The organism is Arthrobacter sp. efr-133-TYG-118 (assembly GCF_030209755.1).
Classification (GTDB): Bacteria; Actinomycetota; Actinomycetes; order Actinomycetales; family Micrococcaceae; genus Arthrobacter.
The window spans coordinates 1-41,451 of the sequence record NZ_JARVRH010000029.1 but is presented as its reverse complement, the minus strand read 5'-3'; the positions used below and the strand labels follow the sequence as shown (position 1 = coordinate 41,451).

The 41,451-nt window shown below is 64.5% G+C and carries 32 protein-coding genes, 2 tRNA genes and 1 pseudogene; 9 read left to right on the top strand and 26 right to left on the bottom strand.

Translation table 11 applies throughout. The annotated features are described in order from the left end of the window. Positions 1-127: 127 nt before the first annotated feature. On the bottom strand, positions 128-1,087 hold the full coding sequence (locus tag QRN59_RS20930) for a LysR family transcriptional regulator (protein WP_284984375.1): 960 nt from the start codon (positions 1,085-1,087) through the stop codon (positions 128-130). A 72-nt stretch (positions 1,088-1,159) separates the two neighbouring features. Here QRN59_RS20930 and QRN59_RS20925 point away from each other — a divergent pair, with 72 nt between their 5' ends. Next, entirely contained in the window at positions 1,160-2,116 is a 957-nt protein-coding gene (locus QRN59_RS20925; protein WP_284984374.1) for an EamA family transporter, read from the top strand. Here the strand turns inward: QRN59_RS20925 and QRN59_RS20920 are convergent. From QRN59_RS20920 to QRN59_RS20855, 14 genes are all read right to left on the bottom strand, one after another. Further along, complete coding sequence (locus QRN59_RS20920) at positions 2,089-2,694, bottom strand: hypothetical protein (RefSeq protein ID WP_284984373.1); 606 nt, start codon at positions 2,692-2,694, stop codon at positions 2,089-2,091. The two genes, QRN59_RS20925 and QRN59_RS20920, sit on opposite strands and share 28 nt — an antisense overlap. 72 nt (positions 2,695-2,766) lie before the next feature. Beyond that, on the bottom strand, positions 2,767-3,399 hold the full coding sequence (locus tag QRN59_RS20915) for a TetR/AcrR family transcriptional regulator (RefSeq protein WP_284984372.1): 633 nt from the start codon (positions 3,397-3,399) through the stop codon (positions 2,767-2,769). Next, positions 3,396-5,432 (bottom strand): YhgE/Pip domain-containing protein, encoded by a 2,037-nt coding sequence (locus QRN59_RS20910; protein WP_284984371.1) that lies wholly within the window; start codon positions 5,430-5,432, stop codon positions 3,396-3,398. Before QRN59_RS20910 ends, QRN59_RS20915 begins: the two co-directional genes overlap by 4 nt. Then, positions 5,429-6,148, bottom strand: coding sequence for an ABC transporter ATP-binding protein (locus tag QRN59_RS20905; protein WP_284984370.1), 720 nt, complete (start codon positions 6,146-6,148; stop codon positions 5,429-5,431). The genes QRN59_RS20910 and QRN59_RS20905 overlap by 4 nt, the downstream gene beginning before the upstream one ends. Before the next feature lie 90 nt (positions 6,149-6,238). Beyond that, positions 6,239-7,021 (bottom strand): alpha/beta fold hydrolase, encoded by a 783-nt coding sequence (locus QRN59_RS20900; protein WP_284984369.1) that lies wholly within the window; start codon positions 7,019-7,021, stop codon positions 6,239-6,241. A gap of 47 nt (positions 7,022-7,068) precedes the next feature. Continuing rightward, entirely contained in the window at positions 7,069-8,529 is a 1,461-nt protein-coding gene (locus QRN59_RS20895; RefSeq protein WP_284984368.1) for a dihydrolipoyl dehydrogenase family protein, read from the bottom strand. A 64-nt stretch (positions 8,530-8,593) separates the two neighbouring features. Continuing rightward, a complete protein-coding gene (locus QRN59_RS20890; RefSeq protein WP_284984367.1) occupies positions 8,594-9,280 on the bottom strand; it encodes an N-acetylmannosamine-6-phosphate 2-epimerase in 687 nt (228 codons plus the stop codon). 62 nt (positions 9,281-9,342) lie between these two features. Beyond that, positions 9,343-10,302, bottom strand: a complete 960-nt coding sequence (locus QRN59_RS20885; RefSeq protein WP_284984366.1) for an ROK family protein — start codon at positions 10,300-10,302, stop codon at positions 9,343-9,345. Positions 10,303-10,949: 647 nt separating this feature from the next. Further along, positions 10,950-11,867: a dihydrodipicolinate synthase family protein gene (locus QRN59_RS20880; protein WP_284984365.1), complete on the bottom strand. Its 918-nt coding sequence runs from the start codon at positions 11,865-11,867 to the stop codon at positions 10,950-10,952. Positions 11,868-11,903: 36 nt separating this feature from the next. Further along, positions 11,904-12,722, bottom strand: coding sequence for an ATP-binding cassette domain-containing protein (locus QRN59_RS20875; protein ID WP_284984364.1), 819 nt, complete (start codon positions 12,720-12,722; stop codon positions 11,904-11,906). Further along, the gene (locus tag QRN59_RS20870; protein ID WP_284984363.1) at positions 12,719-14,875 is read right to left on the bottom strand and encodes a dipeptide/oligopeptide/nickel ABC transporter permease/ATP-binding protein; all 2,157 of its coding nucleotides are present in this window, start codon (positions 14,873-14,875) and stop codon (positions 12,719-12,721) included. Before QRN59_RS20870 ends, QRN59_RS20875 begins: the two co-directional genes overlap by 4 nt. A 2-nt stretch (positions 14,876-14,877) precedes the next feature. Beyond that, positions 14,878-15,834: an ABC transporter permease gene (locus QRN59_RS20865; protein WP_502871097.1), complete on the bottom strand. Its 957-nt coding sequence runs from the start codon at positions 15,832-15,834 to the stop codon at positions 14,878-14,880. Between the two features lie 110 nt (positions 15,835-15,944). Beyond that, complete coding sequence (locus QRN59_RS20860; protein ID WP_284984361.1) at positions 15,945-17,585, bottom strand: ABC transporter substrate-binding protein; 1,641 nt, start codon at positions 17,583-17,585, stop codon at positions 15,945-15,947. 61 nt (positions 17,586-17,646) lie between these two features. Then, on the bottom strand, positions 17,647-17,778 hold the full coding sequence (locus QRN59_RS20855; protein WP_284984360.1) for a hypothetical protein: 132 nt from the start codon (positions 17,776-17,778) through the stop codon (positions 17,647-17,649). 170 nt (positions 17,779-17,948) lie between these two features. On the opposite strand from QRN59_RS20855, the gene QRN59_RS20850 reads away from it, so the two are divergent. Further along, the gene (locus QRN59_RS20850; RefSeq protein WP_284984359.1) at positions 17,949-18,677 is read left to right on the top strand and encodes a FadR/GntR family transcriptional regulator; all 729 of its coding nucleotides are present in this window, start codon (positions 17,949-17,951) and stop codon (positions 18,675-18,677) included. Positions 18,678-19,158: 481 nt separating this feature from the next. On the opposite strand, the gene QRN59_RS20845 is transcribed toward QRN59_RS20850, so the two are convergent. After that, positions 19,159-19,232: transfer RNA gene (locus QRN59_RS20845), tRNA-Arg, on the bottom strand. Positions 19,233-19,515: 283 nt separating this feature from the next. Between QRN59_RS20845 and QRN59_RS20840 the strand changes: the two genes are divergently transcribed. From QRN59_RS20840 to QRN59_RS20830, 3 genes are all read left to right on the top strand, one after another. Continuing rightward, entirely contained in the window at positions 19,516-21,342 is a 1,827-nt protein-coding gene (locus QRN59_RS20840; RefSeq protein WP_284984358.1) for a phosphoenolpyruvate carboxykinase (GTP), read from the top strand. Between the two features lie 201 nt (positions 21,343-21,543). Next, positions 21,544-24,054 (top strand): PEP/pyruvate-binding domain-containing protein, encoded by a 2,511-nt coding sequence (locus QRN59_RS20835; protein WP_284984357.1) that lies wholly within the window; start codon positions 21,544-21,546, stop codon positions 24,052-24,054. 1 nt (position 24,055) lies between these two features. After that, on the top strand, positions 24,056-24,673 hold the full coding sequence (locus tag QRN59_RS20830) for a TetR/AcrR family transcriptional regulator (RefSeq protein WP_284984356.1): 618 nt from the start codon (positions 24,056-24,058) through the stop codon (positions 24,671-24,673). Between the two features lie 57 nt (positions 24,674-24,730). On the opposite strand, the gene QRN59_RS20825 is transcribed toward QRN59_RS20830, so the two are convergent. The 4 genes from QRN59_RS20825 to QRN59_RS20810 form a co-directional block, all read right to left on the bottom strand. Beyond that, positions 24,731-25,891: a globin domain-containing protein gene (locus QRN59_RS20825; protein WP_284984355.1), complete on the bottom strand. Its 1,161-nt coding sequence runs from the start codon at positions 25,889-25,891 to the stop codon at positions 24,731-24,733. A 154-nt stretch (positions 25,892-26,045) separates the two neighbouring features. Further along, positions 26,046-26,495, bottom strand: a complete 450-nt coding sequence (locus QRN59_RS20820) for an RrF2 family transcriptional regulator (protein WP_284984354.1) — start codon at positions 26,493-26,495, stop codon at positions 26,046-26,048. A 24-nt stretch (positions 26,496-26,519) separates the two neighbouring features. Continuing rightward, complete coding sequence (locus QRN59_RS20815; RefSeq protein ID WP_284984353.1) at positions 26,520-26,972, bottom strand: hypothetical protein; 453 nt, start codon at positions 26,970-26,972, stop codon at positions 26,520-26,522. A gap of 27 nt (positions 26,973-26,999) precedes the next feature. Beyond that, positions 27,000-28,418, bottom strand: a complete 1,419-nt coding sequence (locus QRN59_RS20810; protein ID WP_284984352.1) for a phosphomannomutase/phosphoglucomutase — start codon at positions 28,416-28,418, stop codon at positions 27,000-27,002. A 124-nt stretch (positions 28,419-28,542) separates the two neighbouring features. Here QRN59_RS20810 and QRN59_RS20805 point away from each other — a divergent pair, with 124 nt between their 5' ends. Both QRN59_RS20805 and QRN59_RS20800 read left to right on the top strand, forming a co-directional pair. Beyond that, complete coding sequence (locus QRN59_RS20805) at positions 28,543-30,714, top strand: RecQ family ATP-dependent DNA helicase (RefSeq protein WP_284984351.1); 2,172 nt, start codon at positions 28,543-28,545, stop codon at positions 30,712-30,714. Next, complete coding sequence (locus QRN59_RS20800; RefSeq protein WP_284984350.1) at positions 30,711-32,150, top strand: MFS transporter; 1,440 nt, start codon at positions 30,711-30,713, stop codon at positions 32,148-32,150. The genes QRN59_RS20805 and QRN59_RS20800 overlap by 4 nt, the downstream gene beginning before the upstream one ends. 89 nt (positions 32,151-32,239) lie before the next feature. Here the strand turns inward: QRN59_RS20800 and QRN59_RS20795 are convergent, their stop codons facing one another. The 3 genes from QRN59_RS20795 to QRN59_RS20785 all read right to left on the bottom strand — a co-directional run bounded on the left by QRN59_RS20795 (position 32,240) and on the right by QRN59_RS20785 (position 36,047). Then, a complete protein-coding gene (locus tag QRN59_RS20795) occupies positions 32,240-33,322 on the bottom strand; it encodes a metallophosphoesterase family protein (protein ID WP_284984349.1) in 1,083 nt (360 codons plus the stop codon). A 244-nt stretch (positions 33,323-33,566) separates the two neighbouring features. After that, a tRNA-Ser gene (locus tag QRN59_RS20790) sits at positions 33,567-33,654 on the bottom strand. A 131-nt stretch (positions 33,655-33,785) separates the two neighbouring features. Then, positions 33,786-36,047 (bottom strand): prolyl oligopeptidase family serine peptidase, encoded by a 2,262-nt coding sequence (locus tag QRN59_RS20785; RefSeq protein ID WP_284984348.1) that lies wholly within the window; start codon positions 36,045-36,047, stop codon positions 33,786-33,788. 59 nt (positions 36,048-36,106) lie between these two features. Between QRN59_RS20785 and QRN59_RS20780 the strand changes: the two genes are divergently transcribed. Then, entirely contained in the window at positions 36,107-38,074 is a 1,968-nt protein-coding gene (locus tag QRN59_RS20780; RefSeq protein WP_284984347.1) for an FAD/NAD(P)-binding protein, read from the top strand. 118 nt (positions 38,075-38,192) lie between these two features. Here QRN59_RS20780 and QRN59_RS20775 read toward each other — a convergent pair whose 3' ends face one another. Both QRN59_RS20775 and QRN59_RS20770 read right to left on the bottom strand, forming a co-directional pair. Beyond that, a complete protein-coding gene (locus QRN59_RS20775; protein WP_284984346.1) occupies positions 38,193-38,972 on the bottom strand; it encodes a VOC family protein in 780 nt (259 codons plus the stop codon). Between the two features lie 124 nt (positions 38,973-39,096). Beyond that, positions 39,097-39,975 carry an undecaprenyl-diphosphate phosphatase gene (locus QRN59_RS20770; protein ID WP_284984345.1) on the bottom strand — a complete coding sequence of 293 codons (879 nt, stop codon included), beginning with the start codon at positions 39,973-39,975 and terminating at the stop codon, positions 39,097-39,099. A gap of 109 nt (positions 39,976-40,084) precedes the next feature. Between QRN59_RS20770 and QRN59_RS20765 the strand changes: the two genes are divergently transcribed. Beyond that, positions 40,085-40,858 (top strand): potassium channel family protein, encoded by a 774-nt coding sequence (locus QRN59_RS20765; RefSeq protein ID WP_284984344.1) that lies wholly within the window; start codon positions 40,085-40,087, stop codon positions 40,856-40,858. 36 nt (positions 40,859-40,894) lie between these two features. On the opposite strand, the pseudogene QRN59_RS20760 reads toward QRN59_RS20765, so the two are convergent. Next, positions 40,895-41,451 (bottom strand): annotated as a pseudogene (locus QRN59_RS20760) (nitrite reductase (NAD(P)H)); the annotation flags it as partial.

Below are 41,451 nucleotides of genomic sequence, written 5' to 3'. Positions count from 1 at the left end.
CCATCAATCAGAGCGTTGCTACGACCATATGACTTTGCCCCCGCCAGAGGGCATTTGCTGCCAGTTCGCGCGGCCGGCTTCGCGCGGCCGGCTTCGCGCGGCCGGCTTCGCGCGGCCGGTGGCGCTGCTAGCCGACGTCGAGGCCCGCGGCCACATCCTGCAGCAAGCGCACCACGTGCCGGATGCTGGGGCTCGCCGTCATGGTCTTCCGGTACACGATTCCCACTTGGCGTTGCTGCATCGGGTTGACCACGGGCACCGCCACCACTCCGGCGGGGAGTTCGGGCCTGCCGAGCCTCGGCACGAGGGCCACCGCAACCCCCTGCTGGACCATGGCGATGTGCGTGGAAAAATCGGGGTCGTAGATGCGGATGTCCGGCACCCTCCCGAGGCCTGCGAGGATCGCCAGCAGCGCCTCATTGCAGATGGCCCCGGCCGGCGTGCTGATCCATCGTTCATCCACCAGATCTGAAGGCTCGACGGCGGTCCGGCCGGCCAGCGGGTGCGCTGAGTTCAGCAGGACGTCGGCGGTGTCCAGGCAGAGGTCCTCGTGGACCATGTTCTCCGGAATCACCAAGGGCACTGAGTGCCAGTTATGCACGACGCCGAGATCGGCTTCACCGGTTGCGACCCGTTGGACGGCCTCGCGCGGGTCCTCGGCCACCACCCGGATTTCAAGCCCGGAGCCGTCAAGCCCGGAGCTCGATGCGGCCGAAGAAGTGGGGGCAACAGCCTGGGCCGCGCCCAGTTTCCCCAGCATCGGACCGACCAGGCCACGGCAGGCCGTCGAGAACCCGACGAGCCGAAGCACTCCGCTCGGCCTTGCCGGGTCGGCGAGCAGGGTGGCCTGCAGCTCCTCCAATTCGCCCAAGATCCGGCGTCCGTACTCGGCCAATGCCATGCCGCGGTCGGTTAGCAGCACGCCACGGCCGTGGCGCTCCAGGACGGTCACACCACTTTGCTTCTCGAGCTTCTTGATCTGTTGGGAGACTGCCGAAGGGCTGAAGCCCATGGCCTCCGATGCCGCCACCACGGAGCCTTGCTGTTCCACTGCTACGAGGGCCCGTAGCGCCGCAATCTCAATCATGAAGCAAACGTACATGATCCGATGCAGAATTCAACGCTGGTGCTTCATCCTTTTGACTGCCAGAGTTGAATCGTGAATATCCGACACTCAGCACTCGCCGTCCTGGTCGCCGTCCTTTGGGGCCTGAATTTCGTCGCTATCGACTTTGGCCTCCATCCCGCAAGCGGGAATGGCAGTAACGGGAGCGGTGGCGCGGCGGACGTGCCGCCGCTGCTGTTCGTGGCCATGCGCTTCGTGCTGGTGGTGTTCCCCTGCATCTTCTTCGTCCGCAAACCGAACGTGAGCTGGAAGGCGATCATCGGCGTCGGGCTGTTCATGAGCGCCGGGCAGTTCGGCCTCCTCTACCTGGGCATGGCCCTCGGCATGCCGGCCGGGCTCGCGTCACTGGTGCTGCAGGCGCAGGTGCTCCTGACGGTGCTGTTGGCGGCCAGGTTCCTGGGGGAGCGGCCGAGCAAGCGCCAACTGACAGGGGTGGTGCTGGGCGTCGCCGGGCTGGCCCTCGTAGCGGTGGGTCGAAGCCTGGTGGCTCCGGTGGTGCCGCTCATGATTGTGCTTGCCGCCGCGTTGTCCTGGGCTGCGGGAAACATCATCGCCCGCAAAGCCAAGGCGGCCTCGGGACTGGGGCTCGTGGTCTGGTCCGGAGCAGTGGTCCCGTTGCCGCTTGCTGCCTTGTCGCTCATCGTGGACGGCCCGGCCGCCGTCGTCGGGACCCTCACCAACCTTCAGCCGGCGACCATCCTGAGCGCCCTGTACACCGCCATATTCGCCTCGCTGGTGGGTTACGGCATCTGGAACCGGCTACTCAGCCTGTACCCGAGTTCGGCCGTGGTGCCGTTTACGTTGTTGGTCCCGGTGGTGGGAATGACCGCGGCGTGGCTGCTCATCTCGGAGGTCCCGACGACGGCGGAACTGGCCGGCGGCCTCCTCCTGCTGGGCGGCGTGGCCACCGCCGTGCTGCAGCGGCGAGCGAAGCCGGGGGATGTGGCCGCGCCCGAAATGAGTCAACGCTTGGGGGCGGGCCTCCGCTGAACTGGCGATCGGGGAGGAAGGGCTCCCGACGTCGGGCGCTTGGCGGAGGCTGCCGGGCTGCGGGGCGCAGGACGCTTCGCAGTCCCCGACGCCGGACGGGCCGCCGGCCGCTGGGCGGGCCTGGCGGGTGCCGTGGAAGGACGCGAAGCAGGACGGGCCGCCGGCCGCCGGGCAGCCGGACGGGCCGCCGTTTTCGCACGGCGGGACGGCCAGACCGCCCCCACGAACAAGACCAGCAGGGAGCTGCAGCCGGCGAGTGCGGCGAGGTAGAAGTAGATGTCCGAATCCTTGGTGCTGACCGCGCTGCCCAGGGCATTCTCGTCCTGGTTGAAGGCGAGGCCCCACATGCGCAGGAACGCGATTCCGAAAGCGATGAAGAGGATCGTCGAGATGGCTCCGAGAACCAGCATGAAGTACCTTCGACGGGCAAAAACCTCGGCGACGCACGCCAAGTAGCCAATCGCCAAGACCCCGAGGAAGGCGTACATCACGGTTTCCTCAAGGGTGATGGCGAGGAGCACCAGCAAACCAGCGGACACCACAGCGGAGATGATCGCTAGCTTTCCACTGTTCCCCATGTGACGCATGGGATTAATCATCCCTGACAGGCAGGCAGCGCCACGCCCCAAGACGCAGCAGTTGCCATACCGTTACCGCAGCACATAGCCGCGCATGATGGTCATGATGGCCGCTATGCTCTGTTCGCGGGTGCGCTCGGGGTTGTACGTCTGCCTGTCAAGGCCCACCACGAAGATCGCTCCGAACATCGCAGCCTCGAGGCTGCCCCGGGCAATGCCGGTATCCACGGTGTAGGTGGTGGCGACCTTTTCGATGGCTGCGCCAATCACCGCCAGCAACTCGCTGCGGAGTTCGACGAAGAGCTTGCCCCATTCGCTGGGTGTCCGCCAGTTCTCGCTGATCCAGAGCCGTGCGAAGGACGGGTAGTCGTCCATGAAGTCCATGGCTTGCCCGAGCATGGCTTCCATGGCCTCGAGCGGATCGGCGTGCAGGCCTTCGATAGTCTGGAGCCGCCCGAGCATGATGTCGACGCCGTGGCGCAGCAACTGGGCGATCAGATCGGACTTGCTGCCGAAGTTGTAGTAGACCGTTCCCTTGGACACCCCGGCTGCGGCCGCGATTTCGTCCACCGTGACGCCCGCTGCGCCGCGCTCGCCGATCAGCTCCATGGAAGCGTCGAAGAGCCGCTGCTTGGTCGCGTTGGTGCGGGCCGGGCGGAGCTTCTTCTCCGGGAGCCCGGGGACATCCGGCTCGTGCATGGTCATACCGCGATCTCCGGCTTCAGGGTCTTGAGGGTCCAGAACTTGTGCTTACGGACGGCCAGCGTGGAAAGCGCGGCTCCCAGCACAGTGTAGCCAAGCAGGCCCAGGACAATCGGCCAGATCATGGACAAATCGCCACCGTAGATCAGGTGCCGCATGCCGGTCACCACATAGCCCATCGGCATGATCTCGTGCACCACATGCAGCGGCATGGGGGTGGTTTGCCACGGGAACGTTCCGCCGGAAGACACCAACTGCAGGACCAGCAGGATCAGCACCACGAACTTTCCGGGAGTCCCCAGCAAAGCCACGATGCCCTGAATGAGGGCCGTGAACGCCATGACAGCAGCCAGCATGAACAACCACATCCATACCGGGTGGGCCGCATTGAGGCCCAGCCCCAGGTCCACCACGAGGGTAAGGATGCTGGCCTGCAGCACGGACACCACGAAGAACGGCAGCCAGCCGCCGACGGCGATTTTCCACGACGGAGCGTTCGAGGCCAAAGCCCGCTGCGTGATGGGACGCATGGCCTGGACCAGCATGAACACGCCGATCCAGAGGGACAGCGTCAAGAAGAACGGGGCCAGGCCGGCACCGTAGGACCCTGCCTTCGCCTGCGAAACGTTGTTGACCGCGACCGGATCGGCGATCACCTTGGACACCTCGCTCTTCTGGGCATCGTTCGGGTTCGGGACCTTGCCCGCGCCCTTCGCCAACTCGCTCGCCAAGGTGCGGGATCCGTCTGCGGCCGTGGCTGCACCTCTGGCGAGCTGTGCCGCGCCGTCGTCGAGCTTTGCTGCGCCGTCCGCGAGGGCCGCGGTGCCGTTGACGGCCGACTGTTCACCCGCGGCCAGCGTCGCGGTGCCGGAGCTGAGTTGGTCCGCGCCTGCCGAGGCCTGGCCGATGGCGCCGGTCAGCGCCGGGGTGGCGCCCGCAAGTTTGGCGGCGCCCGCACTGACAGCGGCCGATCCGTTGGAAAGCTGTTGGATCTGGGCGGCATCGGCCGAGATCCTGGCTTTGGCGTCGGTGACCTGGCCGGACGCAGCGGCAGTGTCGAAGTCCGCCATGATCTTATTGGCCTGGTCCTGCGTGATGACCCCACTCGCCACGAGTTTCTGGGTGCTGCCCACGACGCGGTCGCGCGCCCCGGCGTCGAACGCTGAGAGTTGCCCGACGACGTCCTGGACTTTCGCGTTCAGCTGAGCGTTTCCGGCGGCGACTTGAGCGGCGCCGTCGGCGAGCTTTTGTGAATCGGCGGGGAGGGATGCGGTCTTGTTCTTCAGTTCGGTGAGCCCCGCGCTGAGCTGCCCGGCGCCGTCGTTCAGCTGATTGGCGCCGTCGCGCAGTTTGTTTTGCCCCGCCAGAAGCTCGGACGCGCCGCTCCTGAGCTTGCTGGTGCCGTCGTGGAGGGTTGCCGCTCCGCCGCTGAGCTTGCCGACGCCGTCGGCAAGCTGGGAGGCGCCGTCGGAGGCCTTGACGATGGACGCGTGGATGGTGCCGAAGCCCGTGAGGAGTTGGTTGGCGGTTTCCTCACCTACTTCCTTGGCCACGGTGGAGTGCACCGCGGTGGTGAGTTTGTCGACGATCGTGCTGAGGAGGTAGTTGTTCGCGTCGTTGGTGGTGACGTTGAGCATCGCCTGGTTGGCGGCGTCGAAGCTGCCGGGAGAAACCAGGTTGGCTGAGAAGTCCTTCGGAATCTTCAGCGCGAAGGCGAATTTGCCGGATTCCACACCGGCGTCGGCTTCGGCCGTGGTGGTCACCCGCTGCCAGTTGAACACGTGGCTCTCCACGAGGCTGTCGGCAACCTTCTGGCCCGCCTGCAGTTCCGGACCGTTGGCTGGCTGGGCTCCCGCGTCCTCGACGACCAGGGCGGCGTCGATCTGGTTCAGGTTGCCGTAAGGATCCCAGTTCGCGTAAAGGTACACGGCTCCGTAGAGCAGCGGAACCATGGTCAGCGCGAGGATGGTCAGCTTAGGCAGGAGCCCGCCGGTCATGCGCTTGAGTTCGGAGCGGGCCAGCCGCAGAACAGTCACTTTGCGGTCCTTTGCAGGGTTTCGAGTACTTCTTCGGGATCTTCTTGCGCGCGGTCGGCGGGTTCGGCGGCCGGTTCGGCGGGTGCCGTGTGCGTGATCGAGTTGCCGATCACCGCGGCCGGGCCGTCCCAGTTGTCCGGGAGGGCAGAGACGACCGCCACGACGGCGAGCGGCCGCCCGGCGTCGTACGCCAACTGCTCAAGCCTTGGAAGCCAGTCCGCAGGGTTTGCGCTGTGCCGGTCGGGGGAGTCGAGCACCAGGAGGTCGAGGGCAGGGTCAGCGAGGGCCAGGGCGGTCAGTAGCTCGAGCCGGCGGTCTGCAGGGAGCTGCTCAATCCACAGCCCCGCGATGTCCTCGAAGCGGTTGACCTTGAGCCACGGCTTGCTGAGGAGGGCGCCACGGTAGCGCCGGGGGATGAGGGAGAGGTCTTCGGTGACGAGGTCGCGGACGCTCAAGTGCTGCTCCGGCTCGTTGACGCCGGGAGCGTCAATCAGGGCGCTCGCGGCCCGGATCTTCTTGGTCTTTGCCGAGTTGTCCCAGCTCAGGAGCCCTTTGCCGGGCTTAATCCGGCCGCTCAGCGCGAGTGCTAGTGCCGTGCGCTGGTCCTGGCCGTCGCCGCTGACCAGGAGGAGTTCCCCGCGCCTGGCTTCGAGGGAAGTGGGAGGCAGGAGATCGTCCCGGCGGCCGTCGATCTGGAGTTGCTGTGCAGACAGCACAATTGGACCTTTCGCAGAACCAGTAGTCTGCTCCCAATTGTAACTGAACTGACCAGTCAGTTCAAATAGATCATTCGGCCCCTTGGGAAGCTAGCCGCCGGTAGGCTGTGCACGGCGTACGGGCATGAAAGTTTGGGGCGGCTCTTCCGCGGCCAGAAAATTGCTTACCAGGCCCGCAACGGCTTCCGGCTGTTCCAAGGGAAGGCCGTGGGATGCTCCCGGGACGACAGCCAGTTGGCCCTGGGGGAGGGCTTCGTACAACGAGAGAGTGTGGGGCAAGGTGACCACGTCGTCGTCGCCGACGATGACGAGCACCGGCTGGGTAATTTGCGCGATGTCGGTGGTGGTGAGCGTCGGCTCCGTAGTGAACATCGCGACACTCTTGCCAAAGACGGCGTTAAGGTGTTCTGCCCCGTCGGGAGATCGCTCGATGTAGGCCTTGCCGAGTTCCTGTGCGATGGGCGATTGCAGGTCCATGTCGAAGGGGACGGTGCCGTTGTAGTGGTAATTGGTACCAATGACCACTAGCTTTTGCACTAGTTCAGGCCGTCGGAGCGCGACAAGGAGGGCAACGATCCCGCCGTCGCTCCACCCCACCAGATGGGCTGGTCCGCCCACGACGTCCTCGAGCACCCGGACCGTCTCGGTGGCCATGTCCGCGTAGTGGAAATCGGCATCCGTGTCCGCCGTATAGCCGTGTCCGCGGCGATCGAAGGCGACCACGCGGAACCGCTCCGACAGGCCCGGTCCGATGCTCCTGAGCAGATCGTCGCTGTTGCTCAGGCCCCCGTGCAGCAGCAGGAGCGGTTCGCCGGAACCTCCCCGGTCTTCCACCCAGGTTGGGTGTCCGTTGATGTCGAGGTGCTTGGCCATGCGGCCATTGTCCTCCCGCGTCCTCCGCCCCACAACGGATATCAGGGTTACAGGCCGTACTTCTCCAGCAGGCGCAGCCACACCTCGCTGATCGTCGGGAACGACGGCACCGCGTGCCACAGCCGGTCCAACGGGACTTCGCCCACAATCGCGATGGTTGCGCCATGCAAAAGCTCGGCCACTCCAGGCCCTGCGAACGTCGCGCCAACCAGCACCTTCCGGTCCTCGTCCACCACCAGTTGTGCCCAGCCTTGGTAATTTTCCGAATGCAGCTGGGATCCGGACACGTTGATGGGCAGTTCCACCGAGCTTGCGTTGATGCCCTTTTGCAGGGCCTGCTTGAGGCTCGGGCCCACGGATGCCACTTCCGGATCCGTGAAGACCACGCTGGGGATCGCATATTCGTCGGCCGTTTTTGCGAAGGCACTCCAGGGCTTCGGGGTGCCGTGGAGGGTTCCCTTGGCCCGGGCCACGATGGCATCGCCGGTTGCCCGCGCCTCGTACTTGCCTTGATGCGTGAGGAGGGCAGCGCCCGCTGCATCGCCAGCCGCGTAAAGCCACAGCCCGCTGGTGCCGTCGCTGGCGGCGCCCTCAACCAAGCCGCTCGAGTCCGTGGTGAGGCGCAAAGCCTTGCCGTCTTCGGCGTCGAGCCCGACGTTCTCGAGCCCCAAGTTGTCCAGGTTCGGCCGCCGGCCCGTTGCCACGAGCAACTCGTCACTGTTCAAGACCGTCCCGTCGCCGAGGGTGACGCTGAAGGCGTGGTCCGGGTCGTGTTCGACGCGCGTAGTGTCCGTCCCAAGCCGGAGATCGACGCCGTCGGCCCGCAGTCCCGCAGCAACCAGATTGGCGGCCTCCTCGGGAAAAGTACTGAGCAGCCTGCCTCGGGCAACTATTGTGACCGTCGAGCCCAGGCGGGCGAACGCCTGGGCAAGTTCGACGCCGGCAACTCCGCCACCCAGCACTATGAACCGTCCGGGGATTTGCCGTGCAGACGTGGCGCCACGGGTTGTCCAGTACGGGACGTTGCGCAAGCCGTCGATTTTCGGGACGAGCGGTGTGGATCCGGTGGCCACCACCACGGCGTGATGGGCTTTGAGTGAGTAGCTGTTGCCGTCCTTGCCATCCACTTGGACTTCGCGGGGGCCCGTGATGTGCGCCCGGCCCCGGATGAGTTCGATGCCGGTATCCACGAGCCACTGAACCGCGCCGTCGTCTTGCCATTTGTTGGTGAAGTAGTCGCGGTACTTCAAGACCGGCACGGGATCCAGGATCTTCGTGACGGAGTCCGATGCTCCAGGCACGGATTGCGCGGTGTGCAAGGCGGTTCCGGGCCGAAGGAGCGCCTTGGACGGTATGCAGGCCCAGTAGGAGCATTCCCCTCCGACGAGCTCAGCCTCGACAATGGCCGCGGTAAGCCCGCCCCGGACCACTCGGTCTGCAACGTTTTCACCCACCGCCCCGGCGCCGATCACGATGACATCGAATTCCCGGATATTCTCCTCAGCCATGGGAGAAGCCTACGCCCGGAGGCAGGCTGGGATCAGGGACGCGGGTCAGGGTTTCTAGCGGCAGTCAGGCGTGCATTGCGTCCTTGAACCAGCCCGTGATGCTGGCCGGATGGGTGATGGCGGTGCCGACGACGACCGCGAACGCACCGGCGTCGAGGGCCTGGCGGGCCTGCGCGGGGGTATGGATGCGGCCTTCGGCGATGAGTGGCTTGCCTATTCCGGCGCGGGCGATCTCCGCGAGAAGCTCAAGATCGGGGCCGTCTGTCTTGGAACGCTCCCCGGTGTACCCGGCCAGCGTAGTGCCGATCAAGTCGGCACCGGCTTCGACGGCGGCCACTGCATCAGCGTAGGAACCGCAGTCAGCCATGACCATCGCATGCGATTCGGCGTGGATTCCATCAACGGTTTGCTTGAGGGTCAATCCATCGGGACGCGGGCGTCGCGTGCCGTCGATAGCCACGACGTGTGCGCCGGCACTCACCACGGCGAGGGCGTGCCGGAGCGTGGGGGTGATGAACACGCCGTCGTGGCCGTCCTTCCAGAGCCCGATCACCGGAACCTCCACAGCCGCACGGGTGAACTGGACGTCCGCGAGGCCTTGGACCCGGACTGCCGCGGCACCACCGATAACCGCCGACGCCGCCACCTGGCCGGTCGTCCGGGGATCGCGCATGGGCTCGCCCGGGTACGCCTGGCAGGAGACGATCAACTGCGAGCGGAGGGCTTCGAGGCCATCGAGGGTCAGGATCATGTGGTGTCTCCTTGCGAAGGTGTTCGGGTGTTCGGGTGTTCGGGTATTTGGGTGTTCGAGTGTCAGTTCAGGACGAGTTTGGCCGCGCCCACAATCGCCGCGGTATTGCCTAGCGCCGCGCGAAGCACGGGAGTGTCAGCAAGCGGGGCCATGAGCTCTTTGCGCAGGGCCCGTTCCATGGGTTTCCACCAGAAACCTCCTGCATCCGCCAAGCCCCCGGAAACCACTACCGTCTCCGGGTCGAGGATGTTGACGAGCCCGCCGATCGCCTGCCCGGCGGCACCCGCGCCCGCGCCGATGGCTTTGATGGCGGCAGCACTGTCGGCGGAGCCGGAAGCGGTAGCGGCCTGCGCCAAGGCAAATACAGCACGGGTGTCCGGTACCTCGGGGGAGCCCCCGAAACGGACGAAGGATTCATGGATAGCCGGACCGGAAGCAATCGCCTCAACGTGGCCCGAACCCCCGCACACGCACGGGAGGGCCGTGCCCTCGTGATAGGCGTACGGCGAAGCAAAGTGCCCCACATGCCCACCCACATAGTGGTGCCCCAAAACAGGAGAGCCGTCCAGCACAAAACTGCCGCCCACACCCGTCCCGAAAGCCACCATCAACGAACTCGAAGACCCTGCGGCCGCCCCACGCCACGCCTCACCAAGCGCATGCGCATGCACGTCGTTGACCGCGCTGACCGACCCCCGGGGCAAGCCAAGGAGTTGCGCCAAACCTGCGGTCAACCTGGTCCCGGCCCACCCCAGGATCGCATCAGTCGCCGAAACCACTTCACCATTCACGGCATCGATGACCCCGGCCGAACCCACGCCGACACGCCCGACGTCGATTCCCTCCCCTGCCGCCCGGCGCATGAGCCGCCCCACGAGTGCCGCAGTAGCCCTCAAAATAGCGTCGCCGCCACCCCGATTCAGCGTAGGAATCTGCTCCGAAAACAACACCTCCCCATCGGCCCCCACAACCCCAGCGGCAGTCTTCGTCCCCCCAAGATCAACCCCGACCACGTACATCATGTTTTTGTCCTCCGGATCGTCCGATTGCTGGGTTCATTGTTGCTGGGTCACGCGTTTGCTGCGGTTGCGTCAGCGCGGACCGTGCGTTTTGTCCGTGCTCAGGTTAGGTGTGGTTGCGGCGGCGCCAAACCGCGGCCTTGCCGGCGCTTAGACACCTCCCGACGTCGCCTTCCGGTCGCTGGGCGACCTTCAGACGACTCTGGTCGGCGATGCGCGCCTACGCAAGACCCCGGCCCGGCGCCTCAGGCGGTCGACTCACCTGACGCAGCGTGCTGTCGACTCGCCGATCGGGACGGGCCGCTCACTGCCGCCTCCGGCGGCCCCGTGCCGATCCCGGCCCGGCCGCAAAGGTTCCGCGATCGCCCTAGTGGCGGAGGGACGGTTTTGTGTAGTCCCGCATCGCCGACCAGAGCTGCATGGACGTCGCTCAGCGACGGTAATGCGGCGTCGGGAGGAAGAGAAGCCTCAGGGGCCCGAGCCGAGCTTGCGAGGCTTGGGGAGGGGCTGAACGCTAAGGGACGGCAAAACTGGTCCTGCGGCACGACCCGACCACGGCAACAGGCTGAGGCGACGTCCGGCAACCCACAAAAGTGAAGCCCGGCAGCCCAAGTGACGGAAACCCGCTCAGGCGAGCCGGCGCCGCCTCCCTAGACCAGGCCGTTGCGTTCGAGGATCGTCCGGATTGCGGAGGTTTCTTCGGCGTTCAGGGAGAGCATGGGGGCGCTCATGGTGTTGGATTCGATGATGCCCATGATGTGGAGGGCCGTCTTGAAGGCGCCTAGTCCTGCTGCGCCGCCGGAGACGCGGCCGTTGGGGGTGTAGACGATGTCGAAGAGGTCGGCCAGGCGGTCCTGTTCGGCGGCGGCGGCGGTCCAGTCTCCGGCTTGGGTGGCGTCGAACAGGCGGCGGTAACCGGCGGGGTCGACGTTGCCGAGGCCGGGGACTACGCCTTGGGCGCCGGCGAGGAGGGCGCCGTCCACGACTATTTCGTGGCCCGTGAAGATGTCGAAGTTGGGGATGTCCTTGGCTGCGAGGACGAGTTGGCGGAAGGAGACGTCGTCGCCGGAGGAGTCCTTGACGCCGGCGATGACGCCGTCGCGGCCGAGACGCACCAGGAGGTCGGTTGGCAGCTTGAAGTGGGTGCGGACGGGGACGTCGTAGGCGAAGATCGGCTTGTCTACGGCAGCGTGGATGCTTCGGAAGTGGGTTTCGGTCTCCTGGGCGTTGCCGATGGCGTAGTACATGGAGGTGACCACGATTGCGTCGGCGCCAAGGCCAACAACCTTGCGTGCTTCTTCGATGACGCGGTTGGTGGTTTGTTCGTTGGCGCCCACAATCAGGGGCACCGCACCGGCGTTCGCGTCGGCGATCGTCGAGACGACGAGTTCGCGCTCTTCGTTGGTCATGTAGGGGACCTCGCCTGAGGAGCCCAACACGAAGAGGCCGGACACGCCGCCGTCGAGCAGGTGCTTGGTGACGTTCTTCAGGGACGCGGTGTCAACGCGGCCGTCTGGGTGGCGGGGGGTGATGACCGGGGGAATGACGCCCTGGAACTGAGTAGACACAGAAATCTCCGTTGTTTGGATCTGAATGGGAAAAACTTAGGTGTGGAGCAGGCTGGGCGCGGCGCCGAGCAGCTTCTTGGTGTAGTCGTTGCTCGGGTTGTCGAAGACCTGCGCGGCCGGGCCTTCCTCGACGATCTGTCCGAAGTACATGACGCAAATGCGGTCGGAGACGTAGCGGACGGTCTGGATGTCGTGCGAAATGAACACCATGCCGAGGTTCAGCTGGGTTTTCAGGTCGGACAGCAGGTTCAGGACTTGGGCACGGACGGACACGTCGAGGGCCGACGTCGGCTCGTCCGCCACGATGATGTCCGGGTCCAGGGCGAGGGCACGGGCGATCGCCACGCGCTGGCGCTGGCCGCCGGAAACCTGCGACGGCGTGACCTCGGCAGCCGATTGCGGCAAGCCGACGAGGGCCAGCAGTTCCTTGACCTTCGCCGAGCGGGACGCGGCGTTGCCGATGCCGTGCACCTGCAGGGGGTCGCTGAGGATGTCCTGGATGGTCATGCGCGGGTTGAGTGCCGTGGCCGGGTCCTGGAAGACCACGGATACGGCACGCCCGAATTCTTTGCGCATCCGTGCGTTGCGTTTGATGGCCGGCTTTCCGTGGAAGAGCACCTGGCCCGACGTCGGCGCCTGGAGTCCCACGAGCACTGAAGCGAGCGTGGACTTGCCGCAGCCGGACTCGCCGACGATGCCCACAGTTTCGCCTCGGCTGATGCTGAAGTCGACGCCGTTGACAGCCTTGACGATGTTGGGCCGGAAGAGGCTGCCCGTGCGGGCCCGATGGTGGACCTTGACGTCTTTGAGCTCGATGACCGGCCCGGCTGGGATGTCCCGTTGGGAAGTACTCACTTTGCGTCCTCCTTCAGGTGGCTGGCCCAGTAGTGGTCGCGGTCGGCTCCGCCGCTGGCGGGTTCAACAACTGCGAGGACCAATTGCTGGTTCGGGTCGGCGTCGGGCCTCAACGAACGTGCCGCAAAGCGGTCGCCGGGAGCGAAGTCGCGCGGGGACGGGACCGTGCCCGGGATCTGGTGGAGGCGGACGGCGTCGGCCTCGATCGAAAGGACTGCGCCCAGCAAACCGCGCGTGTATTCGTGCCGCGGGTTCTGCAGGAGCTCCGAAGACTGCGCGGATTCGACCACCTGGCCGGCGTACATGACCGTGATCCGGTGCGCCAGGGAGGCAACCAAGGCGAGGTCGTGGCTGACGAAGACCATGGCGAAGCCGAGCTGTTCGCGAAGTTCGTTGAGCAGCTCCACTACTTGCTTCTGGACGGTGACGTCGAGGGCGGTGGTGGGTTCATCTGCCACCACGATCTTCGGCGAGCGGGAGAGCGCCATGGCGATCAATACTCGTTGGCGCTGGCCGCCGGAGAGCTCGTGCGGGTAGCTGGCGAGCGTGCGGACGGGATCGAGCTTTACCATTTCCAGCAACTCGGCGGGGGACTTGCGGCCGCCGCGCCTGGTCAGCTGCGTCATTTGCTCCTTGATCTTCATGGACGGGTTGAGCGAGCTCAACGCATCCTGGTAGACCATGGCGATCTGTTCGCCGCGCAGGCCTTGGTAGGCCTTCGCGTTGCTGTGCTTCGAGCTGGAATCCAGGAGTTCCTTTCCATCGAAGGTGATGGAACCGGTGATCTCGGCGGTCTTTGGCAGGAGGCCCATGATCGCGAGGGACGTGATGGACTTGCCGCAACCGGATTCGCCCACCAGGCCCATGGTTTCCCCTTCGCGGACGGTGAACGAGACATTGTCCACGATCGCGGTTTCGCCGAAACGGCCGGGGAAACGGATGGACAGGTTCTTGACCTCCAGGACGTTCCTGGCGTCGGCGGGGACCTGGGGGAGCCGGTCCGTGCGCTTCGCCTCGATGGAAGCCAATAGCTCGAGTTCCTTGTCGAGGAGCGCGTGCGGATTCGCTATGGCGAGCCTCGGATTGGTCAGGACACGAGTATCGTTCAGGACCGACGCCGCGTAGTCCTCTTCGGAGAGCGGATCGCCGTTGGCGGCCCGCACGCCGTCGAGCTCGTGCTGTTCCACGACGGATGGCTGGGCCACCGACGTCGCGATCTCGGTATCGATGGCGGCACCAGCCACCGCCGCGCCCGCAAAAGCAGCGGCAGCACCGTCGTCGTCCTTCACCACGGGAGCCTTGCGCAGCTTCGGGTTCACCATGGCGTCGGTGAGGCCCTCGGCGAGGATGTTCAGCGCAAGCACGGTGAGCAGGATGGTGAGGCCGGCGAAGGTCGTTGCCCACCAGCCGCCGGAGAGGACCAGGTTGCGGCCGTAGGAGATCACGTTGCCCCACGAGGGCGCCGGATCCTGGACACCGGCGCCGAGGAAGGACAGCGAGGCTTCGAGGATGATGGCGTCGGCCACCATGACCGTGGCGAAAACCAGCACCGGGGCGGCGGTGTTGCGGACAATGTGCTTGAGCAGGATGTAGGGGCGGTTTGCACCCATCACCCGTTCGGCGCGGACGTAGTCTTCGCCGTATTGGGCGAGCACGTTGGCGCGGACCACGCGGGCGAGCTGTGGGGTGTAGATGATGGCGATTGCGACGATGATGGTGGGTACCGAGTTGCCGAACGCCGCTAACAGCACGGCTGCGAGGGCGATCCCCGGGAATGCCATGAGGATGTCCATGAGCCGCATGATGATCTCGTTGACGGCCTTGCTGGAGGTCGCGGCGAGCGAGCCAAGCACCGCGCCGATGACGATCGCGAGGGCCACCGCGCCGAGGCCGATCATGAGCGACGACTGTGAGCCATAAAGGAGCCGGGAGAAGACGTCGCGGCCGAGGCGGTCGGTGCCGAAGAAGTGGTCGGCGTCCGGAGCTTGTGCTGGAATGAACGTTTCCAGGGGATCGTGCGGCGCGATGACCGGCGCGAAGATCGCCGCCAGGGCGATGACCACGAGGAACAACAGGGCAAAACGCGATCCCCACGGGAGGGACTTGAAGCGGACGCCCGGGGCGCTGAGCCGTTCAGCAAGTTTGCTGCGCATGGCTATACCGTCCTGATTCGGGGGTTGATGAGCAGGTACAGCAGGTCCACCACGATGTTCACCAGAACGAACGTGACCGAGATGGTAAGGACCACGCCCTGGACCAGGTTGACGTCCAGGTTGGTGATGCCGTTGAGGATCAGCTGGCCCATGCCGGGAAGGGCGAAGATCATTTCAATCACGACGGCGCCGCCCAGGAGGTAGCCGATCCTGAGTCCCAGCACGGTCACCGGAGTCACTAGCGCGTTGCGCAGGACGTTCCGGGAAACCACCTCAGGGTAGGGGACCCCGTTGCCGATGGCTGTCCGGACGTAGTCGCGGTCCAGTTCCTCCACCATGGACGTGCGGACCACGCGGATAAGGGAAGCGGAGACCGGAATTCCGAGAGCGAGGGCCGGCAGCGCCATCGAGTTGAGCCAGCCGCCGAAGCCGGACTCCGGCGTCGCGATCCCGCCCGAGGGAAACAGCGGGTTGTCACCGAGCGCGAACCACTGGATGAGCAGGATGCCGAGCCAGAAGGACGGGGTGGCGATGGCCGCGATGGAGAAGATCCGGATCAGCTGGTCCTGCCACTTGTCGCGGTAAAGGGCGCCGATGATGCCGAAAACCAAGGACAGTACGACGGCGATGATCACGCCCAGGAATGTGAGCTGGAGGGTCAGCGGGAAGGCCGAGGCGATCATGCTTGCCACCGATTTGGACGGCGGGGTGGTCACTCCGAGATCGAGCTGCAGGAGCCTGCCCAGGAAGCGGAAGTATTGGACAAACAGGGGATCGTTCAGGCCGTTGTCCTGGCGGTACTGCTGTTTGGCGGCCTCGCTGGCGCCTTCGCCGAGGGCCGAGCTGGCCTGGTCGCCCGGGGCTGCTTGAAGGACGAGGAAGACCAGCAGCGTGATGCCCAGGATCATCAAGGGCAATGCCGCGAGCCTGCGTCCAAGCAGACGCAATATCATGACCAATTTGTTCTCCGGTTGCTTTGGTGCGGGGACCCAACTAGCTCGCAGTAAGTGTCGTTTTGAGCCGTCTAAACGACAACAAATGCGAGCTGGTTGGGGTTGGGTGGTGCGCGCTACGAAGTGCGGCCGACGCCGATGAAGGACAGTCCCGTGGTGGGCAGCGGTTTGAAGCCTGAGAGCTTCTTTTCGTCCCATGCACTGGGGAGCTGGCGATGGAAGAGCGGGTACAGCGGGACTTCATCGGAAACGAGGTCCACGATTTGGCCGGTGATCTTCTTCGCATCGGCCGCCGCGGCCTGCGAGCCCTTGTCCATCAGACCCTGGAGGGTGGCGCTTTCCGGAGTGGTCCAGTACGCGCGCTTGGTCATCCACGTGGCGCCGGAGTAGAACCAGCTCAAGAGCAGGTCTGCGTCGTTGCCGAAGACGGAGGGGTCGCCCGGGGCCGCCACTACCGAGAAGTCGGCCTTGCCAACCCTGTCTGAGTACAAGGCGCCGGACTGCAGGTTCTTTGCGGTGACCTTGACTCCCGGGATCTTGTTCCAGGATTCCAGCATCAGCGGGGCAACGTCCTTGACCCACGCAGTGTCGGTGGTGAGCAGCTCGAATTCGAGGTTGCTCACGCCGGCCTGCTTAAGGAGGTCCGCCGCCTTCTGGGGATCGTAGCCGTAGACGTTCTTGGCCTTGACGTAGTCCGGGTGGCCCTCCTGGAAGTACGACGACGCGGCCTTGGCATTGCCGAACAAGGCCTTCTTGATGATGGCGTCCTTGTCCAGTCCGTAGTGGAGTGCCTGGCGGACCAGCTTGTTGTCGAACGGGGCCTTGGCGCAGTTGAACATCAGGAACAGCATGCCGAAGGACTGCACGGATTCAACCCGGGTCTTGGACTTGAGCCCGTCCATGTCCAAGTACGGGACGTCTTCGATCGCCTGGACGCGGCCCGACTGGACTGCCGTGACACGGGCTGCCGCGTCCGAGAGCAACAGCCAGGTCATGCCTTTGGCGAGTGCCGGCTTGGGGCCGTTGTAGTCGGCGAATGCTTCGAAGACGATCTTGTCGTCCTTGACGGCCGAGATCAGCTTGTAGGGGCCGGAGCCGACCGGCTTGGCATCGAATCCCTTCTGATCGGCCGAGGCCAACGCCTTCGGAACTACCTTCACCACGGAGATTCGCGGTCCGAAGCCCGGGAAGGGGTATTTCAGGGAGAACTCGACCGTTTTGGCATCGAGGGCCCTGACGTCCTTGATGAATGGGATGAACTGGGAGAACAAGGACTTGTTGGCCGGGTCCATCACGCGGGTGAAGGAGTAGACAACATCGTCGGTGGTGACAGGGGCGCCGTTGTGGAACTTGGCACCGTCGCGGATGGTCACTTGGTACGTGGTGTCGTTGACCTTCTTGGGGTCGCTCGCTGCAAGCGCGTTGTAGGGCTCGCGGGTGGCGGGGTGGAGCTCCACGAGGCCTTCGAAGATGTGCAGGTTGGCGGCCTGCGGCGTGGCGCCGGAGGAGGTCATCGGGTCGAAACCCGTGGACAGGGCATAGGAGATGCCTGCTTCGATGGTGAGATCCTTGTTGACGGTCGCAGTGTTGTTTGCTGCGCCCGTGGTGGTGGAGGCAGGGCCGCCACATGCGGACAGGGTGGCCGTGAACGCGGCCGCGGCTCCAATCGCCCCGGTCAGCTTGAGGAAGTTGCGTCGGCTGGCGTCGCTGACCAGCGGCAGGTTGTTAATCGTGTTGCTCATAAGATGCCTCACCATTCAAGTTTTCTGGTTATCGGATGTAGGACATCCGATGCTCGTAAAGAAACTGTAAGGGTGGTCACATGAAGTCGTCAAGCGAGATCTGGATCACTAGTGACCCGAGGAGCGGCCGTTGTGCTGCCGGCGAGGTGCTGCCGATGGGCGTTGCGTCGCGGTTCACCTTGCGAGGTTCGAACTGGGGCTCGGTCAAAAATAAAGGCGAACATCTATCAAGGAGATGGGACATCCGATATTGTATGTTGCGAAGCACTATATCCACGGTGGGCGCTAGGCTCACCTCAACATTAACACCGCACTGATTCCTTGTCCCCGGTCCTGAAAGGATCCGGGCCAGGGATGGGTACTTTTGCAAGGAGAGCCATGACCACTTCCAGTGTCGTTCCGCAGGCGCGGTTCAGCGCACAGGCCCGGCTCAGGGCCCTCCAGTCGGACATTATGGAATTGATCCTCGAACGGGAGCTCGAGGCGGGCGATCCTTTGCCCACGGAAAATGAACTCTCCGTGGCGTTGGGGGTAGGGCGCAACACCCTTCGTGAATCCCTGAAAGTGCTGCAGGCCCTGGGCGTCATCGAGATCCGCCATGGCTTTGGCATGTTCGTCGCCCCGAGCAACTTCGAGGCGCTCGCCGACGGCCTGACGTTCCGGGGCCGCTTGTCCCTGCGCCACCAGGGGCTCGAGGCACTCCAACTCGTGGACGTGCGCCAGGCCCTCGAATCGGGGCTCATCGGCTCATCCATGGACGTGATGACCGCCGAGCAGCTCGCCCTGATCGAAGAGGCCGTCAAGCAGATGGAGGAGCTCGCCCACGCTGGCGAGAACTTCGTAGCCGCCGACGCCGAGTTCCACCGCCGGCTGTTCGAGCCGCTGAACAACGAGCTCCTCATCAACCTCATGGGCGTTTTCTGGAAGGTCTATCGGAAGATCCACGTGGAGATCGGCTCTGCCAACGAAGACCTTGTAGCCACCGCGGCCATGCACCGAAGCATCTACACCGCCGTCGCAACCGGGGACAAGACCGCGGCTGCCGAACTGCTCAACCGTCACTTCGACGGAATCCGCCGCCGCATCAGCGAGGCAGTCGCAGTCTAAGGCCAGGCATCCAAGCGCAAGGGCCGCCGTCGTACTTTCATGAGTACGACAGCGGCCCTTGCCTTGTGTGCCCGCGTCGCCCCTTGCCGCCAAGCGGAGGCCGTGGGTAGGCGTCGGATTCTGCTGGATCATTCCCCTTGCCGAAGGTCTCGGCCGCGTGATTCCAGGGGTGCCGGCCCGTGGCAGCGCCAATGATCCAGCAGAATCGTACGCGCACCTCCGGCATCGAGTGAGGCCTGCCTGGGGTGATGCGGGGAATCCTTCGGTTTCCTAGAGGCCTGCGCCTTCCTGACCTTCTTTGGTTTGGGAAAGCGTTTGCGACACGGCGAGTCTCGTCATTCCGGGGCATTGGCGCGCCAAAGAGGGGCAGGAAGGCGCGTGGAACCCGGAGCAAACGAGGGGAGGGCTGTTCGTCAACCAAACCCGGACCGAAATTTAACGAAAAAAGACCCGCACCGGGACCGGTGCGGGTCTTCATTTGTGCGCCCAGAGGGATTCGAACCCCCGGCCTTCTGTTCCGTAGACAGACGCTCTATCCAGCTGAGCTATGGGCGCATCTTGGTGATTCTCGGGAGTTTCAAACTCGCTCCCCCCTCGAACCTCAATAAACTTTACGCGAGATCCCTGTTGCTGCCAAATCGACGCGATGTAATCTACCTAACTAGACCGGTCTATGTGACCTTAGTCACTAAATTCAGCGTATCTCTGACGTGGATCCTTGATTTTTAGGGGTTTTGCTCCGAAATGGTCAAGAGATCCCATGTCCGAACCCAGATTGGTCTACTCCGCGCCCCCTAGCATTTAGGACACACCACTGAACCCGAGGAAGGGAACCACGATGGGCGATCTGGCGCGACTGCCGCTGCTTGAGAAGGCACCTACTACGCATGCACGCCTGTTGGCCTGGGTGGAGGAAGTAGCCGAGCTGACACAGCCGGACCGCATCCACTGGGTTGACGGCAGCGAAGCTGAAAACAAGAAGCTGACCGACGAACTCGTTGAGGCCGGCACCCTGAAGAGGCTGAACCAAGACCTTTTCCCCAATTCTTTCGCTGCATTCTCCGATCCCGCGGACGTAGCTCGTGTGGAAGAGCAGACCTTCATCTGCTCCGAGAAGGAGCACGACGCCGGCTTCACCAACAACTGGATGGCTCCGGCTGAGATGAAGCAGAAGCTGCGCGGGCTGTTCGCCGGCTCCATGCGCGGCCGCACCATGTACGTCATTCCGTTCGTCATGGGCCACCTGGATGCCGAAGATCCGAAGTTCGGCGTCGAGATCACCGACTCCGCCTACGTTGTTGCCTCGATGCGCATCATGGCGCGCATCGGCACCGACGTCCTTGAGCGCATTACGCAGACCGACGCTTTCTTCGTCCCCGCGTTGCACTCCCTGGGCGCTCCGTTGGAAGCCGGCCAGGCTGACGTCGCATGGCCCTGCAACCCCGACAAGTGGATCGTGCACTTCCCGGAAGAGCGCTCCATTTGGTCCTTCGGCTCGGGTTACGGCGGCAACGCCCTCCTCGGCAAGAAGTGCTACGCCCTGCGCATCGCGTCAGTCATGGCCCGCGACGAAGGCTGGCTGGCGGAGCACATGCTCATCCTGAAGCTGACTTCGCCTGAGCAGAAGACCTACTTCATCTCTGCGGCGTTCCCCTCCGCTTGCGGCAAGACCAACCTCGCGCTGCTCGACCCCACCATCAAGGGCTGGAAGGTCGAGACCCTCGGCGACGACATCACCTGGATGCGCTTCGGCAAGGAAGGCGAGCTGCGTGCCGTCAACCCCGAGGCCGGCCTGTTCGGCGTCGCTCCCGGCACCGGTTGGGGTACCAACCCCAACGCCATGCGTGCCATCGCGAAGGGCAACAGCATCTTCACCAACGTTGCCCTGACCGACGACGGCGGCGTCTGGTGGGAGGGCATGACGAAGGAAACTCCGGCGCACCTGACCGATTGGCAGGGCAACTCTTGGACCCCCGAGTCCGACAAGCCTGCTGCACACCCGAACTCCCGCTTCTGCACCCCGATCGACCAGATCGACATGCTGGCCGAGGAGTACTTCAGCCCCGACGGCGTAGAGCTCTCCGCGATCCTCTTCGGCGGCCGCCGCAAGACCACCATCCCGCTGGTCACCGAGGCCCGCGACTGGTCCAACGGAATCTTCATGGGTTCCACATTGTCCTCCGAGACCACGGCTGCTGCGGCCGGTGCCGTTGGCGTCGTGCGCCGCGACCCCATGGCAATGCTGCCGTTCATCGGCTACGACGCAGGCGACTACCTCAACCACTGGGTCAACCTGTCCGCCAAGGCCAACCCGGAGCGGCTGCCCAAGATCTTCCTGGTCAACTGGTTCCGCCGCACTGCCGAGGGTGGCTTCGCCTGGCCTGGCTTCGGCGACAATGCCCGCGTCCTCAAGTGGGCCATCGAGCGGCTCGAAGGCAAGGCCGACGCCGTCGAGACTCCCATCGGCTTCGTGCCGACCGGCGAGTCCATCGACCTCGAAGGCCTGGACATGACCCCAGCCGAGGTGGAAGCCGCAGTGCGCGTCGACGCCTCCGAGTGGAAGACCGAACTGGCATCGATCGAGGAATGGTATGCAAAGTTCGGCGGGTCCCTGCCAGCCGCGCTCCTCTCCGAGCTCGACGGCCTGAAGGCCCGCCTGGCCTAGACCACCAGCACGTCCGACGGCGGTTCCGCACTGAGGTGCGGGACCGCCGTCGTCGTTCCCGCATCTTGGAGCAGCCGTTGCGGAGCATTGTGCCGCGATTGGCGCCAGAGTAGTTTTTAGAGAACCAGTAGTTCTCTATTTCCGGGGGTCCGGGCCGTGGACGATGCCCAGCAGCACACAAAAGAGTCCGCTACTGCGCCCTTGGCAGATTTCGGTGTGGGGGATGTCGCCGTTGCCGGTGGAAAAGGTGCCGCGCTGGGCGAGTTGGTGCGTCAAGGGTTTCCGGTGCCGCCGGGCTTTGTCATCACCACGGGCGCGTACCTGTCCTACCTGGCGGAAACGAACGTGGGTGCCGCGCTGGGCGGCTTTCTGTCCGTGCCCGATGAAGCCCCCGACGGCGGCGACGGCACCGGTAGTGCCGCCCTGCGGGCCCTCTTTGCTGCGGCGGACATGCCCGAGGGGCTGCGGCAGGAGATCCTCGATGCCTATGCGAGGCTGGGCGGCGGGGCGGTCGCGGTCCGGTCCAGTGCCACGGCGGAGGATCTTCCGGGAGCCGCGTTCGCCGGTCAGCAGGATACCTATCTCAACGTGCTGGGCGGGGACGACGTTGTCCGGGCAGTCGCCAATTGCTGGGCATCGTTGTGGACGGACCGGGCCATGGCCTACCGCCGACGGCAGGGGATAGATGCGCACGATGTGGCGATCGCCGTCGTCGTGCAAAAAATGGTTCCGGCCGCCATTGCGGGCGTCCTGTTTACTGCGAACCCGGTCACGGGCGAGCGCGGCGAGATGGTTGTGGACGCGAACCCCGGGCTGGGGGAAGCCGTGGTCTCCGGGCGGGTGACTCCGGAGCATTATGTCCTGGACGCCTCGGGGAAAGTGCTGAGTTTCACGCCCGGTGGCCGCGAAGTGGTGATCAGCGCGGCTGAGGGCGGCGGCACGCAAGAAAGCTCCGGTACGCAAAGCGCGAATCACGGGCTCGCCGCGGAGGAATTGGCGGAATTGGCCAGGCTGGGAAAGAAGGCCCAACAGCAGTTCGGCCGACCACAGGACATCGAATGGGCGGTGGCCGGCGGAACGCTGTACGTGCTGCAGTCGAGGCCGATGACCGCGCTACCGCCCCAACCGCCCGTCCTCAACGCGGTACAACGTCGGGTGGGACCGTTCTTCATCGAGATGTTCCAGGAACGGCCCTATCCCTTGGATGTATCCGGCTGGATGAGTCGGGGAATCCTTGCCATGCTTCACGGCATGGCCGGGAGCGTGGGCGTGGTCTTCCCTGCAGTGGAGAAGTTGCTGCCGGAGGAAGACGGGGTGGTGGTTCAGCTCATCCCGCCTGTGCCGCGCCCGACCATCCGAACGCTTGCCGCGCCGGCGTCCTTGCTGCGCCGGGCGAGGCGATTCAAAGCCGGCGCCTGGACCCGGGATCCTCGTTTCTCCGTTTTCATCGACAACATTGAACGACTGAATGGCCAGGACCTCGGCCCCCTGCGGTGGCGTGCGGTCGTTGCATGTGCGCAGGAGTGCTTCGCCGCGATGCAGGGCATGACGGACTTGCGGGTCTCCTACTTGCCCGGCATCCTGGTGCCGGTGCTGAAAATGCGTTTCATGCTCTTGCTCCTTGGCAAGACAAAGCTTGCGCCTGCGTTGATCGCGGGGGCGGAAACCCGGACGAGCCAGGCCAACCGGGCTCTTGAACGGCTCGCTTCCATTGCGGCGGATGATCCTGTGCTGTCCCGTGCCTTGCTTGGTCCAGGACCGCGGGAGCTCCTGGACCTGGTAGAAAAGGAACCCGAACATCGTGCATTCCGCGAGGCTTTCGAGGCGTTCCAGCTTGAGTACGGCCACCGCGAAACCACGAGCATTGTCCTGAGTAGTGCGCCCACGTGGTCCGACGCCCCCGAGGTGGTTCTTGGCCTCGTGAAGGCCTTGTCCGGACAGCGGCCCCAAACCGTTGATCACGCCGGGAATGCGCTTGCGGAATTGAAACGTCATCCGGCTCTCCGCTTCGAGCCGTTGCGACGAAGGGTGTTCGACGCCGTCGGGTCTGCCCAAGCCGGAATGGCGTTCCGCGAGGACAGCCACTTCTACGCCACCAAAGCCATCCCGCCGATCCGCAGGGCTTACCGGGAGCTCGGCCGGCGGCTGGTGCTGGCCGGCGTGATCGATGAGCCCGACGAGATCTATCACCTGCGGTTCGAGGAACTGGAGTCCATCACAGACGACGACGACGGCGCGCTGCCGGCTTCACTCCGTGACCGTTTCCGGCCGCTGGTGCTGGCTCGCGCGGCAAAGCGGCGCGGGCTCGAAGGCATACCGCTGCTCGATCCGGCTTTGCTCTTTGCTCGAGGCCGCCAGGGCCGCCAGGTGGAAGGTGCCCTCGTCTCCGGTACTGCAGCCAGCCGCGGCCAGGCGACCGGTCCGGTCCGGGTGATCCGCGGACCGGCCGAGTTCGGACGGCTGCGCAGCGGAGAGGTCCTCGTCTGCCCTTACACCAACCCCGCCTGGACGCCGCTGTTCCAACGGGCCGCCGCGGTTGTGGTGGACGCCGGCGGGCTCGGTTCGCATGCGGCGATCGTCGCGAGGGAATACGGAATTCCAGCCGTTATGGGCACCGGCTCGGGCACCAGCACCTTGGCCGACGGCCAGCAAGTACTCGTGGACGGAACCCTGGGGGTGGTTCTCCCGGCCGCATCGGCGGAGAGATCTTGAGATGCCGCAGCAGCGGGACCATCGGAAGCTGCCGCGCCGCCGCGGGGCGGCCCTGAACAGCGCAATCTTCGAGGCAGTCCGGGCAGGGATTGCTGAATCCGGCTACGCCGCGTTGACCATGGACAGCGTGGCTGAGCGTGCCAGGGCGGGTAAAGCTTCGCTCTACAGGCGGTGGCCCGGACTCGCGGCCTTGGTGCTCGAGGCAGCCTACGATGCCATGCCCGGCCCGGCGTCCGCGCCGGACACCGGCAGCCTGCGCGAAGACGCCCTGGCGATCCTGCGGCTCGTGGCCCAACAACTCGAAGGGACAGTGGGGCAAGCCATGCGGGGGCTATTGGGGGAGGCGCTCCAGAATCCGGCGGTGGCGGCTGAGGTCCAGGAGTACGCCCGGGGCAACGTAGCAAAGATCATGCGGGCCATCATTGATCAGGCCGCGGCGCGCGGCGAATGCGATCCCAGCGTGGCCACGGAGACGAGGATCGAGGCTGGCCCCGCCTTGCTGCGGCAGCGGTTCATCTTCTCTGGAGTGCCGATCGATGACGATTATTTGGTGCGGGTAGTGGACGAGGTGATGCTGCCGTTGTTGGGTGTCAGCCCGCCGGGGGCGCCGGCGGACTGACCCGACTGACTCGCAGTTGTTGTCGTATTGGGGTCTCTGAACGACAACTAATGCTCGCTAGTTGGCGAGCCAGATATCCGGTCCGAAGACTTCGTAATGAATTCTCGTGGCGGGGATTCCGGCGTTGATGGCTTCGTTGCGGATGTGCTTCATGAACGGCAGCGGTCCGCACAAGTACAGCGAGGTGTCGGCTGGAAGATCCACTTCGCGCAGTGACATGAAGCCCGCTTTGGACCCGGCCTGTGGTTCCTCCAGCCAGAGCTGGAGTTCTGCACCATCCAAGCGGTCGACGTCGTCCGTCATCTGGCCGCGCAACGCCCAGCTGTCCAGATTGCTCTCCGCGTGCAGGACCAGCACTTGGCGGTCGGAGCCGGAATCGGCGAGCGAGCGCAGGATGGAAGCCGTGGGCGTGCAGCCGATGCCGGCCGAGGCGAGGACCACGGGACCGCTGCCCTCCTTGAGCGTGATCTCACCGTAGGGGTTGGAGATCTCCAGGACATCGCCCACCTCAACGGTGTTGTGCAGCACCGGCGAGACTTCGCCGCCGTCGTCGATCTTGGTCGTGAAGCTGCGGCTGGTGCCGGCGTGGCCGGAAAGTGAGTACTGACGAACCTGGCGCAAGCCGTCCGGGAGTGTGACCTTGACACTGATGTATTGGCCCGGAAGTGCTGCGGTGATCGGGGTGTCGTCGGCAGGCTCCAGGGTGAAGGTCATGGACCCGGTGCCTGCGGGAGTCTTGGACGCAACCTTCCAGGGGCTCCACATCTTTCCGTTGGCCTGCGCTGCGTAGAGTCCCTTTTCGAGCTTGATCAGCGCGTCCGCCATGAGCCAATAGACCTCTGTCCAGGCTTCGGCGATTTCAGGGGTGATGACCTCGGCCAGGTCCTCTGCGATGGCGGCGAAGAGGTGCTCGTAGACCACTTGGTACTGCGGTTCGGTGATTCCGAGGGAAGCGTGGCGGTGTGCAATGCGGGACAGAACTGTTTCCGGCAGGGTTCCGGGGTTGCTCACCAGATGGCTTGCAAAGGCGGCGATGCTTCCAGCGAGGGCCTGCTGTTGGTTGCCGGAGCGCTGGTTCGAACGGCTGAACAGCCCATCGAGCAGTTCCGGGTGCGCAGCGAAGAGTCGGGAGTAGAACTTGGGGGTGATATCGCCGATCCGGGCGCCGACGAGCGGCAACGTGGCTTCGATGACGGGGAAGGACTTGTCCGAGAGCATAGGAACTCCTGTCGTAATGGCCCGCGGGGTGCATACGGACCGGGATCAATACTTGTATCTAAAATGCAAGTATCTATATCTAATTTCTACACGTCGTAGAAGTATTTGGCTAATCGACAGCCCGGAAGTGACAGATCCCCGCTGCAAGCCGTGCTTACAGCCCGGGGCGTAACCCGATCGCCTGGAATGCCGGCGCCATTTGCCGCGGGCGCGGCAGGGAGGAGACGACGACGTCGTCCAGCTCCCGGTAGAAGGCTTCCCTCGCGCGCGCCAAGGCATGACGCAAGCCGCATTCCGTGATCAGGGGGCAGTCACCATGGGGGGATTGGCACTCGGCGGGGTCGAGCCTGGTATTCAGTTCCCGCAGGATCTGGCCAACGGTGGCTCGCTGCCCGGCGGCGCTGAGCCGGGATCCGCCCTTGCGGCCGCGCTCGACGTCGATGAGGCCCAGCTCCCGGAGCCGAACAATGGCCTTGCTGACGTGGTGGTAAGGAGTCCCCACGGCGTCTGCGATGTTCTGGGTCGTCAGTAGTTCTCCTGCGGGCGCGGACGAGAGAACCAGGAGCGCACGCAGGCTCACATCAGCGAAGGCATTGATCTTCATGCCCTCAAGCTTACGGAGTAAGGTCTAGTCCACCCATACGAGGGGTTCATTGGTGTCGGCTTCGGCGTTGTCAAAGGTGAAGCCTTCGGCGGTCTGGACGTAAGGGACAACGGCTGCGAGGAGACCACCGCTGCGATGCTCGGCCGCGGCGTGGATCCCGTCCGAGCCGTGTTCCGGAAGGATTACATCGCTCGCAATCGCCACCGCACGGTATTGGTCACGGCCTTGGCGCAGCAATTCGAGGATGTCTGCCAGCATCGACTCTGTGTCGACGTTTCCCTCGTCGTCTGGCTCTTCAGGCGTTACGAAGAGGATCCGAAGTTCGTGGTCCTCGGCGAGCGTGACTGCGAAGGGCAGGAAGCCACCGTTTTGTTCCAGGTGTTCCTGCGCTGTTGCCAAGGCGGCCCCAAGTGTTTCACGCACTTCGCGGAGTTCGTGTTCCTCCGTGCTTTCGAGGCCGTTGATCTGGGGATTCATGCTGATGCTCGCCTTCGGGGCTGCCGGCTAGGACCGGACCAGTGCGAGGACGCGGTCCCGCACCTTTTCCATCGTGGCAAGATCCTTCGCCTCGGCGTTCAGCCGCAGGAACGGCTCTGTGTTGGACGGACGCAGATTGAACCACCAGCTGCCGTCCTTCGCGGTGAAGGTGCTGCCATCCATGGTGTCCACGTCGACGTCTTCGCGATCAAATTCGGCGCGGACCCTCTCAACGGCTCCTGCCTTGTCTTCGATTTCGGAATTGATTTCACCGGAAGAGACATAAGGCTCGTACTGGCGGCCAAGGTCGGACAGCGGGCCATCCTGCTCGCCCAATGCCGCCAAGACGTGCATGGCCGCGAGCATGCCGGTGTCCGCGTTCCAAAAATCGCGGAAGTAGAAGTGCGCCGAGTGTTCGCCGCCGAAGACGGCTCCTTCTTCGGCCATGACAGCCTTGATGAACGAGTGCCCCACACGTGTGCGCACAGCCCTGCCACCATCCGTCGCGACCAGCTCCGGGACTGCCCGCGAGGTCAGCAGGTTGTGGATGATCACGGGGGTCTTTTCACCTGCGGCCTGTGCGCGGGCGATTTCCCGGCGCGCAACCATTCCGGTGATGGCAGACGGCGACACGGGTTCGCCCTTCTCGTCAATCACGAAGCAACGGTCGGCGTCGCCGTCGAACGCCAGGCCGATATCCGCACCGTGCTCGATGACTGCGGCTTGCAGATCGCGAAGGTTTTCGGGCTCAAGCGGATTGGCGGGGTGGTTCGGGAAAGAGCCGTCCAGCTCAAAGTACAGGGGGACGATCTCGAACGGCAGGGCAGGAAGCAACTGGTCACCAAGCACTGCGGGAGTGGTCAGCCCGGCCATGCCGTTTCCTGCGTCGACGACGATCTTCAGCGGACGGGAGCCCTTGAGGTCGACCAGGCTGCGCAAGTACTCGGAGTAGTCCTTCAGGACATCGCGTGTGCTGATCTTGCCTTGGACATCTGCAGCAGGGATGCTGCCGCTGTTGAGGTAGTTCTCCGCCAGCGCCTGGATTTCCTTGAGGCCTGTTTCGGAGGAGATCGGCTGGGCGCCGGCCTTGGACATCTTGATGCCGTTGTACTCGGCGGGGTTGTGGCTTGCGGTGAACGTGGCACCGGCCGCATTGAGGGCACCGCAAGCGTAGTAGAGCTCGTCGGTGGAGATGAGGTCCAGGAGCTGGACATCGGCGCCGCGGCGCGCGGCGCCGTCGGCGAATGCCTTGATGAATTCGGGAGATGACGGGCGCATGTCGCCGCCAACCAGCACAGTCTCCCCGGCGAGGCCGAGGGTGTCGACGAAGGCCGCGCCGACGGATTCCACGATGTGGGATGTGATGGATTCGCCGACGATTCCCCGGACGTCATAGGCCTTGAAGGAAGCCGAGAGGTCAAATGTCTTGTTCTGCTCGCTAGTCACGCGCTCAATCTTACTGTGGAGCGAGGTGGTCACTGCGCCGGGAGGTCATCTATGTGGAAAACGCTTGTCAACATAGATGACCTCCCGGGTTCTGGCTGTCTGCGGGTGCTGGAATACTGAAGCCATGCCCAACAACCCGGATGCTGCCCTACTCGCAGCAGAACAGTCCACCACCCGGATGCAGGCCCTTGAAGTCTTGAAGGAGCTTGTGGGAAATGCGGACGCCCGATTCCACGACGGCCAGTATGAGGCGATAGAGGCCCTCGTCGACGCTGGACGGCGCGCTTTGGTGGTGCAGCGGACGGGCTGGGGCAAGTCGGCTGTGTACTTCGTCTCGTCGTTGTTGTTGAGGCGCCGCGGCGCAGGGCTCACCCTCATCGTTTCGCCGCTGCTCGCACTCATGCGGGACCAAGTGGCAGCAGCCGCACGTGCCGGGGTACGGGCCGTAGCGATCAACTCCGCCAACCAGCTTGAGTGGGACAACGTCCGCGGGCAACTCGCCGCGGACGAGGTGGACGTTCTCCTGGTTTCGCCGGAACGGCTCACCAATCCTTCGTTCCGGGAAAACCAGCTTCCCGAGCTCATCCGCCGCACGGGTCTCCTGGTGATTGACGAGGCGCACTGCATTTCGGACTGGGGGCACGATTTCCGTCCCGACTATCGGCGCATCGCCGATCTCATCGAGCAACTGCCCGGCAGTGTTCCCGTGCTGGCCACCACGGCGACGGCCAACTCCCGGGTGGTCCATGACATCGAAGAACAGCTCGGCGCCGGAGTGCTGACCATCCGTGGGGAGCTTGGCCGGGAGTCCTTGCGGCTGGGTGTCTTGAAGCTCGCCGACTCGCGGGATCGCCTTGGCTGGTTGCTGACCCATCTGGCAGACATGCCAGGCAGCGGAATCATCTACACCCTGACCGTTTCGGCCGCTGAAGACACGGCCCGGCTGCTCTCCGAGGCAGGCCACAACGTCTTGTCCTACACCGGGAGGACGGACCCCGCGGATCGTGAACGGGCCGAGCAACTCCTCAAGGACAACCAAGTGAAGGCGCTGGTGGCCACTTCGGCGCTCGGCATGGGCTTCGATAAGCCGGATCTCGGGTTCGTTATCCACCTTGGTGCCCCGTCATCGCCGGTGGCTTACTACCAGCAAGTTGGCCGTGCCGGCCGCGGCGCCGCAAATGCCGATGTGCTCCTCCTGCCTGGATCCGAGGACCGCGAGATCTGGCAGTACTTTGCGACTGCTTCAATGCCCTCGGAGGAAAAGGCCGCAGCCGTACTCAACGTCTTGGCCGAATCCGGCTCTGCCTTGTCCACGGTGGCCCTCGAAGCGCGGGTGGACCTGCGCCGAACGCCTTTGGAACTCCTGCTGAAGGTCCTGGCCGTGGATGGAGCGGTGGAGCGCGTCAGCGGTGGGTGGAGGTCCACGGGGCGGCCGTGGATCTACGACGCCGAACGCTACGCCCGCATCGCCGAGGCCCGTGTGGACGAGCAGGATTCCATGGTGATTTACCAGGACACCGCTGGATGCCGCATGGAATATATCACCGCGGTCCTGGACGACGAATCCGCACGTGCATGCGGCCGTTGCGACAATTGCGCCGGCAAGTGGTTCCCAGCGGACGTGGCAGCAGCGGCCGCCGACGCCGCCGGGCAGACCCTTCGGCGCGCGGGTCTTGCGCTCGAACCACGGCTTCAATGGCCCAGTGGCATGGACCGGCTGGGCGTGACGGTGAAAGGCAAGATCAAGGCCGAGGAGTTGCTGGCCGAAGGACGCGTCCTGGCCCGCCTGACCGACCTCGGCTGGGGTGGTGCCCTCCGTGAGCTCTTCGCTGCCGGGGCGGCTGACCGCGAGGTTGAACCTGCCATGCTGCAGGCCTGCGTGCAGGTGTTGCGGGAATGGTCTGCCGGAGACGGCCGATCCACCGGGTGGAGCGGCCAAGGGCGTCCGGCAGCCGTCGTGAGCATCCCCTCCAGGAACAAGCCGGCGCTGGTCGAATCCTTGGCCCGCGGCATAGCCGGCATCGGCCAGATGCCGTATTTGGGTTCCCTTCAACTTCAGCATGGGGGACCCACAGGCGGGCGCGGTGGCAACAGCGCCTATCGGCTGGCCGGTGTCTGGGAGCGCCTCGTGGTGGGTTCCGAACTTGGACAGAGCCTTGCGTCGCTAGGCGGTCAAGGCATCCTCCTGGTCGATGACCTGGCGGACAGTCGCTGGACAATGACCGTTGCCGGCCGCGCCCTCAGGCAAGCCGGGGCAGGATCGGTGTTGCCTCTCGTCCTCGGCCAAGCAGCGTGACCGGCGCAGTCCCGGACGTCCAGTCCGAATCCAAGTGGCAGCCACGGCTCGCGTTGCTGGTCGCAGCCACCTTCTTCATGGAGTTCCTTGACGGAACAGTCCTTACTACTGCCATGCCGAGCATCGCCGCCGACTTCAAAGTGGTCTCGGCCGATGTCAACATCACGATGACTGCCTACCTGGTGACTGTGGCCATGGGAATTCCGCTCAGCAGCTGGCTCGCTGAACGCTTTGGTGCGCGTCGGATCTTCTGCCTGGCGATCGCCGTGTTCACCGTGGCCTCGCTGTTGTGCGCGGCCAGCCAGGACCTCACCCTGTTGACCTTGAGCCGTGTGGCACAGGGGGCCGGCGGAGCCATGATGGTGCCGGTCGGGACTCTCGTGGTGCTGCGGGGCACGCCCAAGTCGGAGCTCCTCCGCGCCACGGCATTCCTTGTGTGGCCCGGGTTGCTGGCCCCCGTTTTGGCGCCGCTTGTCGGCGGAGCTTTCACAACCTATCTTTCCTGGCACTGGATCTTCCTGATCAACGTACCGCTGGGGCTTGCTGCGTTCATCGCAGCCCTGAGGCTGGTTCCGCGAACGGGAGGCGATGCCGCCCGGCGGCTCGACTGGGTGGGGCTCACGCTTACCACCTTCGGCGTCGGATCGCTTGTGGTGGGCCTTGAAGGGGTTGGTGGTCATGGCGCGGGCGCGGTCCCGGCCGCCGTGCTGTTGGCCGGAGCACTTGCTTTGGCCGGAGCGGCCTGGTGGATGCTCAAAGCCAAGGCTCCGCTCTTCGATCTCCGGGTTTTCGCCACGCGAACGTTCCGGGCCACCTCCACCGGAGGGTTCGTCTATCGCCTGACCATCAGCTCGGTGCCTTTTCTGCTGCCGCTGTTGTTCCAGGACGGCTTTGGCTGGGATCCACTCAAATCCGGTGCCATGGTGGCCGCGGTGTTCATCGGCAATATCGGGATCAAGCCCGCCACGACGCCCATCATTCGGCGGTTCGGCTTCAAACCCGTGTTGGTCTTCGCCTCTTTCGCCTCGGCCGTCACCTTTGCCGCTTGTGCAGCGCTCAACGCAGGAACCCCGGAGCCGTTGATCTTTGTCTTGCTACTGGCCAGCGGGGCCTTCCGCTCGATCGGATTCTCAGCGTACGCCTCCGTGCAGTATGCGGATATCGTCCCCGGGGAGCTTCCCTCGGCCAACGCCGTGTCAGCTACGTTGGTGCAACTGGCCGCGGGTGGCGGTATTGCCGTGGGTGCGCTCTTCCTGCGTCTCTTCGACCATGTGTCGCTCTTCGGCGACGGCCCGTCCTCGGCGTACCGTGGTGCCTTCCTCGCCATGGCTGCCGTGATGCTCTTGAGCACAGCGGACAGCCTCACGCTGCACCGGCACGCCGGAGCTGAAGTCAGTCGCAGTGTTGTGGGCAAACCCGAGAAACGGCGGGGCTAGGGGTGCTTGGGGAGGCCAGCCGCCGGAACCTCCACCACGGAGATTCCGGCGACTTTTGGCTGCCCGGCGTCCTGCTTGGATTGCTTTAGCTACGAGGCCGGGTGCGTGAATGGGATCCGGTCGAACGACATGACGTTGGTTGCATCCTCCGGGTTGACCGTGACCTTGAGCCAGTCCTTCGCATTGTTGGATCCATCCACGGTGATTCGCGTCAGGTTCTTCGCCGCAGTGGCCTGGCCGTAGAAAGACAGCCACGTCGAACCTGCCGCGAGGGGGTGGTCCTGGTTGTACACGTGGCTGTCACCGTTGATGAGATAGACCGGGCCGCCGAACGCGTTCGATTCCTCAATCAAGGTCTGCACCAGGGGCTTGAAAGCACCAAAATCCGTTTGGGAAGGGGCCGCGACTGTCGGGTCGAACATGTCCGCCTGCGTCATCACGACGACGGCCCGGTCACCGTTATTCCGCGCCTTGCGGAAGGTATCCCTCAACTCCTGGATGTCAGCATCGGTCCTCTGCTGTACCTCGTTAAGTTGGGCGGCCGTGGGCTGGGTCTGGCCAAGTCCCGTCCACGGCAGCATCGAATTATTGCTCCCCGGAATGTTGACGGCAGTGAAGGCGACCTCATGCTTGCGGAAGCTGACGTTCTCCGGGAAGCCTTCCTTTGCCTGTGACTTCACCGTCATCGGTGCGCCAAGTGTGAATCCGGGCTTCGGGAAGAAGACTTCCCGGACCTTGGCCAGTCTTTCCAGGGGGTTGTAGGCGCCGTTGTTCGTTCGGTGGCAGTCAGTCCACTCGTTGTCGCCCGGGGTGTAGACGAGCGGGGTGGTAAAGCTGTCAAAGTTCTTCTTGATGGCGTCGAAGTACTGGTCGGTGCACTGTGAGGATCCATTCTTGATATCGCCCACGTGTGCTACGAAACTCAGTTCCTTGTGCGCATTCAGGTCCTGAATGTAGGACGGGAAGGCCTGGATCTCAGCGGCACCGTAAGGCACGTCGCCGATCACGCCGAAGCTGAAGCCCTCAGTGTTGCCTTGGTGTCCGTTGCCGGTAGAGGCGTTTTGTCCTGAGTTGCTGCCGTCATTGGCCGCCAGTGCAGGCGACGTGAGCAACGTGGTTGACAGCAGGACGGCCCCAACCGTTGCGATCGCGAATCTGGTCATTGAACGCATGAATCTCTCCTCGTCGTTGGTCTCCGTTACCCGGACGAGGTTATTGGCGCGAGCTGAATTCAAGGAGTCGGAGACATGAATCTTCCCTGCCAGGATCCGCCGCGAAAGACCTTGGAACGCAAAAAGGCCCTTGAACGCAAAAAGGCCCGGGAACGCAAAAAGGCCCTTGAACGCAAAAAGGCCCTTGAACGCAAAAAGGCCCGGGAACGCAAAAAGGCCCCGGTCAGGGACCGGGGCCAAAACGCGGAGACGGGGGGATTTGAACCCCCGGTGGAGTTGTGCCCCACACTTCATTAGCAGTGAAGCCCATTCGGCCGCTCTGGCACGTCTCCAGTTGCTATTGCTAGCCAACCAAGGATACGCAGAACTGGGCACCCAGTGCAAAACGGGGGCGCGGGGCGCCGCACCGCCGCCTGTCGGACCTGGCGCGGACCGCCGTCGGGCGCGCTCCGTCGTGGGTGCGCTAGTGCCCTGAGCCCTCCTTGCCCGCAAGCGCCCGCCACAGGAAGTGCTGGCTGCGGGCTTGGAGCGAGGCAGCCTGGCGGTTGTCCGAGGCTCCCGCGTGACCGCCTTCAAGTGCCTCGTGGAACCACACGTTCGGGATGCCCATTGCCTGCATCCGGGCTGCCATCTTCCGCGCCTGCACCGGGCCTACACGGTCATCGGAGGTTGCCGTCCAGATGAACGTCTCCGGGTACTCCACGCCGTCGCGCAGCAGGTGGTACGGCGAGAAGGTGCGGATGTACTCCCACTGTTCAGGGACGTCGGGGTCGCCGTACTCGGCAATCCAGGAGTAGCCGGCCGAAAGCTTGGTGTAGCGGCGCATGTCCAGCAACGGGACGCCGCAGGAGATGGCTCCGAACAGCTCCGGGTACTGGGTCAGCATGTTGCCCACCAGCAGTCCGCCGTTGGAGCCGCCCACGCAGCCGAGCCGCCGCGGGCTGGTGACGCCGCGCGAAATGAGGTGCCGCGCCACCGCGGCGAAGTCCTCGAACGCGCGGTGTCGATTCGCCTGCAAGGCCGCGCGGTGCCAAGCGGGACCGTATTCGCCGCCGCCGCGGATGTTGGCTACGACGTAGACGCCGCCACGTGAATGTGCCGCGGAGCCGTCTTCGGTCGTGATGCTTTCGCTCCGGCGCTCCAGCCAGGCGCGCCCGATGGCTCCGCTGTAGGCCGGGGTCCTTGAGACCTCGAACCCGCCGTAGCCCGAGAGCTGTGTGGGGTTCTCGCCGTCGAGGTCAAGATCTTTGGACGCCACCTGGAAATAGGGCACGCGCGTGCCGTCCGCGGAGGTGGCAAAGTGTTGCTGGACCTCGTAGTCCGTCTCGTTGAAGAACGACGGCGAGGACTTCACCACCGCGTGGGTGCTGGACACTCCGCCGTCGTGGCCTGCCTCGAGCGTGTAGCTGGCGATCCCGGGGGACAAGGTGCCGCGCATGAGCGTGGTGGGGGTGGTGAAGCCGGTAGCCACGAGCCAGTAGTCGTTGCCGGCATCGTCGCCTTCTGCTTCGTCCTCGTCGTCGACGGCGTAGGCGTTCACATCGTGCAGTGGCGGGCACGCATCCAACAAAGTCGAGGCCCACCTGCCGGCGGAGTCCTTGTGGGCTGGGTCGAGCACCCTGATTTCGGAAGAGACGTCGTGCAGCAGGTTCAGGAGGAGGTAGTTCCGGGTCCAACTCCACGACTGGAGGGACGTGTGCTCATCCGGGGTGAAAAGCACCGTGAAGTCGCGCGCCCCGGACAGATAGCCCTCAAAGTCGGCGGCCAGGAGAGACCCGGCGGCGTAGGTGGTTCCGTCCACGTTCCAGTCCCGCCGTGGACGGAACATGAGCCATTCGCGGTGGGAACTGAGGTTGACGTCCGTGGGGACATCAATGGCGAGCCACGCGTCGTCACGCAGCACGGAAGTGGTCCGGTTGAAGAAGTCGATCCAGTCGACCGCGAACGTACGTTCGAAACCCGGGGTGGAGTCGTGGGCGACGAGGGCCATCATGTGGTCTTCGGGGATCTCGAAAATCCGTTCGGCTTCAACCAGGGATTGGCCCCGACGGAGCTTCACGCCGGTGCGCGAGTAGGACGAGCTGGTCTTCGGCAGGCCGTCGGCGGTGGTGGCAACCAGCAGGGTATCGGCGTCGAGCCAGCTCACGTTGCCCTTCGCGGTCGGGAGGTCGAAACCGCCTGCGGCAGGGTCCACGAAGGTGCGGGTCTCGACGTCGAACTCACGGTGGCGGTTGGCGTCACCGCCGTCGGGGGAGAGGGCGATGATGGCGAGGCGGTGCGGTTCGCCTTCGGCCGGGCGCATGAAGTTGGCGCCGTGGAAAACCCACTCTTCGCCTTCAGAGGCCGCCAGGGCATCGATGTCGAGCAGGACGTCCCATTCCGGCGCGTCGCGGAGGTAGCTTTCCCAAGTTGTGCGGCGCCAGAGGCCCTTGGGGTTCTGCTGGTCCTTCCAGAAGTTGTAGTAGTGCTCGCCACGCTTGTTGACCATGGCGATCCTGTCCGTGGAGTCCAGAACCTCCAGGATTCCGGCTTCCAAGGCGGCGTAGTCGGCGTCGTCGAGCAAGTCTTCGGTGCGGGCATTTTGCTCCCGCACCCAGGCCAGCTGTTCCTCGCCGTGAATGTCTTCGAGCCAGATATTCTCGTCGACAGGCTCGGGGGCGATTGCGGTTCCCTGGGCAGTTTCGTTGTCGGGCGCGGGCGCTTGATCAGCTGCTGTGGTGGTCATCCCCCATCCTAGGGGGACTGTCTGAGAAGGAAGCAAGTCACAAGAAGTTAGGCTTGGGCGTGGGTAAATCGCAGAACATTCGGGTCGGGCTGATCGGGGCAGGCCCCCGCGGCACCAGTGTGCTGGAGCGTTTGCTCGCCAATTGGGCTGCGACGGAAACCCCAACGCGATCCCTGCACATCGACGTCGTGGACCCCTATCCCGCCGGCCCCGGGCACGTCTGGCAGCCCGGTCAGTCCCGGCTGTACCTCATGAACACGCAGTCTTTCTACCCCACACTGATCCCGGAGGACGAGCGACTCGCGCCACCCTTGGCCGGCGGCTCCTTTGAGCAGTGGCGGGCGGAGCAACGGTCCGTCGGCGGACCGGGCCTGAGCCCTGAGGAACGGGCCGAACTTGTCGCGCTCGCTTCCCACGACTTTCCCAGCCGTGCCCTGTACGGGCGGTATCTGCGCTCGACGCTGGAGGAGCTGCTGGACCGTGTCCCGGCCGGCGTTGAGATCGCCTTTCACCCGAACAACGCCGTGGCTGCGCGTCCCCTGCCGGGCGGGCCGGCGGGCGGAGGGTTCGACGTCGAACTCGACGACGGGTCTCGGCTCACCGTGGATTCCCTCGTCCTCGCGCTGGGCCACCTTGAATCCCGACTCAACCCGGAGCAGCGTTCGTTCAGGGAAGTGGCGGCGGAGCTCGGGCTGTTGTACGTGCCGCCGGCCGCACCTGCCGACGTGGACTGGGCACTGGTCCCGGACGGGGAGACGGTCCTGGTCCGGGGCATGGGCCTCAATTTCTTCGACGTCATGGGCCAGCTGACCGAAGGCCGCGGGGGACAGTTCGTGCCGGCCGAAGACGGTCTCCAGGGGAAGCTCAAGTACTTGCCTTCGGGCCGGGAACCGAAGATCGTCGCGGCATCCAGGCGTGGCACCCCGTACCGGGCCAAGGCCGGCTTGGACGGTTACTATCCCAAGTCCGTGCGCTTGCGGTATCTGACCGAGAGCGCGGTGGAACGCTTCGCCGCGGCCGGAATCCAACCTGGCTTCGATCACGACCTTTGGCCCCTCCTGCATCGGGACGCCCTGTGGGCTTACTATTCAACATTGATCGTGGCGGAACCTGTAGCAGTGTCTGATGCGACTGAATTCCTTGCGGCCTTGGAAGACTTGTTGCGGCCACACGCGCATGCCACCGGGCGATGGGAAAACCAAGTCGCGGAGTTGGTCTCCACCCACGTAGCGGCGTCGCGCCGCCTTGACCTGCTGGGCCTCGCGGCGCCCTTGGCCGGGCATTCCTTTGCCTCCAGGAAGGAACTCGATGCCGCCGTCGTGGACTATCTGGACGACGACGCCCGCCGCTCCGCGCTCGGGGAAGCAGATCCCGTGAAGATGGCCATCGGTGCGTTGCACACGGGAAGGGCCATCCTGAAGAGTGCCGTGGCCGACGGCGGCATCACGGACGAATCGTGGGTTGGCGAACTGAGGGGCTGGTTCGAGTCCTTCGTTGAGGGACTCGCGAGCGGTCCGCCCGCCCTGCGCGCCGAACAATTGGCCGCTTTGGCGCGTGACGGCGTCGTGAGTTTCGTCGGCCCGGATCCGCGATTCAGCGTTGATCATTCCAAAGGCGTCTTCCGCGCGGTGTCTGCCTGGGTGCACGCCGACGCCGCGGAAGCCAGGACACTGATTGAGGCGATGTCCCCGGCGAACCGGGTGGGCGTGAGTGTTTCTCCGTTCCTGCGGCAGTTGCTCGCCGACGGATTGGTGCGGCCCAAGGTGATGATGACTGCCGAGGGAACGCCGGTGCAGACCTCCGGGTTGGATGTCCAGCCGCACCCTTACCGATTAGTGGGCGCCAACGGTTCCGTGACCCGGGGGATGTACGCCCTTGGCTTGCAGCTCTCCTCGACCCAATGGGGGACGGCCATCGCCGCCGAAGCCCGGCCTTCCGAAGGCATCACCTACCGAAGCGGCCAACGGACCCTCCGCGATGCGGACGAAATCGCCAGGGACATGCTCGGCCTTCCTCTCCAAAAATGAGCATGCTCCCCTAAGAAAAATGAGCATGCTCCCCGCCCGATCCGACGAGTGGACATAAGCCTGATATGTCCATTCGCCGGAGCCGGGGGAGAGCATGCTCATCCGAGATGTTGCGGGCTTATGAAGCCTGGTTTTCGATGAGTTTGAAGATCGCACCCGTTGGGTCGGTCAGGGTGGCCATCCGGCCGTAGGGAGTGTCCTCAGCTGCCTGAACGACCGTGGCGCCCAAGCCGGTGGCCTGCTCGATGGTGGCATCGACCTTGTCCACCGCGAAGTAGACGCCCCAGTAGGATGGCACCTCAGCCGGGAGGAAACCGGAAGCATCCATGATGCCGGCCTTGGAGTCGTCGCCCGCCCCGAGCGTGGTGTAACGGAACTCCGGGGTATCGCCCACGACGGTCGTTTCCCAGCCGAAGACGTTCTGGTAGAAGGAAACGGCCGAGTCGTACTCCTTTGCAAAGAGCTCATGCCAAGCGGGCGCGCCTGTTTCGGCAGCCAGCTGATAGCCCTTCATCTCGCCGAACTGCCAGGCACCGATGGCTGCTCCGGAGGAATCGGCGTACATGGCCATGGTTCCCTGGTCAGGCACTTCCATGGGTTCCATATAGACCTGGCCGCCGTTGGCGACGGCAGCTTCGGTGGTCGCCTTGATGTCGTCAGTGCGCAGGTAGGTGGACCAGACATCGGGCATCTGGGCCATGTCTTCCTGCTTCTGCATGATCCCGGCCACCATCTTGCCGTCCTTCGAGGCCGTGATGTAGCCACCGTACTTTTCCTGGTCCCCGGTCTCGTAGGTCCAGCCGAAGAGCGTGTTGTAGAAGGACTTTGCCTTCTCCGGGTCCGAGGTCATCAGGTCGATCCAGCAAGGTGAGCCGGGGGTGATGTCAGGCGTGGGCATGTTTGCTCCTGTGTCGTTACCGCGGTTGTTACCACGGTTTCATGAGTGGGTGGTGGAGACAGACAAAACCCTATGCGGGGCCTCTGACAGTTTCAATGCCTTGGGTCAATGCCTTCAGCGGAACCTAGCCCATGACGAGCATCAAGATGAAGTAGATCGCGCCGCCAACCACCGAGTAGATGGCGAAGGGCGTCAGGGTCCGGGTCTCAAAGAAACGAAGCAGGAACTTGGTGGCGAACCATGCGGCCACACCCGCGCACAGCGCACCCACCAGGAACACGCCGCGCTCGTCGGCCATGGCCGGGGTGAAGAGGTCAGGCAGCTTGAGCACGGCGGCCGCGCCGATGATCGGCGTCGCGAGCAGGAAGCTGAACCGTGCGGCGTTCTCGTTGTTCAGCCCGGACAGCAGGCCGCCGGCCATTGACGAGCCGGAACGGGAGATTCCCGGGATCAGGGCGGCCGCCTGGGCGGTTCCGATTCCCAAGGCACGCTTCCACGACAAGGTTGCGATTTCGGCGTCGGAAGCCGTTGCAGTCACCGGCTGCGCCGCCGCGCGGCGGTTTTCCCTGGTCCGCAGACGTTCGGCCGCAAAGAGGACAAGTCCGTTGACCACCAGGAAGGCGGCGGCGATCAGCGGGGAACCGAAGAGGTTCCGAATGGGCTTTTCAAGGACCAAACCGATGATTCCGGCAGGCACGGTTCCAACCACGAGGAGCCAGCCGAGCTTTGCATACGTGTCTGACGGAGCAATCTTCCTGTCCCGGATGGAACGCCCAAGACCCTTGGCGATTTCAATCCAGTCCCGGAGGAAGAAGAAGAACAGCACCACTGCTGTAGCCAGGTGGGTGGCTATGAGGAAGTTCAGGAATTCCGGCGCCTTCTGGTCCAGGCCCCAACCGAATAGTTTGGGCAAGATGACGCTGTGGCCGAGGCTGGAAATCGGGAAGAGCTCAGTGATTCCCTGCAACAGGCCCATAACGATGGCCTGGATCATATTAATCATGGGTTCGATCCTAGCCAGTGCCGGTTACTGGGAGATGAACGTTTGCTGGGAGGCAGCCGAGTGCCAGCAGATGAACGCGGCCAATAGGGCAGGTGGCTAGTATCGACGGATGACCCAAGAGCGATGGCGGCAGGTTTCCGAATGGCCGATGGTGGCGGCAGCAGTGCTGTTCCTGGTGGCCTACTCGTTCCAGGTGATCGCCAATCTTAGCGAGGCCCAATCCACGGTTGTTGACACCATCATCTGGGTCACCTGGCTGGTGTTTGCCCTGGACTATGCGATGTGCCTCCTCTTGGCGCGTCGTCGCGCCCAGTGGTTCGTGAGGAACCTGCACGAATTGCTGATACTGGCACTCCCGGTCCTGCGGCCCCTGAGGCTGCTGCGGCTCGTGACACTGCTTAAGCTGCTTCATCGCACCGCCGGGAACGCCATGCGGGGCCGCATCCTCACTTTTGTCCTTGGGTCCGCGGCCCTCTTGACATACTGTGGTGCGCTCGCCGTGCTTGACGCGGAGGAGAACGCCGCGGGCGCCAACATCACCAACTTCGGCGATGCCATCTGGTGGGCGATGGTCACCATCACCACCGTCGGCTACGGGGACCACTACCCGGTGACGGTTGTGGGCCGCTGCGTTGCCGGAGGTTTGATGGTCTGTGGAATCGCTGTCCTGGGCGTCGTGACCGCCTCGGTTGCCTCGTGGCTCGTTGAACAGGTCTCCTCCGGAGCTGCGGCGGCCGCGACAGTCGCCGAGGAGCCCATGAAACAGGAGATCCGCCGGTTGGCCGAGCAGGTCGAGCGCCTAAGCGCGCTTTTGGAAAAGCCCGACGGCGAGCCACGGGGCGGCGTGGTTGGAGCCCGCGGCGACCACTCGCCGTCGCCCTAGCTCGCCGTCCGCGTAGCCCGCCGTCGAGGTGCGTTCTTAGTCCCTTCCGCGGACGGGGATGCTCGCGGAAGAGATCAGGACGGCGCTCTTTTCTTCGTTGGTGGCGGGGCGGATCTGGCCGCGCTCGGGGACGAAGACGATGGCCTCGTCTTCCTGTTCGGGGGCGTTGACGAAGGAGCGGAAGCGGCGGAGCCGTTCCGGGTCTTTCAGGGTCGCGGCCCACTCGTCCTCGTAGGACCCGACGTGCTTGGCCATGGCGGCTTCGAGCTCGCCGGCGATGCCGAGGGAGTCCTCGACGACCACCTGGCGCACGTGCTCGAGGCCGCCGTCGAGCTCCGTCTGCCAGTGAGCCGTGCGCTGGAGGCGATCGGCGGTGCGGATGTAGTACATGAAGTAGCGGTCGATGTACTTCACCAGGGTCTCGTCGTCCAAGCCGCCGGCGAGGAGCTGGGCGTGGGCGGGGTTCGCGCCGCCGTTGCCACCGACGTAGAGGTTCCACCCTTCCGCAGTCGCGATGACGCCGACGTCCTTGCCACGCGCTTCGGCGCATTCGCGGGCGCAGCCGGAGACGCCCATTTTGAGTTTGTGCGGGC

Bases quoted from the DNA above. Each gene is read 5' to 3' on its own strand.
- QRN59_RS20885 (WP_284984366.1), bottom strand. From the start codon at position 10,302: ATGATGTACGTGGTCGGGGTTGATCTTGGGGGGACGAAGACTGCCGCT.
- QRN59_RS20920 (WP_284984373.1), bottom strand. From the start codon at position 2,694: ATGGGGAACAGTGGAAAGCTAGCGATCATCTCCGCTGTGGTGTCCGCT.
- QRN59_RS20785 (WP_284984348.1), bottom strand. From the start codon at position 36,047: ATGACCACCACAGCAGCTGATCAAGCGCCCGCGCCCGACAACGAAACT.
- QRN59_RS20860 (WP_284984361.1), bottom strand. From the start codon at position 17,585: ATGGTGAGGCATCTTATGAGCAACACGATTAACAACCTGCCGCTGGTC.
- QRN59_RS20820 (WP_284984354.1), bottom strand. From the start codon at position 26,495: ATGAAGATCAATGCCTTCGCTGATGTGAGCCTGCGTGCGCTCCTGGTT.
- QRN59_RS20815 (WP_284984353.1), bottom strand. From the start codon at position 26,972: ATGAATCCCCAGATCAACGGCCTCGAAAGCACGGAGGAACACGAACTC.
- QRN59_RS20830 (WP_284984356.1), top strand. From the start codon at position 24,056: ATGCCGCAGCAGCGGGACCATCGGAAGCTGCCGCGCCGCCGCGGGGCG.
- QRN59_RS20850 (WP_284984359.1), top strand. From the start codon at position 17,949: ATGACCACTTCCAGTGTCGTTCCGCAGGCGCGGTTCAGCGCACAGGCC.
- QRN59_RS20900 (WP_284984369.1), bottom strand. From the start codon at position 7,021: ATGGCCAAGCACCTCGACATCAACGGACACCCAACCTGGGTGGAAGAC.
- QRN59_RS20795 (WP_284984349.1), bottom strand. From the start codon at position 33,322: ATGCGTTCAATGACCAGATTCGCGATCGCAACGGTTGGGGCCGTCCTG.
- QRN59_RS20765 (WP_284984344.1), top strand. From the start codon at position 40,085: ATGACCCAAGAGCGATGGCGGCAGGTTTCCGAATGGCCGATGGTGGCG.
- QRN59_RS20840 (WP_284984358.1), top strand. From the start codon at position 19,516: ATGGGCGATCTGGCGCGACTGCCGCTGCTTGAGAAGGCACCTACTACG.
- QRN59_RS20915 (WP_284984372.1), bottom strand. From the start codon at position 3,399: ATGACCATGCACGAGCCGGATGTCCCCGGGCTCCCGGAGAAGAAGCTC.
- QRN59_RS20895 (WP_284984368.1), bottom strand. From the start codon at position 8,529: ATGGCTGAGGAGAATATCCGGGAATTCGATGTCATCGTGATCGGCGCC.
- QRN59_RS20870 (WP_284984363.1), bottom strand. From the start codon at position 14,875: ATGCGCAGCAAACTTGCTGAACGGCTCAGCGCCCCGGGCGTCCGCTTC.
- QRN59_RS20775 (WP_284984346.1), bottom strand. From the start codon at position 38,972: ATGCCCACGCCTGACATCACCCCCGGCTCACCTTGCTGGATCGACCTG.
- QRN59_RS20825 (WP_284984355.1), bottom strand. From the start codon at position 25,891: ATGCTCTCGGACAAGTCCTTCCCCGTCATCGAAGCCACGTTGCCGCTC.
- QRN59_RS20890 (WP_284984367.1), bottom strand. From the start codon at position 9,280: ATGATCCTGACCCTCGATGGCCTCGAAGCCCTCCGCTCGCAGTTGATC.
- QRN59_RS20930 (WP_284984375.1), bottom strand. From the start codon at position 1,087: ATGATTGAGATTGCGGCGCTACGGGCCCTCGTAGCAGTGGAACAGCAA.
- QRN59_RS20770 (WP_284984345.1), bottom strand. From the start codon at position 39,975: ATGATTAATATGATCCAGGCCATCGTTATGGGCCTGTTGCAGGGAATC.
- QRN59_RS20805 (WP_284984351.1), top strand. From the start codon at position 28,543: ATGCCCAACAACCCGGATGCTGCCCTACTCGCAGCAGAACAGTCCACC.